Source organism: Streptomyces sp. L-9-10, from assembly GCF_004151105.1.
In the GTDB taxonomy this organism is placed as follows: Bacteria; Actinomycetota; Actinomycetes; order Streptomycetales; family Streptomycetaceae; genus Streptomyces.
Map to the genome: position 1 here is coordinate 115343 of NZ_PHRF01000172.1, position 56498 is coordinate 171840.

52 protein-coding genes and 1 riboswitch (2 of these 53 running past the window's edge) are annotated in these 56498 nt (G+C 70.4%); of the genes, 11 read left to right on the forward strand and 41 right to left on the reverse strand.

What is annotated here, in order from left to right:
- The 5 genes from CU044_RS38980 to CU044_RS37625 form a co-directional block, all read right to left on the reverse strand.
- On the reverse strand, window positions 1-112 hold the 5' portion of the coding sequence (locus CU044_RS38980; protein ID WP_165372064.1) for a hypothetical protein. Its footprint begins 56 nt before the window's first position; the window shows 112 of its 168 coding nt (coding positions 1-112); it begins with the start codon at window positions 110-112; its stop codon lies off the left edge, out of view.
- Window positions 113-164: 52 nt separating this feature from the next.
- Window positions 165-338 carry a hypothetical protein gene (locus tag CU044_RS38985; protein ID WP_165372065.1) on the reverse strand — a complete coding sequence of 58 codons (174 nt, stop codon included), beginning with the start codon at window positions 336-338 and terminating at the stop codon, window positions 165-167.
- A gap of 128 nt (window positions 339-466) precedes the next feature.
- Window positions 467-1684 carry an MAB_1171c family putative transporter gene (locus CU044_RS37615; protein ID WP_129773546.1) on the reverse strand — a complete coding sequence of 406 codons (1218 nt, stop codon included), beginning with the start codon at window positions 1682-1684 and terminating at the stop codon, window positions 467-469.
- Window positions 1677-2222, reverse strand: a complete 546-nt coding sequence (locus CU044_RS37620) for a ParH-like protein (protein ID WP_240046078.1) — start codon at window positions 2220-2222, stop codon at window positions 1677-1679. Before CU044_RS37620 ends, CU044_RS37615 begins: the two co-directional genes overlap by 8 nt.
- 67 nt (window positions 2223-2289) lie before the next feature.
- Window positions 2290-2766, reverse strand: a complete 477-nt coding sequence (locus tag CU044_RS37625) for a helix-turn-helix domain-containing protein (protein ID WP_129773548.1) — start codon at window positions 2764-2766, stop codon at window positions 2290-2292.
- A 369-nt stretch (window positions 2767-3135) separates the two neighbouring features.
- Between CU044_RS37625 and CU044_RS37630 the strand changes: the two genes are divergently transcribed.
- A complete protein-coding gene (locus tag CU044_RS37630; RefSeq protein WP_129773550.1) occupies window positions 3136-3804 on the forward strand; it encodes a TrkA family potassium uptake protein in 669 nt (222 codons plus the stop codon).
- Window positions 3804-4481, forward strand: coding sequence for a TrkA family potassium uptake protein (locus CU044_RS37635; protein ID WP_129773552.1), 678 nt, complete (start codon window positions 3804-3806; stop codon window positions 4479-4481). The genes CU044_RS37630 and CU044_RS37635 overlap by 1 nt, the downstream gene beginning before the upstream one ends.
- Before the next feature lie 164 nt (window positions 4482-4645).
- Here the strand turns inward: CU044_RS37635 and CU044_RS37640 are convergent, their stop codons facing one another.
- The 12 genes from CU044_RS37640 to CU044_RS37690 all read right to left on the reverse strand — a co-directional run bounded on the left by CU044_RS37640 (window position 4646) and on the right by CU044_RS37690 (window position 16044).
- Window positions 4646-5443 (reverse strand): DUF3159 domain-containing protein, encoded by a 798-nt coding sequence (locus tag CU044_RS37640; protein ID WP_129773554.1) that lies wholly within the window; start codon window positions 5441-5443, stop codon window positions 4646-4648.
- Window positions 5444-5446: 3 nt separating this feature from the next.
- On the reverse strand, window positions 5447-5833 hold the full coding sequence (locus CU044_RS37645) for an OB-fold nucleic acid binding domain-containing protein (protein ID WP_165372066.1): 387 nt from the start codon (window positions 5831-5833) through the stop codon (window positions 5447-5449).
- Between the two features lie 33 nt (window positions 5834-5866).
- Complete coding sequence (locus CU044_RS37650) at window positions 5867-6556, reverse strand: response regulator (RefSeq protein WP_129773558.1); 690 nt, start codon at window positions 6554-6556, stop codon at window positions 5867-5869.
- A gap of 26 nt (window positions 6557-6582) precedes the next feature.
- On the reverse strand, window positions 6583-9126 hold the full coding sequence (locus tag CU044_RS37655) for a sensor histidine kinase KdpD (RefSeq protein ID WP_129773560.1): 2544 nt from the start codon (window positions 9124-9126) through the stop codon (window positions 6583-6585).
- A gap of 125 nt (window positions 9127-9251) precedes the next feature.
- Window positions 9252-9914 (reverse strand): potassium-transporting ATPase subunit C, encoded by a 663-nt coding sequence (locus CU044_RS37660; RefSeq protein ID WP_129773674.1) that lies wholly within the window; start codon window positions 9912-9914, stop codon window positions 9252-9254.
- Window positions 9915-9928: 14 nt separating this feature from the next.
- Entirely contained in the window at window positions 9929-12070 is a 2142-nt protein-coding gene (gene kdpB, locus CU044_RS37665) for a potassium-transporting ATPase subunit KdpB (RefSeq protein ID WP_129773562.1), read from the reverse strand.
- Complete coding sequence (gene kdpA / locus CU044_RS37670) at window positions 12067-13731, reverse strand: potassium-transporting ATPase subunit KdpA (protein ID WP_129773564.1); 1665 nt, start codon at window positions 13729-13731, stop codon at window positions 12067-12069. Before kdpA ends, kdpB begins: the two co-directional genes overlap by 4 nt.
- 3 nt (window positions 13732-13734) lie before the next feature.
- Entirely contained in the window at window positions 13735-13824 is a 90-nt protein-coding gene (gene kdpF, locus CU044_RS37675) for a K(+)-transporting ATPase subunit F (protein WP_037727062.1), read from the reverse strand.
- A complete protein-coding gene (locus CU044_RS38990; protein WP_165372056.1) occupies window positions 13821-13991 on the reverse strand; it encodes a hypothetical protein in 171 nt (56 codons plus the stop codon). The genes kdpF and CU044_RS38990 overlap by 4 nt, the downstream gene beginning before the upstream one ends.
- 127 nt (window positions 13992-14118) lie before the next feature.
- Window positions 14119-14901, reverse strand: a complete 783-nt coding sequence (locus tag CU044_RS37680) for a DUF3710 domain-containing protein (RefSeq protein WP_129773566.1) — start codon at window positions 14899-14901, stop codon at window positions 14119-14121.
- 1 nt (window position 14902) lies between these two features.
- Window positions 14903-15427: a dUTP diphosphatase gene (gene dut, locus CU044_RS37685; protein ID WP_129773568.1), complete on the reverse strand. Its 525-nt coding sequence runs from the start codon at window positions 15425-15427 to the stop codon at window positions 14903-14905.
- The gene (locus CU044_RS37690; RefSeq protein ID WP_240046079.1) at window positions 15424-16044 is read right to left on the reverse strand and encodes a PaaI family thioesterase; all 621 of its coding nucleotides are present in this window, start codon (window positions 16042-16044) and stop codon (window positions 15424-15426) included. The genes dut and CU044_RS37690 overlap by 4 nt, the downstream gene beginning before the upstream one ends.
- Before the next feature lie 58 nt (window positions 16045-16102).
- Here CU044_RS37690 and CU044_RS37695 point away from each other — a divergent pair, with 58 nt between their 5' ends.
- Window positions 16103-16561 (forward strand): DUF3093 domain-containing protein, encoded by a 459-nt coding sequence (locus CU044_RS37695; RefSeq protein ID WP_129773572.1) that lies wholly within the window; start codon window positions 16103-16105, stop codon window positions 16559-16561.
- 41 nt (window positions 16562-16602) lie between these two features.
- Here the strand turns inward: CU044_RS37695 and CU044_RS37700 are convergent, their stop codons facing one another.
- From CU044_RS37700 to CU044_RS37715, 4 genes are all read right to left on the reverse strand, one after another.
- A complete protein-coding gene (locus CU044_RS37700; protein WP_129773574.1) occupies window positions 16603-17517 on the reverse strand; it encodes a hypothetical protein in 915 nt (304 codons plus the stop codon).
- A 13-nt stretch (window positions 17518-17530) separates the two neighbouring features.
- Window positions 17531-17827: a DUF4193 domain-containing protein gene (locus tag CU044_RS37705; protein ID WP_030350183.1), complete on the reverse strand. Its 297-nt coding sequence runs from the start codon at window positions 17825-17827 to the stop codon at window positions 17531-17533.
- Between the two features lie 404 nt (window positions 17828-18231).
- The gene (locus tag CU044_RS37710) at window positions 18232-19464 is read right to left on the reverse strand and encodes a HAMP domain-containing sensor histidine kinase (RefSeq protein ID WP_129773675.1); all 1233 of its coding nucleotides are present in this window, start codon (window positions 19462-19464) and stop codon (window positions 18232-18234) included.
- Window positions 19465-19469: 5 nt separating this feature from the next.
- Window positions 19470-20123, reverse strand: a complete 654-nt coding sequence (locus tag CU044_RS37715) for a response regulator transcription factor (protein WP_030350181.1) — start codon at window positions 20121-20123, stop codon at window positions 19470-19472.
- Between the two features lie 350 nt (window positions 20124-20473).
- On the opposite strand from CU044_RS37715, the gene CU044_RS37720 reads away from it, so the two are divergent.
- Window positions 20474-20656 (forward strand): hypothetical protein, encoded by a 183-nt coding sequence (locus tag CU044_RS37720; protein WP_129773576.1) that lies wholly within the window; start codon window positions 20474-20476, stop codon window positions 20654-20656.
- A 165-nt stretch (window positions 20657-20821) separates the two neighbouring features.
- Here the strand turns inward: CU044_RS37720 and CU044_RS37725 are convergent, their stop codons facing one another.
- On the reverse strand, window positions 20822-21610 hold the full coding sequence (locus CU044_RS37725) for an inositol monophosphatase family protein (RefSeq protein WP_129773676.1): 789 nt from the start codon (window positions 21608-21610) through the stop codon (window positions 20822-20824).
- Window positions 21611-21693: 83 nt separating this feature from the next.
- Complete coding sequence (locus CU044_RS37730; protein WP_129773577.1) at window positions 21694-22821, reverse strand: ferrochelatase; 1128 nt, start codon at window positions 22819-22821, stop codon at window positions 21694-21696.
- A 179-nt stretch (window positions 22822-23000) separates the two neighbouring features.
- Between CU044_RS37730 and CU044_RS37735 the strand changes: the two genes are divergently transcribed.
- Complete coding sequence (locus CU044_RS37735) at window positions 23001-24248, forward strand: MFS transporter (protein WP_129773578.1); 1248 nt, start codon at window positions 23001-23003, stop codon at window positions 24246-24248.
- Entirely contained in the window at window positions 24208-25527 is a 1320-nt protein-coding gene (locus CU044_RS37740; protein WP_129773579.1) for a D-arabinono-1,4-lactone oxidase, read from the forward strand. Before CU044_RS37735 ends, CU044_RS37740 begins: the two co-directional genes overlap by 41 nt.
- A gap of 66 nt (window positions 25528-25593) precedes the next feature.
- Here the strand turns inward: CU044_RS37740 and CU044_RS37745 are convergent, their stop codons facing one another.
- Entirely contained in the window at window positions 25594-26460 is an 867-nt protein-coding gene (locus CU044_RS37745) for a hypothetical protein (RefSeq protein WP_193564171.1), read from the reverse strand.
- 488 nt (window positions 26461-26948) lie between these two features.
- Here CU044_RS37745 and sepH point away from each other — a divergent pair, with 488 nt between their 5' ends.
- Entirely contained in the window at window positions 26949-27977 is a 1029-nt protein-coding gene (sepH, locus tag CU044_RS37750) for a septation protein SepH (RefSeq protein ID WP_129773580.1), read from the forward strand.
- A gap of 91 nt (window positions 27978-28068) precedes the next feature.
- On the opposite strand, the gene CU044_RS37755 is transcribed toward sepH, so the two are convergent.
- Window positions 28069-28896, reverse strand: coding sequence for a sulfurtransferase (locus CU044_RS37755; RefSeq protein WP_129773581.1), 828 nt, complete (start codon window positions 28894-28896; stop codon window positions 28069-28071).
- A 211-nt stretch (window positions 28897-29107) separates the two neighbouring features.
- Between CU044_RS37755 and CU044_RS37760 the strand changes: the two genes are divergently transcribed.
- On the forward strand, window positions 29108-29884 hold the full coding sequence (locus tag CU044_RS37760; RefSeq protein ID WP_129773582.1) for a VOC family protein: 777 nt from the start codon (window positions 29108-29110) through the stop codon (window positions 29882-29884).
- 69 nt (window positions 29885-29953) lie between these two features.
- Here the strand turns inward: CU044_RS37760 and CU044_RS37765 are convergent, their stop codons facing one another.
- The 4 genes from CU044_RS37765 to CU044_RS37780 all read right to left on the reverse strand — a co-directional run bounded on the left by CU044_RS37765 (window position 29954) and on the right by CU044_RS37780 (window position 35434).
- On the reverse strand, window positions 29954-30595 hold the full coding sequence (locus CU044_RS37765) for a thymidine kinase (RefSeq protein ID WP_129773583.1): 642 nt from the start codon (window positions 30593-30595) through the stop codon (window positions 29954-29956).
- Between the two features lie 69 nt (window positions 30596-30664).
- Window positions 30665-31861, reverse strand: a complete 1197-nt coding sequence (locus tag CU044_RS37770) for a nucleotide pyrophosphatase/phosphodiesterase family protein (RefSeq protein ID WP_129773584.1) — start codon at window positions 31859-31861, stop codon at window positions 30665-30667.
- Window positions 31861-32457, reverse strand: coding sequence for a DUF5998 family protein (locus tag CU044_RS37775; protein WP_129773585.1), 597 nt, complete (start codon window positions 32455-32457; stop codon window positions 31861-31863). The genes CU044_RS37770 and CU044_RS37775 overlap by 1 nt, the downstream gene beginning before the upstream one ends.
- A gap of 97 nt (window positions 32458-32554) precedes the next feature.
- Complete coding sequence (locus tag CU044_RS37780) at window positions 32555-35434, reverse strand: bifunctional GNAT family N-acetyltransferase/acetate--CoA ligase family protein (RefSeq protein WP_129773586.1); 2880 nt, start codon at window positions 35432-35434, stop codon at window positions 32555-32557.
- A gap of 166 nt (window positions 35435-35600) precedes the next feature.
- Between CU044_RS37780 and CU044_RS37785 the strand changes: the two genes are divergently transcribed.
- The gene (locus tag CU044_RS37785; protein WP_030350167.1) at window positions 35601-35882 is read left to right on the forward strand and encodes an HPr family phosphocarrier protein; all 282 of its coding nucleotides are present in this window, start codon (window positions 35601-35603) and stop codon (window positions 35880-35882) included.
- A 119-nt stretch (window positions 35883-36001) separates the two neighbouring features.
- Here CU044_RS37785 and CU044_RS37790 read toward each other — a convergent pair whose 3' ends face one another.
- From CU044_RS37790 to CU044_RS37805, 4 genes are all read right to left on the reverse strand, one after another.
- On the reverse strand, window positions 36002-36691 hold the full coding sequence (locus tag CU044_RS37790; protein ID WP_129773587.1) for a GntR family transcriptional regulator: 690 nt from the start codon (window positions 36689-36691) through the stop codon (window positions 36002-36004).
- Window positions 36692-36884: 193 nt separating this feature from the next.
- Window positions 36885-37661: a M23 family metallopeptidase gene (locus tag CU044_RS37795; RefSeq protein WP_129773588.1), complete on the reverse strand. Its 777-nt coding sequence runs from the start codon at window positions 37659-37661 to the stop codon at window positions 36885-36887.
- 13 nt (window positions 37662-37674) lie between these two features.
- Window positions 37675-37842: riboswitch (cyclic di-AMP (ydaO/yuaA leader) on the reverse strand.
- 187 nt (window positions 37843-38029) lie between these two features.
- Window positions 38030-39412: a pitrilysin family protein gene (locus CU044_RS37800; protein WP_193564174.1), complete on the reverse strand. Its 1383-nt coding sequence runs from the start codon at window positions 39410-39412 to the stop codon at window positions 38030-38032.
- Window positions 39413-39429: 17 nt separating this feature from the next.
- Window positions 39430-40797: a pitrilysin family protein gene (locus CU044_RS37805; RefSeq protein ID WP_193564175.1), complete on the reverse strand. Its 1368-nt coding sequence runs from the start codon at window positions 40795-40797 to the stop codon at window positions 39430-39432.
- 202 nt (window positions 40798-40999) lie between these two features.
- Between CU044_RS37805 and CU044_RS37810 the strand changes: the two genes are divergently transcribed.
- Complete coding sequence (locus tag CU044_RS37810) at window positions 41000-43450, forward strand: DNA topoisomerase IV subunit A (protein ID WP_129773590.1); 2451 nt, start codon at window positions 41000-41002, stop codon at window positions 43448-43450.
- 12 nt (window positions 43451-43462) lie between these two features.
- Here the strand turns inward: CU044_RS37810 and CU044_RS37815 are convergent, their stop codons facing one another.
- Entirely contained in the window at window positions 43463-44683 is a 1221-nt protein-coding gene (locus tag CU044_RS37815) for a GTP-binding protein (RefSeq protein WP_129773591.1), read from the reverse strand.
- Between the two features lie 41 nt (window positions 44684-44724).
- Window positions 44725-45951, reverse strand: coding sequence for a citrate synthase (locus CU044_RS37820; RefSeq protein ID WP_129773592.1), 1227 nt, complete (start codon window positions 45949-45951; stop codon window positions 44725-44727).
- A gap of 87 nt (window positions 45952-46038) precedes the next feature.
- On the opposite strand from CU044_RS37820, the gene CU044_RS37825 reads away from it, so the two are divergent.
- The gene (locus CU044_RS37825; RefSeq protein ID WP_129773593.1) at window positions 46039-47262 is read left to right on the forward strand and encodes a citrate synthase; all 1224 of its coding nucleotides are present in this window, start codon (window positions 46039-46041) and stop codon (window positions 47260-47262) included.
- 142 nt (window positions 47263-47404) lie between these two features.
- Here the strand turns inward: CU044_RS37825 and CU044_RS37830 are convergent, their stop codons facing one another.
- The 6 genes from CU044_RS37830 to CU044_RS37855 form a co-directional block, all read right to left on the reverse strand.
- The gene (locus tag CU044_RS37830; RefSeq protein ID WP_129773594.1) at window positions 47405-49009 is read right to left on the reverse strand and encodes a glycoside hydrolase family 13 protein; all 1605 of its coding nucleotides are present in this window, start codon (window positions 49007-49009) and stop codon (window positions 47405-47407) included.
- A gap of 38 nt (window positions 49010-49047) precedes the next feature.
- Entirely contained in the window at window positions 49048-49968 is a 921-nt protein-coding gene (locus CU044_RS37835) for a carbohydrate ABC transporter permease (RefSeq protein WP_129773595.1), read from the reverse strand.
- Between the two features lie 16 nt (window positions 49969-49984).
- Entirely contained in the window at window positions 49985-50941 is a 957-nt protein-coding gene (locus CU044_RS37840) for a sugar ABC transporter permease (RefSeq protein WP_129773596.1), read from the reverse strand.
- 7 nt (window positions 50942-50948) lie between these two features.
- Window positions 50949-52298 (reverse strand): sugar ABC transporter substrate-binding protein, encoded by a 1350-nt coding sequence (locus CU044_RS37845; protein ID WP_129773597.1) that lies wholly within the window; start codon window positions 52296-52298, stop codon window positions 50949-50951.
- Between the two features lie 227 nt (window positions 52299-52525).
- Complete coding sequence (locus CU044_RS37850; RefSeq protein WP_129773598.1) at window positions 52526-53536, reverse strand: LacI family DNA-binding transcriptional regulator; 1011 nt, start codon at window positions 53534-53536, stop codon at window positions 52526-52528.
- Between the two features lie 139 nt (window positions 53537-53675).
- Window positions 53676-56498, reverse strand: partial view of a discoidin domain-containing protein gene (locus CU044_RS37855; RefSeq protein ID WP_129773599.1) — the 3' portion only. The gene runs 1467 nt beyond the window's last position; the window shows 2823 of its 4290 coding nt (coding positions 1468-4290); the start codon falls outside the window, past its right edge — the gene reads right to left on this strand; its stop codon occupies window positions 53676-53678.

Below are 56498 nucleotides of genomic sequence, written 5' to 3' on the forward strand. Positions count from 1 at the left end.
TGGCGATACAGATCACGGGATTCGGTTCCGCCGGTGTCTGAACCGCGGTGGCGTGCAGGGGGACAGCGGCCAGGACGCCGCTGTCGTTGGCGCTCCGCGCCAGATCGGACACGGGAACGTCCTTTCCTCTCAGGACGGCCGCGCGGACGCGGACCGGGCCGGGATCAGCCGCTGTGACCGGCGACGTATCCCGCGGCGAAGGCGACCACCACGGCGGCGGCCGTCGCCGGAGTGCTGATCACCGAGTCCGGGGACTCGACCATCCGCACCTCGGTGGTGTGCAGGGGGATGGTCGCGAGGGAGTTGTTGTCATTGACACGCCGAGCAAGAACTGACACAGAAATCCTTCCGCAGACAGGGATCTCAACTGCCACATGGAGCGCTTGAGTTGACGCGCTCATCATGTTGCGCGCCCGGGAGATACGTCAACTGTTATGGATGTAACTTTGCATCGCATTCATCTCAGCTAACGGCGCACGTCCGAAGCCTCCGTGCGAACCCGCCCCCGGATCGCGTGGACCGCGGCGGAGTGCCGGAAGGCACCGGTCACCCGGAGCAGCCAGGCCGCCTCCGCCTCGACCGTCCCCGGCATCGGCGGCGGGGTGTGCGCGGGCCGGCCGGGGAGCGCGCCGTCCTGTCGCTGTCCGGCCCGCTTGTTCTCCAGCGCCGCGGCGATCACGGCGGCTTCGACGACCGCGTCGTGATCACGCTCGTCCGTGCGCCGCAGTTCCTCGGCCACCCACCCCGGGACGTACGGGTGGAGGTAGGGGCGCAGGGCCAGATGGCCGTCGCGGATCTCGATGACCCGGCGGTACAGGGCGAACTCCGTACGCCGCGGACCGGGGCGGCGGCCGGCCGCGGACGCGGGCAGCGCGATCTCCGGGAGTTCGACGTACAGGGCAGCCCACAGCGGTTCCAGGGCGCGGTACGCGCGGTGGGCGCGCAGCCACCTGCCCGGCGCCGAGAGCCGTCCGCCCCACAGCGTGGCGCTGGCGCCACCGGTGGCCAGGACGGCGGTGATCGCGCCCAGCACGCTGGAGACCAGGTCCTCGCCCAGCCCCTGTCGCCCGTCGGCCAGATTGACGGTGATGTCGTGCAGGGCCCACGAGGTCCACACCACGCCGCACACGGCGGCGAGCGTCATCAGCCGCAGCCCCGTGCGCAGCAGGCCCGGTACGGTCCCCCGCGCGTGACGGGCCAGTTCCCGGCCCAGGACGCACAGACACCAGGAGCCGTAGCCGGCGAAGACGGCGTTGTACCCGGCGAGCAGCGGGCCCCGCCCGTCCGGGACCACGAGGGAGTCGCCGAGGATCCCGGGGCCGGCGGCGAGGAACAGCGTGACCGACACCGCCTGGACGGCGAGGGCCAGAGAGACCTGCCGCCGTACGGCGGGTCGCGCGGGCCCCGGCGTCTTGAGCGCGAGCGCCACGAGGACGAGAAAGCTGAAGGCGCCCGTCTTCAGCTGGTGGGTGAGCAGCATGACGGCCTCCGACGCCGGTAAGAGGCGGCCCAGCGCGCTCAGTGTGGCCGGCGCGTTGAACAGCATCGCCAGCCCCATGCACAGCGCGAAGCCGACGACATCGCGCTGCGCGGGGTCGGCCCCCTTCCGGCGGATGACCACGAGCCGGTGCACGGCGTACGCGAGGAAGACACCGGCGGCGAGATAGGCGGTGAGGTCAGCCATCCGCGCGGGTCCGCCGACCGTGTGCGCCGAACAGCGTGTGCAGCCGGGATCCCCCCGGCTCCGCGGGCGGCGGGGCGGCACTCGCCCGGTCGAGCCCGGCGGCGCGCGTGAGGATGAGGGAGGCGACGAGTTCCGCCTCCTGCTCCTGCGGCTCGGTGTAGACGCTGCGGCCGAGGACGCGCTGGACCAGCGAGGCGGGCAGATGGGGCATCAGGACCTGGGCCGCGGCGGTCGCCGCGGGAGCGGTCTCGTGGTGGCCGCAGATGATGTGGGCGGCCTCGTGGAGCAGGATGTGCTGCTGGTGCAGCGGCGTGGTGTCGGCCGCGTAGAGGATGCAGTCCGCGCGGTCCGTGGTGATCAGCAGCCCGCATGGGGTGTGCGGCCTGGCCACGACCGGGACGAGATCGATGGGACGCCCCCGCGTCCGCGCGAGCATGTCGATGAAGACCGTCGCGTCGAACGGGCTGGGCAGCTGAAGTGCCTCGACGGTTCGCAGGCAGCGCTGCCACTGCCGTCTGAGACCCCGGTCAGTCCTCACGCACCACGCACCGTTCCCCATCCTCGGCATCCTCGGCTTCGTCCGGACGTTCCGTCACCCGGAAGGTTCAGCCGCCACCCCGCCCGGAGCCGTCCCGCTCCGGACCGTCCTGCTCCGGACCCCGCTCCGGACCGCCTTGCTCACGTCGGGCGATCACATCGATCAGATCGCTGATCGTGCCGACGCTCTCGGGCGAGAGATTGACCGCGCGCAGGGCCACACTCCGCACCCCGGCGTCACGCAGCGCGGCGAGCAGCTCCAGTTCCCGGGCGATCGCGGCACCCTGGTCGCCGTCGAAGAAATAGGCGACCGGAACGTCGAAGAACCGTGCCAGGGCTTCGAGATGCCGCTTCGTGGGGTTGTCACGCCGCCCGGTGCGCAACTGCCACAGATAGGTGGCGGAGAAGCTGTCACCGGTCGCCTCCCGGCAGGCGCGCGCCACTTCCTCGTGGCTGTACTGCTCCCGGTTGGGCCGGCGTACGGCTCTGAACAGCCCGTCGATCTTGTCGGCCAATGAGGATTCCGCGGACTCCGGCTCGGCCATCCTCTGCCTCTCGCACGACGATCAGCCCAGATGGAACCGGGCCGCACTGCCCTTCATCCTAGCTGCCGACTGACACGGACGGGTGAACCCAGCGGGCTCCTGTCCGTCCGGCGGCGGCCCGCGCGGCAGGGGACGACCGACGGGGCACACACCTGATCTCCCGTTCCTGGTTGCCGATACGGTGGGCGTGAGCGCGGACGAGGGCGACATCCCCGGCACCGCTCGGGCCCATGACCGGCAACCCGTCGCGGCATGGTGCCCCGCGGGCCTCCAAGTGCCCGCAACGTGTTGCCCGGCGAGCCGAGAGAAGAGAAATGAGCACGATGTATTCGCAGTTCAGGTGGGGTATGAGGAGTGCGGGGTAGGGCCGTGCATATTGTCATCATGGGCTGTGGCCGGGTGGGTGCCGCACTCGCGCAGAACCTGGAGCAGCAGGGGCACACCGTCGCCGTCATCGACCAGGACCCCACCGCGTTCCGACGGCTCGGCTCCGGTTTCGGCGGCCGTCGCGTCAGCGGCGTCGGGTTCGACCAGGACACCCTGCGCGACGCGGGGATCGAGGACGCCGGCGCCTTCGCCGCGGTGAGCAGCGGCGACAACTCCAACATCATCGCCGCCCGGGTGGCCCGCGAGATGTTCGGCATCGAGAACGTGGCCGCCCGTATCTACGACCCGAAGCGCGCCGAGGTCTACCAGCGGCTGGGCATCCCGACCGTGGCCACGGTCCGCTGGACCGCCGACCAGATGATGCGCCGGCTGCTGCCGTCCGGCGCGGAGCCGCTGTGGCGCGATCCCAGCGGCGGCGTCCAGCTCGCCGAGGTGCACACCGCGGAGAGCTGGATCGGCCACAAGATCAGCACGCTCCAGGAGGAGACGGGCGTCCGTGTCGCGTTTCTGACCCGGCTGGGCGAGGCGATGCTGCCGACGTCCCAGACCGTGCTGCAAGAGGGCGATCTCGTCCACGTGATGATGCGTACGGACGACATCGAGAAGGTCGAGGCGGCATTCGCCGAGGGCCCGGAAGGAGGCGTGAACTGATGCGCGTCGCGATTGCCGGGGCAGGTGCGGTGGGCCGTTCCATCGCGGGTGAGCTGCTGGAGAACGGGCACGAGATCCTGCTGATCGACAAGGCACCGACGGCCATCTCGGTGGAACGGGTGCCGCTGGCGGAATGGCTGCTGGCCGACGCCTGCGAGATCACCTCGCTGGACGAGGCGGCGCTCCAGCGCTGCCATGTCGTGATCGCCGCGACCGGCGACGACAAGGTCAATCTGGTCGTCTCACTGCTCGCCAAGACCGAGTACGGCGTCCCGCGGGTGGTGGCCCGGGTCAACAACCCCAAGAACGAGTGGCTCTTCAACGAGTCCTGGGGCGTGGACGTCGCGGTCTCGACACCGCGTCTGATGTCGGCGCTGGTCGAGGAGGCGGTGAGCGTCGGCGATCTCGTACGGCTGCTGCGCTTCAGCCACGGCGACGCCAACCTGGTCGAGCTGACGCTGCCGCCGGAGTCGGCCGTGACCGGTACGCAGGTCGGCGATGTGACCTGGCCCGAGGACACCTCGCTGGTCACGATCATCCGCGGGACGCGCGTCCTCACCCCGAACCCGGAGGAGACCCTGGAGGCGGGCGACGAGCTGCTGTTCGTGGCGGCCCAGGCCCGCGAGGAGCAGCTGGAGGATCTGCTGTCGGTACGCCGCGAGGAGACGACCGGCTGACGCTCTCGGGCGCCGGACGGGACTGTCCGGGCGCCGGACAGCCTTCGGGCGCCGGACAGGCGGAACCCCCGCCTGTCCGGCGCCCGAAGGCTGTCCGTTCAATCGCGATCGCCTAGGGTCCTGTCTGGATCAGGCCTGATCCGGCATGATCCAAACGAGAGGCCCTAGCGGCGGTGCCGCGGTCCCGACCCGTCGGTCGTCGTCGCGGCGACGGCCGCCGCGCGCTCCTTCTCCGCCCGCTCTTCCGCCTCCATCTCGGCGAACACATCGATCGGCGGCGGCGCCTTCGCCAGGAAGACCCAGGTCAGATAGACCGCCAGCAGGAACGGCGGGATCTTGAGCGCGATCAGGATCCAGCCGAGCTGGGTGGTGTCCGCCCACCAGTAGAGCGGGAAGAGGATCGCGCACTTGGCGAGCAGGATCAGCCCCCAGGCCCAACTGGCCTTGGCGTACGCCTTCTTGCGGCCCGGGTTGCGGGTGCGCCAGGAGAGGTTCTCCTTGAAGATCGGGCCGAGGATCAGCCCGATCAGCGGCACGCCCGCGAGCGTGGTGATGATGTACGCGAGCGCCAGCCCCAGCGTGTAGAGCATGCCCGGCAGATAGAAGTCCTTGGCATCGCCGGTCATCATCGCGAAGACGACACCGAACGCGACACCGAAGACCCCGCTGAAGGCGTGCTTGACGGTGTCCCGGCGGATCAGCCGGACCACGACGAGCAGCAGCGAGATGGCCAGCGCGGCGATCGCCGACGCGTGCAGGTCCTTGTTGACCGTGAAGATCGTGACGAAGAGCAGGCCGGGAAGGACCGTCTCCACCATGCCGCGCAGACCGCCGAAAGCCTCGAAAAGAGCCGCCTCGGTGACGGCTTTCGCATCACTGTCCGAAGCGGCCGAGGTGGCGGGTGAGGCGGATGAAGCGGTGGGGGAAGAGGTCGAGGCGGCGGGCTTGTCGGGTGACGTCACCGGCTACTCCTGTCCGAGTGGTCGGAGTTCGTATTTGGGATTGAACAGCACCCGCCGGCCGTGGCTCAGGGAGATCCGGCCGGAGGCGATCAGCTTGCGGCCCGGCTCTATGCCCACGATCGAGCGCCGGCCCAGCCACACCACGTCCAGCGGCGCGGTGCCGTCGAACAGCTCCGCCTCCAGCGCGGGTACGCCGGCCCGCGGACGCAGGGTGACCGTCCGCAACGTACCAGTCACCCGGACGATCTGGCGGTCGTTGCAGTCGGAGATGCGCGTACAGCCCGATGCCTGCGCGTCCTCCTGCAGTTCTTCCGACTCCAGATCCTCCTGGGAGCTGGAGAGCCGGTCGAGCATCCGGCGGAAACGGCCGGTCGGCTTCTCAGCACTCATGCACAAAGCGTACCGGGGTATGGCCGCGCCGGATCAACGCTCGAACCGATAGCCCATGCCCGGTTCGGTGACGAAGTGCCTGGGGTGCGACGGATCCGCCTCCAGCTTGCGGCGCAGCTGCGCCATGTAGACCCGCAGATAGTTGGTCTCGGTGCCGTACGACGGGCCCCAGACCTCCTGGAGGAGCTGCTTCTGGCTGACCAGCCGGCCGGTGTTCCGTACGAGCACCTCCAGCAGATGCCACTCGGTCGGGGTGAGCCGGACGTCCCTGCCCTCGCGGTGGACCTTCTTGGCGGCCAGATCGACGGTGAACCCCTCGGTCTCCACGACCGAGACCGTCTCGTCGCCGTCGCCGCCGACCGGCTCGGCCCGCCGGACCGCCGCGCGCAGTCTGGCCAGCAGTTCGTCCATGCCGAAGGGCTTGGTGACATAGTCGTCGGCGCCCGCGTCCAGCGCCTCGACCTTCTCGTCGGAGGTGTGGCGCGCGGAGAGCACCAGGATCGGTACGCGGGTCCAGCCGCGCAGGCCCTTGATCACCTCGACGCCGTCCATGTCCGGGAGGCCGAGGTCGAGCACGACGACATCGGGGTGGCGGGCCGCGGCCAGTTCCAGCGCGCTCGCGCCGTCGGAGGCCGCGTCCACCTCGTACTTGCGCGCCTTCAGGTTGATCACCAGCGCGCGTACGATCTGCGGCTCGTCGTCGACCACGAGCACCCGGGTCATAGGGGCCTGCCTTTCTGCTGTCCCGGTCATGTGAGGGACCGGGCGGGTGGTTCGGGGCGTACCGGCTCGCGTCCGGACGCCGCGGAGAGGGTGAGGACCATGGTCAGACCGCCGCCGGGGGTGTCCTCGGCGGCCAGCGTGCCCCCCATCGCGTCCACGAAGCCGCGGGCGACCGCCAGTCCGAGGCCGACGCCGGCGCCGCGCGGCGCGTCGCCGTGGCGCTGGAAGGGTTCGAAGATCCGTTCCTTGGCGTCCTCGGGGACCCCGGGGCCCCGGTCCACGACCCGCACCTCGACCCGCGCGCCCAGCGCGCTGGCCGCGACGGTGACGTGCCGTCCCTCGGGGCTGTACTTGACGGCGTTCTCGACGATATTGGCGACCGCGCGCTCCAGCAGACCGGGGTCGACGTTCACCATGGGCAGCGATTCGGGGATGTCCAGCTCCACGCTGTTCTCCGGGACACCGCCGAGCGCCCACGGGACCACCTCATCGAGGTCGATCTCCCGCATCAGCGGGGTGACGGTGCCGGTCTGGAGCCGGGACATGTCGAGCAGATTGCCGACCAGATGGTCCAGCCGGTCGGCGCCGTGCTCGATGCCCTCCAGCAGCTCCGCCCGGTCCTCCTCGGACCACTCGACGTCGTCGGAGCGCAGCGAGGTGACGGAGGCCTTGATGCTGGCCAGCGGGGTGCGCAGATCGTGGCTGACGGCCGCGAGCAACGCCGTACGGATGCGGTTGCCCTCGGCGAGCGCGCGGGCCTGTTCCGCCTCCCCCACCAGGCGCTGACGGTCGAGTACGACGGCGGCCTGGGCGGCGAAGGCGGCGAGCACCCGGCGGTCCTCGGCGGGCAGGACGCGGCCGGTGAGCGCCAGCGCCATGTGGTCGCCGACCGGCATGTCCACATCGGCGGACTCGGGGCGGTCGACGGGGTGCGGTCCGACGCTGCCCGCGCGGGTCCAGGGGTCGACATCGCTCATACGTTCGAGCAGCGCCACGGACTCCATCGAGAACGTCTCCCGCACCCGCTCCAGCAGCGCGTCCAGCGTGGTCTCCCCGCGCAGCACGCTGCCGGCCAGGAACGAGAGGATCTCCGACTCGGCGCGCAGCCGGGCCGCCTGGTGGGTACGGCGGGCCGCCAGATCCACCACGGAGGCCACCGACACGGCCACCGCGAAGAAGATCACGATGGCGACCAGGTTCTTGGGATCCGCCACGGTCAGCGTGTGCGTGGGCGGCGTGAAGTAGAAGTTGAGGAGCAGCGAGCCCGCGGCGGCCGAGGCGAGCGCGGGCCTCAGCCCGCCGAGCAGCGCGGCCAGCACGGTCAGGAAGAGGAACAGCAGGACGTCGTTGGCGAGTCCCAGGCTGTTGTCCAGCGCCGTCAGCAGCAGCGAGAGCAGTACGGGCGCGGCGACCCCGGCCAGCCAGCCCCAGACGATCCGGGAGCGGCCGAGCCTGGCCCCGCGCGCCACCGGCAGCCCGCGCCCCTTGGCGGCCTCCTCGTGCGTGACGATATGGACGTCCAGGTCGGGCCCTGACTCCCGGGCCACGGTGGCGCCGACACCGGGCCCGAAGATGTACTGCCAGGTCTTGCGCCGGCTGGAGCCCAGCACGATCTGGGTGGCGTTGACCCCGCGCGCGAATTCGAGCAGCGCGGAGGGGATGTCGTCGCCGATGACATGGTGGAAGGTGCCGCCCAGATCCTCGACCAGCTTGCGCTGGACCGCCAGTTCCTTGGGCGAGGCGGCGGTCAGACCGTCGCTCCTGGCTATGTAGACGGCCAGGATCTCGCTGCCGGAGCCCTTCGCGGCCATCCGGGCGGCGCGGCGGATGAGCGTACGCCCCTCCGGACCGCCGGTGAGACCGACGACGATGCGCTCCCGGGCCTGCCAGGTGGAGCGGATGTTGTGCTCGCCCCGGTACTGCTGGAGGTATTCGTCCACCCGGTCGGCGACCCAGAGCAGCGCCAGCTCACGCAGCGCGGTGAGGTTGCCGGGGCGGAAGTAGTGCGAGAGCGCCGCGTCGACCTTGTCGGGCTTGTAGACATTGCCGTGCGCCATGCGCCGCCGCAGCGCCTGGGGCGACATGTCGACCAGCTCGATCTGGTCGGCGCGCCGCACCATCTCGTCGGGGACGGTCTCCTGCTGCCGTACACCGGTTATCGACTCGACGACGTCGCCGAGTGACTCCAGGTGCTGGATATTGACCGAGGACACGACCTCGATCCCGGCCTTGAGCAGCTCTTCGACGTCCTGCCAGCGCTTGGCGTTGCGGGAGCCCGGCACATTGGTGTGTGCCAGCTCGTCGACCAGCGCGACGGCCGGGCGGCGCTCCAGCACCGCGTCGATGTCCATCTCCGTGAAGACCGTCCCGCGGTACTCCAGCTCGCGCCGTCTGACCGCTTCGAGCCCGTGCAGCATCACTTCCGTACGCGGCCGGTCATGATGCTCCACGAACGCCACGACACAGTCCGTGCCGCGCTCCACCCTGCGGTGCGCCTCGGAGAGCATCGCGTACGTCTTGCCGACGCCCGGTGCCGCGCCCAGATAGATCCGAAGCTTGCCGCGTCCCATGGCCCCATTGTCTTCCAGAAGAGCCACCGCGTCCGACGCGTCGGCTGTGTCGAAAATACAGCCAGGAAAAACGGCAAAAGGGGCGGCACCGGTCTCGTGAGTCGGTCTTGACACGATTCTGATGGTCAGCCGACCATCTCCCGCAGCGCGACGTTGAGCGCGAGGACATTCACCCGGGGTTCCCCGACGAAGCCGAGAATCCGCTGCTGGGTGTGGTCCTCGACCAGTTTCTCCACCTGCCCGACGGAGAGCTGGTTCCGTTCGGCCACCCGGTGGACCTGGAGCCGGGCGTACTCCGGCGAGATGTCCGGGTCGAGGCCGGAGCCCGAGGAGGTGACGGCGTCCGGCGGTACGGCGGAGGCCGGGACCCGGTAACCGGGGGTTGAGTTGTCCTTGACGACGGCGGCCTTGGCGTCCTTGACCCACTTGATCAGCTCTTCGTTGTCGCCCGACCGGTTGGTGGCCCCGGAGAGGATCAGTTTGTACTGCGTGTTGACGCTGTTGCTGCCCAGGCCGTTGGACGGGCGCGGCTGGAACCACTTGAGGTCGGGCTCCGGGGTCTCCTGGCCCTTCTTCAGCGGCAGGTCGTAGCGCTGGCCGATGAGCGAGGAGCCGACGACCTTGCCGGCCTCCTTGACCTCGGACCCGTTCGCCTGATGGGGGAAGAGGCCCTGGGCGACGCCGGTGACGGCCAGCGGATAGAGCACCCCGCACAGGACGGTGAGGACGAGGAGAGCGCGCGCCCCGGCTCCGAGGAGCCGTGCGGTGTTGCGTGCCGAGCTGTTCATGGATGTCATGCCGTTCACCCGATGCCGGGGATGAGGGAGAGGAGCAGATCGATGATCTTGATGCCGATGAAGGGGGCGATCAGTCCGCCGAGGCCGTAGATCCCCAGATTCCTGCGGAGCATCCGGTCGGCGCTCATCGGCCGGTAGCGCACGCCTCTGAGCGCGAGCGGTACGAGCGCGACGATGATCAGCGCGTTGAAGATGACCGCGGAGAGGATCGCGGACTCCGGCGAGGACAGCCGCATGATGTTGAGCCTGTCCAGGCTCGGATAGACGACCGCGAACATCGCGGGGATGATCGCGAAGTACTTCGCGACGTCGTTGGCGATGGAGAAGGTCGTCAGCGCGCCGCGGGTGATGAGCAGCTGCTTGCCGATGCCGACGATCTCGATGAGCTTGGTCGGGTTGGAGTCCAGGTCCACCATGTTCCCGGCCTCCTTGGCGGCCGACGTACCGGTGTTCATGGCCACGCCGACATCCGCCTGCGCCAGCGCCGGGGCGTCGTTCGTCCCGTCGCCGGTCATCGCGACGAGCTTGCCGCCCGCCTGCTCGCGCCGGATGAGGGCCATCTTGTCCTCGGGGGTGGCCTCGGCGAGGAAGTCGTCCACGCCGGCCTCCTCCGCGATCGCCCGTGCGGTCAGCGGGTTGTCACCGGTGATCATGACGGTCTTGATGCCCATGCGGCGCAGCTCGTCGAACCGCTCCCGCATCCCCTCCTTGACCACGTCCTTGAGGTGGATGACGCCGAGCACCCGGGCTCCGCCGTCGTCCTCCAGGGCGACCAGCAGCGGCGTGCCACCGGCCTCCGAGATCGCGTTGGTCAGTTCCCTGGTGTCCTCGGACACCGGGCCGCCGCGCTCCTCGACCCAGGCGATGACCGAGCCGGTCGCGCCCTTGCGGACCTTGCGCCGCGTCCCGTTCTCCACGAGGTCGACACCCGACATCCGGGTCTGGGCGGTGAAGGCCGCCCACTCGGCACCGGTCAGCTCGCCCTGGTGGCGCTCGCGCAGCCCGTACTTCTCCTTGGCCAGCACCACGATGGAGCGGCCCTCGGGGGTCTCGTCGGCCAGTGAGGAGAGCTGGGCCGCGTCGGCGAGTTCGGCCTCCGTCACCCCCTTGACCGGAACGAACTCGGCGGCCTGCCGGTTGCCGAGGGTGATCGTGCCGGTCTTGTCGAGCAGCAGGGTCGAGACATCGCCCGCGGCCTCGACCGCGCGCCCCGACATGGCGAGCACGTTCCGCTGGACGAGCCGGTCCATGCCCGCGATGCCGATCGCGGAGAGCAGCGCGCCGATCGTGGTCGGGATCAGACAGACCAGCAGCGCGATCAACACGATCATCGACTGGCGCTGGCCCGCGTAGACCGCGAACGGCTGGAGCGTGACGACCGCGAGCAGGAAGACGATGGTGAGGGACGCGAGCAGGATGTTCAGCGCGATCTCGTTGGGGGTCTTCTGCCGGGCCGCGCCCTCCACCAGCGCGATCATCCGGTCGATGAAGGTCTCGCCGGGCTTCGTCGTGATCTTGACGACGATACGGTCGGAGAGGACCTTCGTCCCTCCGGTGACGGCCGAGCGGTCGCCGCCCGACTCCCGGATGACGGGCGCCGACTCACCGGTGATGGCCGACTCGTCGACGGACGCGACGCCGTCGACCACATCACCGTCGCCGGGGATGATGTCGCCTGCCTCGCAGACGACCAGATCGCCGACGCGCAGCTCTGTACCAGGCACTTGCTCCTCGTTCGCGCCGATGACCCGGCGGGCGACGGTGTCGGTCTTGGCCTTGCGCAGGGTGTCGGCCTGCGCCTTGCCGCGCCCCTCGGCGACGGCCTCCGCCAGATTGGCGAAGATCGTCGTCAGCCAGAGCCAGGCGGCCACGGCCCAGCCGAACCAGTCACCCGGCTCCAGAGCGGCGAAGACCGTACTCATGACGGAGCCGATGAGGACCACGAACATCACGGGCGACTTGGCCATCGACCGGGGGTCGAGTTTCCTCAGCGCCTCCGGGAAGGAGCGCAGGAGCTGCTTGGGGTCGAACAGGCCCCCGCCGACGCGTCCGTCATCGGGTTTGTGCCCGGTGGGAACATCGCTGTGCGGCGCGCGGGCCGGAGTGGTGCTGGACATCGCGTCCTCATGCTTCGTACGAGTGTTCATGACGCCAGCCCTTCGGCCAGCGGCCCCAGCGCCAGCGCCGGGAAGTAGGTCAGTCCGGCGACGATCAGGATCGTGCCCACGAGAACCCCGCTGAACAGCGGTTTCTCCGTTCGAAGCGTGCCCGCGGTCTTGGGTACGGGGCTCTGCTCCGCGAGCGAGCCGGCCAGCGCGAGGACGAACACCATGGGCACGAAGCGGCCGAGCAGCATCGCCAGCCCGATCGTGGTGTTGAACCACTGGGTGTCCGCGTTGAGCCCGGCGAAGGCCGAACCGTTGTTGTTGGCGCCCGAGGTGTACGCGTACAGGATCTCGGTGAAGCCGTGCGGCCCCGAGTTCGTCATGGAGTTGCCCGGGGTGGGCAGCGCCATGGCCACGGCGGTGAAGCAGAGCACCAGCGCCGGGGTGATCAGGATGTACGACGCGGCGAACTTGATCTGGCGGCTGCCGATCTTCTTGCCCAGATACTCGGGCGTCCGTCCGACCATCAGACCCGCGATGAATACTGCGATGACGGCCATGATCAGCATGCCGTAGAGACCGGAGCCGACGCCGCCGGGCGCGATCTCACCGAGCTGCATGCCCAGCAGCGCGATGCCGCCGCCGTATCCGGTGAACGAGGAGAGGAAGGAGTTGACCGCGCCGGTCGAGGTGAGAGTGGTGGCCACCGCGAAGATCGACGAGCCGCCGACCCCGAAGCGGGTCTCCTTGCCCTCCAGGGCGCCGCCCGCGATGTCGAACGCCGGGCCGCCGTGGTGGAACTCGGTCCACATCATCAGCGCGGTGAAGCCGAGCCAGATCGCTCCCATCGCGACGAGGATCGCGTAGCCCTGCCGGAGACTGCCCACCATCCGGCCGAAGGTGCGGGTCATCGCGAACGGGATGAGCAGGATCAGGAAGATCTCGAAGAGGTTGGAGACCGGGTTGGGGTTCTCGAAGGGGTGGGCGGAGTTGGCGTTGAAGTAACCGCCGCCGTTGGTGCCCAGCTCCTTGATGACCTCCTGCGAGGCGACCGCGCCGCCGTTCCACTGCTGCGCGCCGCCCATGAACTGACCGACCTCGTGGATGCCCGCGAAGTTCTGGATGGCGCCGCAGGCGACCAGGACGATCGCGCCGATGACGGAGACCGGCAGCAGGATCCGGACGGTGCCGCGCACCAGGTCCGACCAGAAGTTGCCCAGCTCACCGGTGCGGGAGCGGGCGAAGCCGCGTACGAGCGCGACCGCGACGGCCATGCCGACGGCGGCCGAGAGGAAGTTCTGGACCGCGAGGCCGCCGGTCTGTACGACGTGGCCCATGGCCTGCTCGCCGTAGTACGACTGCCAGTTGGTGTTGGAGACGAAGGACGCGGCCGTGTTGAACGCCTGGTCCGGGTCGATCGACGCGAAGCCGAGCGAGCCCGGGAGACCGCCCTGCGCCCGCTGGAGCAGATACAGGAACAGCACACTGATCACAGAGAAGGCGAGGACCCCGCGCAGATAGGCGGGCCAGCGCATCTCGGTGGCGGGATCGGCGCCGATGGCACGGTAGATCCACTTCTCGGCCCTGAGGTGCCTGGGCGAGCTGTAGACACGGGCCATGTAGTCGCCGAGGGGGCGGTAGACCAGAGCGAGCGCCGCTATCAGGGCGAGCAGCTGGAGCACACCGGCGAGGACGGGGCTCATCACTCAGAACCTCTCCGGGAAGAGGAGGGCGAGGACGAGATAGCCCAGCAGGGCGACGGCCACGACCAGGCCGACGATGTTCTCCGCGGTCACAGCTTCGTCACCCCCTTGGCGATGAGAGCCACCAGCGCGAAGACCGCGATCGTGGTGGCGACGAAGGCCAGGTCGGCCATCGGGTGCTCCTGAATGAGTGCGGGAGATATGACCCCCTGAGGAAACCCGCTGTTCCGGCGGACTCCGCCTCCGTTGACGGGTCTCATACGGAGGGGAGCTCCCGCTTGACGCGTTTCCTACGGTCACACCCGTGACCAGTGAGAAGACGAGGGGAAACGACGATGGGCCGCACCCCCGTGAAGGGGTGCGGCCCACGCTATTTCCGATCAGGTGTCAGCGCACTTCGGTGATCTCCGGACCGCGCTGGAGCTGTCCCATGCCACCGGAGAAGCGGGATCCCTCCTGCTCCTCCTGCTGGACGCCCTCGGCCACCATCTGCGCGTCGTCCGGCAGCTTGAGGACGATGGGGTCGCGGGGCGCCATCGGTCCCTCGCCGCGTACGACGACGGTGTCCTTGAAGATCTGTTCGAGCAGCCCCGCGGCCTCGGGCTGCACCGCGCCCTGCCCGGAGATCACACCGCGCAGGAACCAGCGCGGTCCGTCGACGCCGATGAAGCGCACCAGTTGTACGCCTCCGGTGCCGTCCGGCAGCTGTACGGGGACCTGGGCACGCAGCTCCCAGCCCAGCGGGCCCTCGACCTCATCGATGATGCCGCCCTGCTGGGTGATGCCGGAGGCGATCTCCTCGCGGACCTCGCCCCAGATACCTTCCTTCTTGGGCGCGGCGAAAGCCTGGAGCTGTACGGCGCTGTCGCGCACGACGACGGTGGCGGCGACGATCGCGTCACCGGCGACCTCCACCCGCAGCTCCATGCCGTCGACCGCGGGGACGAAGACGCCCCCCAGATCCACCCGGCCCTCTTCGGGCTTGGAGATCTCGGAGATGTCCCAGGGACCGTCGGGCCTGGGCGCCGGCGGAAGGTTCGCCCGGCGGGGTGCGTCCCCCGCCTCGCTGTCATCGGCGTCCACGCCGACGCCGTCGGTGAACTGCCCGGCCTCGCCCGCTGCGTCCGCCGTGTCCTCTGCGGAACCACTCTTCTTGCGACGTCCGAACACGTCACTGTCCTTCCCGGTCGGATACGACCGAAGCGTATCGATTCCCACCCTGTACCCCGCCCACGGCGGAATGACCACCGGTGGAGCCGAAGCCCCCCTCGGCCCGCGCGGAGCCGGGAAGTTCCGCCACCTCATGGAAGCGCACCTTCTCGACCCGCTGGACGATCAGTTGGGCAATCCGGTCGAACCGCTCGAACCGAACGCTCTCGCGCGGGTCCAGATTGACCACGATCACCTTGATCTCTCCACGGTACCCGGCATCCACCGTCCCCGGGGCATTCACCAGAGCGACACCGCAGCGGGCGGCGAGCCCGGAGCGGGGGTGCACGAAGGCCGCGTAGCCGTCGGGCAGGGCGATGGCCACCCCGGTCGGCAGGACCACACGCTCACCGGGGGCGAGCTCCGCGGCCTCGGTGGTGACCAGATCGGCTCCCGCGTCACCCGGGTGTCCATACGACGGAAGCGGGGCCTCCGGATCGACACGGCGGATCAGTACGTCCAGGGGGCCGACAGGGGCAGGGCTCATGGGTTCACCTCGAAGGCGCGGGCGCGCTTGATCTGGTCGGGATCGGCCATGGCCGCCCGGATCTCCTCCTGGCGGCCGTTGTCGATGAAATGATCGACCTTGACCTCGATGAAAAGGGCATCGGCGCGGACGGCGACGGGTCCCTCGGGGCCGCCGAGCCTGCCGGTGGCGGTGCAGTAGATCTTCCGCCCGTGGACGGCGGTGGTCTCGGCCTCCAGATAGAGCGACGTGCCCACCGGTACGGGCCGTACGAACTCGGTCTGGAGCCGGCCGGTCACGGCGATCACACGCAGCAGCCAGTTCAGCGAGCCGAGCGTCTCGTCCAGCGCGGTGGCCAGCACACCGCCGTGCGCGAGCCCGGGGGCGCCCTGGTGAGCGGGCTTGACCGTGAACTCCGCGGTGATACGGACGCCCTCACCGGCGCGCGCCAGCAGCTGGAGTCCGTGGGGCTGTGCCTCGCCGCAGCCGAAACAGTGTTCGTAGTGCGCCCCGAGCGGCTCACCGGGGGCGGGAGCGTCGGGGTGCCGTACCGGCGGTACGGCGTCGGCCGGCGGTGTCAGGGGCCCCGGCCCCGCGGGGGATCCGGGAGGCGTTCCCGGGGATGGCACGTTACTCACAGGCGCAGACCTTACCCGCGCGGTCGCCCGGGAGCCGCACCGTGCCAAGCTTGGCCCCATGGAGCCTTCCGCCACGCGCTACGACGAACGCCTGACCGCCCCCCCTTCCTGGTGGGGGATCGCCGCTCTGATCGCCGTCGCGGGCGGTCTGATCACGCTGCCGATGGGGCTGCTGCCGATGCTCGGCGGGGTGATCGCCGCCGGCGCGCTGGCCGCGGCCGGGGTGAGTTCCTACGGCTCGGCACGGATCCGGGTGGTGGCCGACTCGCTGGTCGCGGGCGAGGCGAGGATCCCGGTGTCGGCCCTCGGCGAGGCCGAGGTGCTCGACGACGAGGAGGCGCGGGCCTGGCGGCTGCACAAGGCCGACCCGCGCGCCTTCATGCTGCTGCGCAGCTACGTGCCGACGGCGCTCCGCGTGGAGATCACGGACCCTGAGGACCCGACGCCGTACGTCTATCTGTCGACGCGGGACCCGAAGGCGCTGGCGGCGGCGCTGAACGCGGTACGGACCGGCTGAGAGCCCGCCCGGGGGCCGGCGGCTGTTCCCGGGGACAGCCCTCAGTGGCCCAGTTCCCTGGGCAGCTCGGCGGGAAGCTCCGCGGGCCGCTCCAGCGGAGGCAGCGCGGGCAGCGCGTCCCAGGGGATCTGGCGGGCCCGCAGGTCCTTGCGGATGCGCTCGGCGACCTTCTTGGTGTCCCGCCGGTTCATCATCGCGCCGACGGCCGCTCCGATCATGAACGGAACCAGGTTCGGCAGACTGCGGACCGTGCGCTTCATGATCTGCTGCCGCAGCTCGCGCTTCATCCGGCCGCTCAGCGCGCCGTTGAAGGTCGACGGTTTGGTGATGTCGACCCCGCGCTCCTCCGTCCAGGACGTCAGATAGGCGGCGCTGCGCTCCTTGAGCGAGCCGGGCGGGCGCAGTCCGTAGACCTCGTGCAGCTCCGCGATGAGCTTCAGCTCGATCGCGGCGACGGCGGTGATCTCGGCTGCCAGCTCGGCCGGCATCGCGGGCGGTACGGGCAGCATCGCGGCCGCGCCGATACCCGCGCCGACCGTCGAGCTGCTGTTCGCGGCGCCCGCGACCAGCTTGTCCGCCAGCTCCTCGGGACCCAGGCCCGGGAACTGCTTGCGGAGGGTGGCGATATCGCGGACCGGGACCCGAGGAGCGTTCTCGATGATCCGGTCGGCGAGATGGGCCAGCGCCGCCTTGGCGCTGTCGCCGCCCCTGCGTACTCCCCGTTTGACGGTGTCCAGGCGCCGGCCCCCGGTCTTGGGGCCGCCGTGGTCTTCCTGGTCCGCCTCGAGCGAGGCCGGCCGGCCTCGCTCGTCGTCACCCGCGCCGGAACGGGGCGACAGGGCGGAGTGCTCGGCAGCGGGCTGAACGCCTTCTGCCGGGCCTGTGCCGCCCTCATACACCTCCGGTGAACTCTTACGCCGGAAGCGCCGTTTCCGGAACGGTGTGTCGCCTGCCACGGCCGGCCTGACCTCAGTCGCAGTCGCGGCAGATGGGCTGACCGTTCTTCTCCCTGGCGAGCTGGGAGCGGTGGTGCACCAGGAAGCAGCTCATGCAGGTGAACTCATCGGCCTGCCTGGGCAGCACCCGGACGGACAGCTCCTCGTTGGAGAGATCCGCGCCGGGCAGTTCCAGGCCCTCGGCCTGCTCGAACTCGTCGACGTCGACCGCTGAAGTCGACTTGTCGTTCCGACGGGCCTTCAGTTCCTCAAGGCTGTCCTGATCGACGTCGTCATCGGTCTTGCGTGGGGTGTCGTAATCCGTTGCCATGTCGCTCTCCCCCTCTGGGTGTCTGTGGTGTCTCAGCGCGGGTAACGCGTGAGAGGCCGGACTTGTGCCCGACCTGAGGCGGAGATTTTGCCTCACATCAAGGTCTGTTACTCAATCGACACCCAACCGGACTCACGTGGAGTGATCGGCTTCGGGTGGCGAAGGGGACCGTACACGGTCCCAATGTCGCACTTCACGGGCGCCACCCCGTGTACTTCCCGTGATCCCGACCCCTGGAAACCCGGACTTTACCGGCTTTCCGTTGAAGGCTTGATCACGCAGAGTGGATAGGCGGGAATTCGCCCCTGTGATCGATCACACATGGGTCCGCCCAAAACTGATGGCGAGAATTCCGCGCAAAGCGAACAAAGCAATCTTCCTGCCTGAACACTCCGCGCAGTCTCTCAGACCGGGAGAGTGACACGCATCACGAGTCCACCACCCTCGCGCGGTTCGGCGTGAATTCGTCCGCCATGGGCACGCGCGACGGATCTGGCGATCGAAAGACCCAGGCCAACGCCCTTGTCACTGCCGGTGCGCTCGGTCCGCAGCCGCCGGAACGGCTCGAAGAGATTGTCAATCTCGTACGCGGGAACCACGGGACCGGTGTTCGACACCACCAGGACCGCCTGGCCCTGCTCGATCGCGGTGGTGACCTCTACCCAGCCATCCTCCGGGACGTTGTACCGGACGGCATTCTGCACCAGATTCAGCGCGATCCTTTCCAGCAGGACGCCGTTCCCCTGCACGACGGCGGGCACGCGCTCGCCGCGGATCTCCACGCCCTTCGCCTCCGCCTCGGAGAGCGCCTGGTCCACCGCGCGGGTCGCGACCTCGGCGAGATCGACCGGTTTTCGCTCCACGATCTGGTTGTCGCTGCGGGCGAGCAGCAGCAGGCCCTCCACCAGTTGTTCACTGCGCTCATTGGTGGCCAGCAGGGTCTTGCCGAGCTGCTGGAGCTCCGTGGGCGCCCCCGGGTCGGAGAGATGGACCTCCAGCAGGGTGCGGTTGATCGCGAGCGGCGTACGCAGCTCGTGCGAGGCGTTCGCGACGAACCGCTGCTGCGCGCTGAAGGCCCGCTCCAGCCGCTCCAGCATCTCGTCGAAGGTGTCGGCCAGCTCCTTGAGCTCGTCGTCGGGGCCGTCCAGCTCGATGCGCCGGGACAGGTCGGAGCCGACCACGCGCCGCGCGGTACGGGTGATCCGGCCCAGTGGAGAGAGGACCCGGCCGGCCATCGCGTAGCCGAAGGCGAACGCGATGACGCTGAGGCCGACCAGCGCGAAGAGCGAGCGGCTGAGCAGATCGTCGAGCGCCTGCTGGCGCTGGTGGTTGACGCAGGCGTTCATCGCCGCGTTGAACTCCTCCGGCGGTGCCTGGTCCGGGAAGTTGCAGACCTCGCTGCTGACCTTGCCCGTCACGATCTTGAACGGCAGCTCGCTGCCCACGTGCAGGGCCTGCGCGGCCAGCAGATAGATGATCGAGAGCAGCAGGATGCCGGCGATCAGGAACATGCCGCCGTAGAGCAGCGTGAGCCGTATCCGGATGGTCGGACGCACCCAGGGCAGCGACGGGTCCGGGCGTCTGGGGTCCCAGGTCGGTTTCGGCGGCGCCGCGGGGGGCGCGGGCGTACTGGACACCGCCATCAGATCCGGTAACCGGAGCCGGGCACCGTGACGATCACGGGTGGCTCGCCGAGCTTGCGGCGCAGTGTCATGACGGTCACGCGCACGACGTTCGTGAACGGGTCGGTGTTCTCGTCCCACGCCTTCTCCAGGAGCTGCTCGGCAGAGACGACGGCGCCCTCGCTGCGCATCAGGACTTCGAGCACCGCGAATTCCTTGGGCGCGAGCTGGATCTCCCTGCCGTCACGGAAGACCTCGCGGCGGTTGGGGTCGAGCTTGATCCCGGAGCGCTCCAGCACAGGAGGCAGCGGTACGGTCGTACGACGGCCGAGCGCCCGTACCCGCGCGGTCAGCTCGCTGAACGCGAAGGGCTTGGGCAGATAGTCGTCCGCGCCCAGCTCCAGCCCCTCGACCCGGTCGCTGACGTCGCCCGAGGCCGTGAGCATGAGGACGCGGGTGGGCATCCCCAGCTCGACGATCTTCCGGCAGACGTCGTCGCCATGGACGACGGGCAGGTCGCGGTCGAGCACGACCACGTCGTAGTCGTTCACCCCGATCCGCTCCAGGGCCGCCGCTCCGTCGTACACCACGTCGACGGCCATGGCCTCCCGGCGCAGTCCGGTGGCCACCGCATCGGCGAGCAGTTGCTCGTCCTCGACGACGAGTACGCGCACGTCGCTGTTCCTTCCTCTGGGCCCGTCACCCGTGATCAGGGCAGGTTGTATCACTGGCTGTGCGGGGCCATCCTGCCCTTAACGGCCATAAACCGGCGGTAAGACGATGCTGGATGACCTGGCACATCCGGGAATGAACCGGATTTGTGGATGCGTTGAGGTTTCTCGACGGCGGAGCGTGGGGAAGACGATTTCACACCCGAGATCACGCCCTGTTTGTGGCATGCCACACCCTTATCTGTCATCCAGAGGCAGTGGGTGCGTGATCTTCCCGCCGTCGGCACACCCCCGTGCCACCGACCACGACGTCGGCACACCCCCGTGCCACTGACCCACGACGAGGGGGCGCAATGGACGCGTTCACCGCCGGGCTTCTGCAGCGTATAAGGGCCACGGAAACGGATCTCACTCATGCCCGTGAAACGGGCGACGACTTCCTCGCGGATGTCGAACAGGAAGAGCTTGACGACCTTCGCCGGCTTGCCGCCGAGCATGGCGTGGATGTGGAGGTCGGCGCCGCCACGGGCGTCTGACCTGCACCGCGGTCGTACAGACACCGTCGTACAGCCTTAGCCGTACAGACATACAGAATCACGACATTTACAGAGCCGTAGATACCTACAGAGAAGGGCCCCGGCACCGAGGGGAACGGTGCCGGGGCCCTTCCGTGTCGTGGTCGGTCCGTGTCCCGGTCGGTCCTAGTCGTGCCAGGCGCCGTACTCCTCCAGCAGCGCTTGGAGGGGCTCGAAGACGCCGGGGGTGGCGGCCACCGTCAGGTCGTAACCGGGCCGGGTGCCGGGACGGCCGCCCGTGAGCGCGCCCGCCTCGCGGGCGATGAGATCGCCGGCCGCCAGGTCCCAGGGGTGCAGTCCGCGCTCGTAGTAGCCGTCGAGCCGTCCGGCCGCGACATCGCAGAGGTCGGACGCCGCCGAGCCACCGCGACGGATGTCGCGCAGCTGAGGGATCAGCCGCTGGGCGATTCCGGCCTGGTGGGCGCGGACGGCGGTGACGTAGTTGAAGCCGGTCGACACCAGCGCGCGCTCCAACGGCGGAGCGGGGCGGCAGCCGATCGGGCGGTCATTGAGGAAGGCTCCGCCGCCGCGCACGGCGCGGAAGATCTCGCGGCGCAACGGGATCGCGACAACTCCGGCCAGTGTCTCGCCGTCGCGTTCGGCGGCGATGGAGACGGCCCAGGTGGGCAGCCCGTAAAGGTAGTTGACCGTGCCGTCCAGTGGGTCGATGACCCACCGGACCCCGCTGCTGCCCGCCGAGCTGGCGCCCTCCTCGCCGAGGAAGCCGTCGTCGGGGCGGTGCTCCGAGAGATAGCCGGTGATCAGTTTCTCGGCCGCGATGTCCATCTCGGTGACGACATCGATGGGACTGGACTTGGTGGCGGCGACGGCCAGATCGTCGGGGCGGCCGTCGCGCAGCAGCGCGCCGGCCCGGTTCGCCGCCTCCAGGGCGAGGGCGAGCAGTTCCCCGCCCAGGGCGCCGTCGGCCGCGGTGTCCTTGTCCGGGGTGTCCTTGTCCGGGGCGTACTCGTTCGAGGCGTCGGTCACAGCGGGCTCCTTCAGGCGTACGGGCTGTCGGCGCCCGCCGCGGCGGGCCTGGGGGCACGGGCGGGGCAGCAGCCGACCGGGCAGAGGTCATGGCTCGGTCCGAGCGCGCCCAGGAAGCAGCGTTCCGCCGCGCGCCCCCGCTCGGTGGCGGCGCGTTCCAGGAGGAGATCGCGGACGGCCCCGGCGAAGCGCGGATCCGCCCCCACCGTCGGCGAGCGGCGTACGGGGAGTCCCAGCTCGGCGGCCTTGGCGGTGGCTTCGGTGTCGAGGTCGTACAGGACTTCCATGTGATCGGAGACGAAACCGATGGGGGCCATCACGACGGCGGGGACTCCGGCGCCGTGCAGGGTCTCCAGGTGGTCGCAGATGTCCGGCTCCAGCCACGGGATGTGCGGGGCGCCGCTGCGCGACTGGTAGACGAGCCGCCAGGGGTGCTCGACACCGGTCTCCTCACGGACCGTGTCCGCGATCAGCCGGGCGACGTCGAGATGCTGGGCCACATAGGCGCCGCCCTCCCCGTGGGCCTCGACGGGCCCCGAGGTGTCGGCGGCCGCGTCGGGGATGGAGTGGGTGGTGAAGGCGAGGTGCGCGCCCGCGCGTACGTCCTCCGGCAGGTCCGCGAGCGACGCGAGCACGCCGTCGACCATGGGGCGCACGAAGCCGGGGTGGTTGAAGTAGTGGCGCAGCTTGTCCACCCGGGGTACCGCGAGCCCCTCGTCTGCCAGGGTGGCGAGCGCGTCCGCGAGGTTCTCGCGGTACTGCCGGCAGCCCGAGTACGAGGCGTACGCGCTGGTGGCGAGGACCGCGATACGGCGCCGGCCGTCCGCGACCATCTCGCGCAGGGTGTCGGTCAGATACGGCGCCCAGTTGCGGTTGCCCCAGTAGACCGGCAGGTCCACGCCGTGCTCGGCGAAGTCCTTGCGCAGGGCCCCCAGCAGGGCGCGGTTCTGTTCGTTGATCGGGCTGACCCCGCCGAACAGGAAGTAGTGCTTGCCCACTTCCTTCAGCCGTTCCTTGGGGATGCCACGGCCCCGGGTCACGTTCTCCAGGAACGGAACCACATCGTCCGGGCCCTCGGGACCGCCGAAGGACAGCAGAAGAAGAGCGTCGTAGGGGGAAGTCGCGAGCTGTTCTGGCATGTGTCCGATCCTCCCACCCGGCTCTCCGCGCCCGGCAACCGCGCCCCGCACCGCCCCGCCCGGGATCCCCGAGGAGTCGCCCGGAGCTCCCGAAGCCGCCCGGCCGGAAATGGGGGCGCGCGCGGCGGACCCCCGACCGTAAGCTGTATCGCCAGATTCATTCCTTACCGGAGCGTCCGTTGCCCAGTTCCTACCACGCGATATTCGCCGCTCCCGGTACCAAGGGATTCAGCGCGGCCGGTCTGATCGGCAGAATGCCACTGGCCATGATGGGCATCGGCATCGTGACGATGGTCTCCCAGCTCACCGGGCGCTACGGGCTGGCGGGGGCGCTCTCCGCGACGCTGGCGATGTCCGCCGCGCTGTTCGGTCCGCAGATCTCCCGGCTCGTCGACCGGCACGGCCAGGGGCGGATCCTGCGCCCGGCGACCCTGGTCGCGGTGACGTCCGTGGCGGGGCTGCTCGTCTGCGCCCAGCAGTCCGCACCCGACTGGACCTTGTTCGTCTTCGCCGCGGGCGCGGGCTGTGTGCCGAGCCTCGGCGCGATGGTGCGGGCGCGCTGGGCCGCGATCTACCGGGGCTCACCGCGCGAGCTGCACACCGCGTACGCGTGGGAGTCGATCGTCGACGAGGTGTGCTTCATCTTCGGCCCGATCGTCTCGATCGGGCTCTCGACCGCCTGGTTCCCGGAGGCGGGCCCGCTGCTCGCGGCCGTCTTCCTGGTCGTCGGTGTCGTCTGGCTGACCGCGCAGCGCGCGACCGAGCCCGTACCGCAGCCGCGTGAGCAGCACACCGGGGGTTCGGCGCTCCGCTCCCCCGGGCTGCGCGTCCTGGTGGCGACCTTCGTCGCGACCGGGGCGATCTTCGGCGCGGTCGATGTGGTGACGGTCGCCTTCGCGGAGGAGCGGGGTCACAAGGCGGCGGCGAGCCTGGTGCTGGCCGTGTACGCGCTCGGATCCTGTCTCGCCGGGGTGGTGTTCGGCCTGCTGCACTTCACCGGGCCTCCCGCACGGAGGTGGCTGGTGGGTATCTGTGTGATGGCCTTGAGTATGATCCCCCTCCAACTGGCCGGGAACCTGCCGTTCCTGGCCGTGGCGCTCTTTGTCGCGGGCCTCTCCGTCGCGCCGACGATGGTGACGACGATGGCCCTCGTCGAAGCGCACGTACCGCGCACCAAGCTGACCGAGGGCATGACCTGGACCAGTACCGGGCTCGCGGTCGGCGTGGCGCTCGGCTCGTCGGCCGCAGGCTGGGTGGTCGACGCGGCCGGGGCCGAGGCGGGGTACGGGGTGCCCGTCGCGGCGGGCGCGGCTGCGGCCGTGGTGGCGTTCCTGGGGTTTCGCCGGCTGCGCGGGCCGGTACCGAGTCGGGGAGGGCACGGGGCGGATGACCAGGAACCGTACGACGGCCACAAGAACGTGGCGTAACTGGGCGGGGACCGTCACGGCCCGTCCTGCCCGCGTGGTGTCCCCGGCCTCCGTCGAGGAGCTGACCGGGACCGTACGCCGGGCGGCGGAGGACGGTCTGCGGGTCAAGGCCGTCGGTACGGGCCACTCCTTCACCGCGGCCGCCGCCACCGACGGGGTGCTGATACGCCCCGATCTGCTGACCGGCATCCGGGAGACCGACCGGGCGGCGGGCACCGTCACCGTCGCGGCGGGCACCCCGCTGAAACGCCTCAACACGGCGCTGGCGAGGGAGGGACTGTCGCTCACCAATATGGGCGACATCATGGAGCAGACCGTCGCGGGCGCGACCTCCACCGGTACCCATGGCACCGGCCGGGACTCGGCCTCCATAGCCGCGCAGATCCGGGCCCTGGATCTCGTCACGGCCGACGGCTCGCTGCTGCACTGCTCGGCGGAGGAGAACCCGGAGGTGTTCGCCGCCGCCCGGATCGGGCTCGGCGCGCTGGGTGTGGTCACCGCGGTCACCCTGGCGGTGGAGCCGGTCTTCCTGCTGACGGCCCGTGAGGAACCGATGACCTTCGACCGGGTCACGGCCGAGTTCGACCAGCATGTCGCGGAGAACGAGCACTTCGAGTTCTACTGGTTCCCGCACACCGGCAACTGCAACACCAAGCGCAACAACCGCAGCGCGGGCATCGCGGCCCCGCCCGGCCGGCTCAGTGGCTGGATCGAGGACGAGCTCCTCTCCAACGGGGCCTTCCAGGCGGCCTGTTCGCTCGGCCGCGCCGTTCCCGCGACGATCCCCGCCCTCGCCAAGATCTCCAGTCGCGCCCTCTCCGCCCGTACGTACACGGACATCCCTTACAAGGTCTTCACTTCCCCGCGCCGGGTGCGCTTCGTGGAGATGGAATACGCGCTGCCGCGCGAGGCCGCGATCGGGGCGCTGCGCGAGGTCAAGGCGATGATCGAGCGTTCACCACTGCGGGTGAGTTTCCCGGTGGAGATACGGACGGCTCCGGCGGACGACATCGCGCTCTCGACGGCGTCGGGCCGGGAGAGCGCGTACATCGCGGTGCATCTGTACCGGGGCACGCCGTACCGCTCCTACTTCACCGCCGTGGAACGCATCATGACCGCGCACGGCGGCCGGCCGCACTGGGGGAAGATCCACACCAGGGACGCGGCCTATCTGTCCGGGGTGTATCCGCGCTTCGGCGAGTTCACCGCGCTACGGGACCGGCTCGATCCGGACCGGCTGTTCGGGAACGACTATCTGCGCCGGGTCCTCGGGGACTGAGTGCCGATGCCCGCTCTCGCGCCGGACCCCGCGCCGGCACTCTCCGCGGCCCCCGGGGCGGTACGGCTACCGGCCCGCCGTCCCGGAGTCGGCCGGCCCGGAGTCACTCGTACCGGAGTCGCCCGCGCCGGTGTCACTCGTTCCGGTACTGCCGGAGCCGTCGGAGGGCGTCGGTCCCGGACTGGAGCCGCCGGAGCCGGAGGGAGTCGTCGAGGGTGTGGCGGACGGAGCGGGCGAAGGATCCTCGCCGCCGCCCCGGCCCGTGTCCGTATCCGTATCCGTGCTCGGTCCTGTGCCGGGCGAGCGGCTCGGATCCGTACCGCCGCCGGTTCCGTCCGACGGCCGCCCGTCCGGTGTCCCGCTCGGATCGCCCGCGGGGTCAGGGGAGTTGGCGGGGTCCTCCGACGGGGTGGAATCGCCGCCACCGCCGCGTACGACGTATCCGACGGTCGTTCCCCCGCTTCCGCTCAGATCCCGCCCGGCGGCCAGTTCGAATCCGGTGATGCCGACCATCGCCACCACGAAGACGACAACAGCCGCGCGGAGCGGGCGCTTCCAGCCCCGTACCCGGGTGCCATGGGTCGTGGCCGCCCCGAACTCCCCGTCCGGAAGCGGCGGATGACCGGGGCCGTCGTCCCGTACCGGCACCTGCCGGGCCCCCGGCTTCGCCTGGACGGTGACCTCGCGTATCTGCTCGCCGGTCCGCCGGAACAGGTGCTGGAAGACCGGGCCGCCGCAGGTGGCGATCACGCTCACCACACCGGCGCCGACGATCGTCCCGTACACGCCGAGCCGGGAGGCGAGCACGGCGGCGGCGACCGCCGCGAGCGCGCTGCCCGCGACCTGCGGCACGCTCAGTTCGAGCCGCTCCCGCCGCTCTCCGGATACCTCGCTCTCGTCCTGCCGCGTACCGCTGCCCGACCTCTGATGCATCTACAGTCCCTGATCGCCCATCTGCCCCACCTTGCACCAGGAAAGGACAACTGAGCGAAACGGATAGTTCCGATTTCGGGGATTCTGTGAAGCAGGACACCCGTTCGGGATCGTCACCGCGACCCAACTCCCCTACCCTGGGAGAACTTGGGCGGCGCGCCGGTCCACCCCCGTGGCCCGAATGGAGTACTGTGGCGAGCCCTGGGGCCGGACTCCCTCATGGGCGTCCGGGACCTACGGGAAGGGGGCCGAACGTGGCACTCGATCCGGCGGAGCCGTGGCACCGTACGGGCACCTGCTGCAGAGAGTGACCGGGTTCGTCACTCCGCGTCGCAAACAGGTAACCGTGTCATCGGCGATCCAGGACCCATGCCCGACACGCCGGGCAGCACGGAAAGGTTGTGGCAGGCTGCACCCGGGCAGGCCACACTCGACTAGCGGAAGCAGCGACGCACGTGACGTCGGCAGGCACCACCCGGGAGGTCCCCATGCCCGAACTGCGTGTCGTGGCCGTCTCCAACGACGGCACACGACTGGTGCTCAAAGCTGCCGACAGCACGGAATACACGCTTCCGATTGACGAGCGGCTGCGCGCGGCCGTGCGCAACGACCGCGCCCGTCTGGGCCAGATCGAGATCGAGGTGGAGAGCCACCTCAGACCTCGGGACATCCAGGCGCGGATACGAGCCGGTGCCTCCGCCGAGGAGGTCGCGCAGCATGCCGGAATCCCGGTGGACCGGGTCCGCCGCTTCGAGGGGCCGGTGCTCGCCGAGCGCGCCTTCATGGCGGAGCGGGCCAGGAAGACCGCCGTGCGCCGCCCCGGTGAGAACACCGGACCCCAGCTCGGTGAGGCCGTTCAGGAGCGGCTGACGCTGCGCGGCGCGGACAAGGAGACCGTGCAGTGGGACTCCTGGCGCCGGGACGACGGCACGTGGGAAGTCCTGCTGGTCTATCTGGTCGCGGGCGAGCCGCACTCCGCGAGCTGGACGTACGACCCGCCCCGGCGGCTCGTACAGGCCGTGGACGACGAGGCGCGCGCGCTGATCGGTGACACCGACGACACGGTCGCCGCGAAGGAGCCGAGCTTCCCGTTCGTGCCCCGGATCGCGCGGCTGCCGCGCGACCGGCCGCTGGATCGTTCCCTCGACCGGCAGTTGGAGCGGCCTGTCGCCCCGGAGCCGGACGATACGAGCGAGCGCGATTCGCTGACCAGCCTGCTGGAGGCGGTGCCGAGCTTCCGCGGCGACATGGTGGTGCCCGAGCAGCCCGCGGGCCCCGCGGCGGACCAGGAGGAAGAGCCGGAGGCCGAGGAGCCGGTGGCGCCCGCCGCCTCCGCCGGTGCGGGGTCGGCGTACGCGGATGTGCTGATGCCGCGTTCGGTGGCCGGTCACCGGGACCGGCTCACGGGTACGACGGACCGCCAGGCGGAAGCGGACGGCGTACGTCCGGGGCGGCGGGCCGCGGTACCGAGCTGGGACGAGATCGTGTTCGGTACGCGCCGCAAGAACAAGGATTAGCGCGCACGCGCCTGTGTAAGGGGAGGGCCGGTACTCACCACAGCTGGTGAGTACCGGCCCTCCGGCGTTCATGGCGTGCCGGGGATCCGACTCACTGGGGGTCCGGGCCCTTGGCGACCGGACGCGAGGTGTCGGCGGACCATTCGGACCAGGAACCGGCGTACAGCGCCGCCGGGATGCCAGCGATCTCCAGGGCCAGCACCTCATGCGCGGCCGAAACCCCCGAGCCGCAGTAGACGCCGACCTTCGAATCGCCGGTGACGCCCATCTTCGCGAAGCGGGCCACGAGGTCCTGAGCCGGGCGGAACCCACCGTTTTCAGCCACATTCTCCGACGTGGGCGCCGACAGCGCGCCGGGGATATGGCCGCCGACGCGGTCGATCGGCTCGACGTCACCGCGGTAGCGCTCGGCCGCCCGCGCGTCCAGGAGGAGCCCCTCGCGGGCCAGGACCGCCGCGGCGTCCGCGTCCAGCAGCGGGAGCGCGCCGGGCGCCGGGGTGAAATCGCCCTCCGCCGGCGTCGGGATCTCGGTGGTCACCGGGCCGGTCCAGCCGGCGAGTCCGCCGTCCAGGACCCGGACGTCCGGGTGGCCCGCCCAGCGCAGCAGCCACCAGGCGCGGGCCGCCGCCCAGGACTGTCCGCCGTCGTACACCACGACCGGCGTGTCCTGCGAGACTCCGGCCCGGCGCATCGCCGCGCCGAAGGCCGCCACCTCGGGCAGCGGGTGCCGGCCGGCCGCGCCCGGCGGGCCCGCCAGCTCCTGATCGAGGTCGATGTAGACGGCGCCCGGCAGATGACCGGCCTCGTACTGCGCGCGTCCTGGCGGACCGCCGAGCTGCCAGCGGGCGTCGAGCAGGACGGGCGGGCGCGGCCCGTCCGACTCGCAGGCGAGTTCTGCTGCGGTGATGATGGCTGTCATGGAGGCCATCCTCGCGTACGATCCGGGCCGCTCGTAACGGTGGAGAAACGGGGGGTAAACAGCGAATCGAGATCCCGCCAAATGCGGCGCGGCCGTCCGGCGCCGGATGGCGGTGGGTGACAGCATCTCCACGGCCGTACGGCCATGTCCCGCAAGGCGGCTCACGCTCGTCCAAGGGCCGCCACCACGAAGGTCCGAGGAGAGAGTGACGATGACCGAGGCAGCGATCCGGCGCACACCCGGCACACCCTGCTGGGTGAGTCTGATGGTGCACGGCCTTGCCGCGACCGAGGAGTTCTACGGAGCGCTGTTCGGCTGGGAGTTCGAGCCGGGACCGCAGCAGCTCGGACCGTACGTCCGCGGACTGCTCGACGGCAAGGCGATCGCGGGCATCGGCCAGCTGCCGCCGGACCGGCAGCTGCCCATCTCCTGGATGACCTATCTGGCGACGGACGACGCCGATCTGACGGCCGAGACGATCAGGAGCTGCGGCGGCACCGTCGGGGTGGGACCGCTGGACGCGGCCGAGGCCGGCCGGATGGCCATAGCCGCGGACCCGTCGGGTGCGGTCTTCGGGATCTGGCAGGCGGCGGCGCACATCGGCACGGCCGTGGCCGGAGCCCATGGCACCCCGATCTGGAACGAACTGATCACGCGTGAGACATCCTCGGTCGGGAAGTTCTACGAGGCGCTCTTCGACTATGACGTGGAGGAGGTCGTCTCCGCCGACCTCGACTTCATGACGCTGCGTCTGGAAGGCCGCCCCGTCGCCTCTCTGCACGGCGTGGGCCGGTCCCTCAACCGCGATCTCGGCTCGCACTGGATGACGTACTTCGAGGTGGACGACCTGGACGCCGCCGCGGGACTGGTGGCCGAACTGGGCGGTCATGTGATCACGCCACCGCGCGAGGAGCAGTACGGCCGGCTCGCGACGGTCGCGGACCCGGAGGGCGCGGTCTTCACGATCGTACGGTCGGCCGCGCGCTGACCGGCGGCGTGCCGGCCACCGCCGCCCCGGTCCGTGACGTGCCTCGGAGGCATGGCCCGGCGGCGCGGCTCAGACCGGGAGCACGTCCGGGGAGAGGGTGGCCGCCCGCGCGGTGGCCGCCGTCATCCGGCGGCGGTGATGGCGCCGGCACAGCACCTCGTACCCGACCTGGTTCCCGTTCTGGTGGACATCCCCGACCACGACCTGCGCCCCCTCGACCACCATGGCGCCGCCGACCGTCCGCGCGTTGTGCGTGGCCCGCGCGCCGCACCAGCAGAGCGCCTCGACCTGGAGGACCTCGACCCGGTCGGCCAGCTCCACCAGCCGCTGGGAGCCGGGGAAGAGCTTGGAGCGGAAGTCGGTGGTGATGCCGAAGGCGAAGACGTCCAGTTCCAGATCGTCCACCACCCGGGCGAGCTGGTCGACCTGCTCGGGTGCGAGGAACTGGGCCTCGTCGGCGATGACGTAGTCGCACCGGCCGCCCTTGGAGAGCCGGTCCACCAGATACGCGTAGAAGTCGAAGCCCTCGGCGGCCTCGACGGCGTCGGTCACCAGGCCGAGGCGGGAGGAGAGCTTGCCCTCGCCCGCGCGGTCGTCACGGGTGAAGATCATGCCCTGGAGCCCGCGCGCGGAGCGGTTGTGCTCGATCTGAAGAGCGAGGGTGCTCTTTCCGCAGTCCATCGTTCCGGAGAAGAACACCAGCTCTGGCATGAGGGGGTGACGGCCTTTCGGTGAGCAGAGAGGAGAGCCCGGAAACCGCGACGCGCGGTCCGTCAGGCGCTAAGAGCGTACTTCGAGGAGCGGGACGAGCTGCTCGACGGGGGTTATCGAACCATGCATCCCGACCATCGCCGACTCGTGCGGCTCCCGTACGGAGGCGGTGATCACCACATCGTCATGGGCCGCCGCGACGACATCGCCGATCCTGCCGTACACCCGCTCGTCCATCGCGCCGGGCGGTCCGAACCAGCCCGCCGCGATCGCCTCGTCCCGGCTCGCCACCCAGAAGCGCTCGCCGAGCACCTCGCGCCAGACGGTGAGCACATCGGTTTCGGCGCCCGGTACGGCGTAGACATGCCGGGCCCGGCCCTCGCCGCCGAGGAGCGCCACCCCGGCGCGAAGCTCCCAGTCCTCGTCGAAGTCGATGCGCGACTCCTCGTCGAAGGGGATGTCGATCATGCCGTGGTCGGCGGTCACATAGAGCGCGGCCCGGGGCGGCAGTTGCTCGGCGAGGCGCTGCACGAGCCGGTCGACGTACATCAACTGGCCCCGCCAGGCATCGGAGTCGACGCCGAAGCGATGGCCCTTGCCGTCGACCTCGCTGTAGTACGTGTAGACCAGCGACCGGTCCCCCGCGCCGAGTTGCTCGGCCGCCAGATCCATCCGCTCCTCGCCGGAGAGCCGGCCGAGGAAGGTCCCGCCGCTGAGCGCGACCTCGGTGAGCGGGGTGTGGGCGAAGGTCGGTGACGAGACCTGGGCGGTGTGGACACCCGCGGCGTCGGCGAGCTGGAAGACGGTGGGGTACGGCTGCCAGACGTGCGGCGCGGTCCAGGGCTTCCAGCGGAGCTGGTTCATCAGCGCGCCGGTCGCGGGGTCGCGGACCGTGTAGCCGGGCAGGCCGTGGACGGCGGGCGGCAGGCCTGTACCGACGGAGGCGAGGGAGGTCGCGGTGGTGGCCGGGAAACCCGCGGTGAGCGGGCGTCCCGTGTTGCCGCGCGAGCTGCCGAGCAGCGAGGTCAGATAGGGCGCTTCGTCCGGGTGTGCCGTGATCTGTTCCCAGCCGAGACCATCGATCAGAAAGACGCAGTTCCGGTCGGCGGGGGTCAGTTCCGGGATGGCCGCGGTCAGGTTCGGTACGCCCTGGCCGGCTGCGAGCGTCGGCAGCAGATCGGCGAGCGAGCCGCTGCCGTACTCGGGCAGCGGCGCGGTGTCGAGGGCGAGCGGGACGGGGTCCTGCCAGAGGGCTTCGGCGGCCATCAGCGGCCGGGCGCCGTTCCGGCGGCGGTGGCTTCGGAGAGGGCCTGGGCGAACGCGAGCGTCTGGCGCACGGTGTCGGGGCCGTCACCGGCCTCGCTGACGCGCAGGCTCAGATCGTCGGCGGTGGAGCTGCCGGTGTAGCCGTGGTCCGCCTCGCAGTTGGGGTCGCCGCAGGCGGCGGGCTCCAGATCGATCCGCGAGACGGCGCCCCAGCCGATGGTGAGAACGACCTCACGCGGCAGGGTGCCGGGGGTGTACGACTCCGGGTTGGCGACGACGCGGCTGACCACGACCGACGAGATCCGGTCGAGCTTGACCGACTCGGTGGAGGTGGTGGCGTACGGGGTCGGGGAGCTGGAGTCGGCGGCCTGCTCGTCGGTGTGGCTCACGATGAAGCGGTGGGCCGTCAGCACGAGGACGGTGACATGCCTGCGCACCTCGTTGGCGTCGAAGGTCGTCTCCTGATGCACCAGGTACGACGCGATCGGCTCGCCACCGACAGCGGCCTCCACCGCCTCGGCCACGAGAGCCGGGTAGTAGCCGCTGCGCTCGATCGCCGTGCGCAGCCCCTGGGTCGTCGTACCGGTCTTCGCCATGGGCTCCATCCTACGGTGGCCGGGTGGCTGCCGGAGACGCTCCGGAGGGGCCTCATCCGGCCGGAACCTCCGGGACCCGACCGGCGGTCGGCGCCGGTCAGTAGCTGGGGAGGCTGCGCGGGCCGAGGTCGTCGCGGGCGGGCGGCGGTGCGAGCCGGACGTTCGCGCCGAGGACGGTCAGTCCACGCGTGGCGACGACCACGGGCTCCAGGGTGACGGAGACGATCTCGGGGTGGTCGTCGACCAGCCGGGAGACCCGCAGGAGCAGCTCCTCCAGCGCGGGGGTGTCGACCGGGGTGGAGCCGCGCCAGCCGAACAGGAGGGGCGCCGAGCGGATGGACCGGATCTGCTCGGCGACATCGCGGTCGGTGGCCGGTACGAGCCGGTGGGCGAGATCGCCGAGGAGTTCGGAGGGCGCGCCGGCGAGCCCGAAGGAGAGCACGGCTCCGGCGGCGGCGTCGATGGCGGCCCGTACGACGGTGTCCACGCCGCGCGGGGCCATGGCCTGGACGACGGGCCGCAGCTCGGCGGGGCCGCCGAGGGATTCGGTCAGCTCGCGGTGGGCGAGGCGCAGTTGTGCCTCGTCGGCGAGGTCGAGCCGTACGCCTCCCAGGTCGGAGCGGTGGCGCAGATGGGGCGCGGTCGTCTTGAGCGCGACGGGGTAGCCGAGCCGGTTCGCCGCGGCCACGGCGTCGTCGGGACCGGGCGCGGGGAGGGTGGGGCGTACGGGGATGCCGTACAGCCCGAGCAGTTCCCGGGTGTCGGCCGCGCCGAGCGGCACGCCGTGGGGGTCGGGCGCGTCTCCGAGCAGCCGGGCGATGAGCGCGGCGGCCGCGCTCTCGTCGATGGCGTCGTCGAGGTACTCGGGCACCTTGCCGGGCTCGGCGCTCTGCCGTCGCCACTGCGCGTACCGGACGGCTTCGGCGAGCGCGCGGACGGCGCGTTCCGCGGCGGGGTAGGCGGGGATGCGGCCGGACGCGGCGGGGGCGGGGGCAGGCGGTTCAGCGGGGGCGGCGGCGTGCGCGGGCGGTGCGGCGGGGGCGGGCGGGGCACTGGCGGGGTGCGGAGGCGCGGACGGGGGCGCGGAGGCGGGGGCGGACTCGGCCGGGCCGCGCGCGCTGCGTTCCACCACCGCCAGCGCCTCCGCCAGGCCCTCGATCTCCACATGGACCACCGCGACCGGCTTCCCCGGGACGCTCGTCACGGTCTCGCGCAGCACGGTGCCCAGGGCGCCGCCGTCGGCGGGGTCCGTCGTACCGGTCTCCCCCACGTGCGGGATCGCGGTCACCACCACCGCGTCGACGGCCGGGTCGGACAGGGCCAGGGTGAGGGCGGCGCGGAAGTCCTCCGGGGTCGCGGCGGTGGTGAGGTCGCGGGGTGGCGAGGGGCGCAGGCCCTCCGTCAGACAGGCGTCGTAGGTGAGCAGACCGAGGGATTCGGAGTTGCCGAGGATCGCCACGCGCGGGCCGGCCGGCAGGGGTTGGGAGGCGAGCAGGAGGCCGGCGTCGACCAGTTCGGTGACCGTGTCGACCCGGATCACCCCGGCCTGCCGCAGCAGCGCCGAGACCGTCGCGTCCGGGATACGGGTGACCGGGACCGCGTGGCCGGGCGGCGCGCTGCCGCTGTGCCGCGCCCCTTTGACGACCACGACCGGCTTCAGCGCCGCCGTACGGCGGGCGAGCCGGGTGAACTTGCGCGGATTGCCGATCGATTCGAGGTAGAGGAGGGCGACATCGGTGTCCGGGTCCTCGTACCAGTACTGGAGGATGTCGTTGCCGGAGACGTCCGCGCGGTTGCCCGCGGAGATGAAGGACGACAGGCCCGCGCCGCGCCGGTAGAGCCCGGAGAGCAGGGCGATGCCGATGGCTCCCGACTGGGTGAACAGTCCGATACGGCCCCGGTCGGGCGGCTCGGGCGAGAGGGAGGCGTTCAGCCGGACCGCCTCGGCCGTGTTGATGATCCCGAACGCGTTGGGGCCGATGATGCGCATCCCGTACGAGCGGGCCTGCCGCACCAGTTCGCGCTGGCGTTCCAGGCCCTCGGGGCCGCTCTCCGCGTAACCGGCGGAGAGGACCACCAGGCCGCGGACGCCGTGCCGGCCGCAGTCCGCCACCGCTTCCGGCACCTGCCGCGCCGGTACGGCGAGGACCGCGAGGTCGACGGGGTCGCCGATCGCCGCGACGGACCGGAAGGCGGGGACGCCGTCGAGTGCGCGCAGGTCCCCGGCGAAGGCGTGGTTCACCGCGTACACGCGTCCGGTGAAGCCCGCTCCGAGCAGATTGCGCAGGACGGTGCGGCCGACGCCGCCGGGCACGCGTCCCGTGCCGACGACGGCGACCGAGCCGGGCGTGAGCAGGCGCTGCACCGAGTGGGCCTCGGCGCGCTGTTCGCGGCCACGCTGCACGGCGAGGGATTCCGCGGTGGGTTCGAGGTCCAGGGTGAGACGTACGGAGCCGTCCTCGAAGCTGCGTTTCTGTGTGTAGCCGGCGTCCCGGAACACCTTGATCATCTTGTTGTTGGCGGGCAGGACCTCGGCGGCGAACCGCCGGATGCCCCGTTCGCGGGCGACCGCCGCGATGTGTTCCAGCAGGGCCGAGGCGACGCCACGTCCCTGGTGCGCGTCCTGGACGAGGAAGGCGACCTCTGCCTCGTCGGCGGGCGCGGTCGCCGGAAGCCCCCGCTCGTCGATGCGGTCGTACCGTACGGTCGCGATGAACTCGCCCCCCACCGTGACGGCGAGGCCCACCCGGTCCACGTAGTCGTGGTGGGTGAAGCGGTGCACGTCCCGGTCGGAGAGGCGCGGGTAGGGGGCGAAGAACCGGTAGTACTTCGACTCGTCGGAGACCTGTTCGTAGAAGCTGACCAGCCGCTCCGCGTCGGCGGTGGTGATGGGCCTGATCCGCGCGGTGCCTCCGTCGCGCAGCACCACGTCCGCTTCCCAGTGATCCGGGTACGCATGGTCCGACGGCGTCTCCATGGGCAAAGCCTACGGCGCGGGCGCCGACACGGCCCGGGGCCGTGGCACGGGACAGGTCCGGCGCCGGGGCCGGGGCCGGGGGTCCTTCCAGGGTCGGCACCGGAGCATTTCGTGGCACATGAGACGCTGGTCTAGACATCGTTTTTGAGACTTGAAGGGCAACACCATGGCTGAGCGCCGCGTCAATGTCGGCTGGGCCGAGGGCCTGCACGCCCGTCCCGCCTCCATCTTCGTCCGCGCCGCCACGGCCGCCGGCGTCCCGGTGACGATCGCGAAGGCCGACGGCAACCCCGTCAACGCCGCGTCGATGCTCGCGGTGCTCGGTCTGGGCGCGCAGGGCGGCGAAGAGGTCGTGCTGGCTTCCGAGGCGGAGGGCGCGGACGCCGCGCTGGACCGGCTGGCGAAGCTGGTCGCCGAAGGGCTCGACGAGCTTCCCGAGACGGTCTGAGCGTATTTCCGCGACGGAGCCGGGGTCCACTTGAATTCAGTGGACCCCGGCTCCGTTTTCCGTGCGGGCAGCAAAAAGGACACCCGGGCTATTTCTCTTCTTTGTATACGGCGCGATTGTTAATTGCGGACGCTCGCGATGTTTACGGCGTGTTGCGAAACCCTCACCTTTTCCCGGCCGCGTTCCGGTCTCTTCAGCCGGTGCACCGCCGCCGTACGCTCCGCGTGCAGCGCCGTCAGCGTCCGCGCCCGTTCCGCGTCGCCGCGCGCCACGGCGTCCACGATCGCGCCGTGCTCCGCCCAGGACTCCACGGGGCTGGCGGGCTGGTCGACCACGTACATCCAGGCGATCTTGTGCCGGAGCTGGGTGAGCGGGGCGGTGAGCGCCGGGCTTCCCGACGCCTGCGTGAGCGTCTCGTGGAACCAGGCGCCGAGTGAGCGCAGATCCTCGCCCTGACCTCTGCGGGCCCGCTCCTGCCCCAGTCTGACCAGGCCGCGCAGGACCTTGAGATGGGCTTCCGTACGGCGCTGGGCGGCGCGCGCGGCGCCCAGCGGCTCCAGCAGCAGCCGCACGTCGAGCAGGTCCGCCGCCTCCTGCTCCGTTGGTTCGGCCACACAGGCGCCGACATGGCGGCGGGTGGTCACGAAGCCCTCCGACTCCAGCGTGCGCAGGGCCTCGCGCACCGGGACGCGGGAGACGCCGTAGCGCCGTGCCAGCTGCTCCTCCGTGAGCCGACTACCACGTTCGAATACGCCGGAGATGATGTCGTCGCGAATAGCCGTGCATACCGAGTGCGCGGGAATGCGCATGTCCGAACCTCCGCCTTAATCCGCGCGAAACGCTGCCGATCGACGCCTGTTCCGTGACTCTATTGCAATCATCGCGAATTTCCGATGGGTGCCCGGAATCCATGGATATCTTTTGGCCAGCGGACCGTGGCGGGCGCGGGAGGCGACGCCGAAGGCCCCGGCGCAGCGCCGGGGCCTTCGGGGGGCGGATCGGTCAGACGTTCACGCCGTGCGCGCGCAGGTACGCGACGGGGTCGATGTCCGAGCCGTAGTCGGGGCCCGTCCTGGCCTCGAAGTGGAGGTGCGGCCCGGTGACGTTGCCGGTCGCGCCCGAGACGCCGATCGGCTGCCCCGGGGTGACGCTCTGGCCGACGGCGACACCGATCGAGGAGAGATGGCCGTACTGGGTGTACGTGCCGTCGCTCATCCGCAGCACGATGTTGTTGCCGTACGAGCCGCCCCAGCCCGCCTCGACCACGGTGCCCGCTCCCACGGCCACGACGGAGGTGCCGGAGGCGGCGCGGAAGTCGACGCCCGAGTGGCTGCCGGAGGACCAGAGCGAGCCGCCCGCCCGGTACCCGGTGGTGATGTACGAGCCGGCGATGGGGAGCTGGAAGGCGTTGAGGCGCTCGCGCTCGGCGGCCCGCGCCGCGCGCTCCTTCTCCGCGCGGAGCTCCTGGGCGCGGGCCTCCGCCTTGCGCGCGGCCTCCGCCTTCGCCGCGGCCTTGGCCCTGACCTCGGCGGCGGCCCGGCGCTGCGCGTCGGCCTGGGCGTCGATGGTGCCGGCGAGGGAGTCGTTGATGACCAGGGCCTGGGTCAGACCGGTCGGCCGGGCGGCGGCCACGCCGGTGTCGGCGGCGAGCGCCGGGGATGTGGCGAGGGTGCTGATGACGCCGGTGGCGGCGAGGGTCGCGGCACCCGCGACGCTCGCGCTCCTGCGGCTCATACGGCTGCGGGCACGATGCTTCCCGGTGGCACGGGTGAACGCCATGGGGTGGCTGGTCCTTTCCTTCCTTCTCGCCTACCGGGTTAGCTGACGGGTTCGGAGCAGGAAGGTCTCCTACGGGCGCCCTGCCGCACAGAGCGGCGGCGACACCCGATTCACCCCAGGGACTTCATGGGTCCCCGGCTCCCCAGGCTCGCGCCCGACGGGGACTCGGCGATGGCTGTCCGGTGCCGCGGACGCGGCGCAACTGGCGAACAGCCGGACCGACGTTAAGCGGGTGGTCTTTCAATCACCAAACAGACAGGCCCCTTTGTAGCGCACACCACAGGGCAGAAGCCACTCTCCCCCATAAAGAGGGACATAAAGGGAAACCCCGGCGGCCGAAGCCACCGGGGTTCCATGAAGAGGCCTGATCAGCCCGTGACGACCGTCACTTCGCCGATCCCGAGAGCCGTGACCGGCTCCTTGATCTGCGCGGCGTCACCGACGAGCACGGTGACGAGCCGGTCCACCGGGAAGGCGTTGACGGCCGCGGCCGTCGCCTCGACGGTGCCGGTCTCGGCCAGCCGCGCGTACAGCTGTGCCTGGAAGTCGTCCGGCAGGAACTGCTCGACCTGGTCGGCCAGCGTGCTCGCGACGGAGGCCGCCGTCTCGTACTTCAGCGGGGCCACCCCCACCAGGTTCTGGACGGCCACATCACGCTCGGCGTCGGTCAGCCCCTCGGCCGCGAGGGTGCGCAGCACCTTCCAGAGGTCGTCCAGCGCCGGGCCGGTGGACGCGGTGTCCACGGAGCCGCTGATGGCGAGCATCGCCGCGCCGGTCGCACCGCCCGGCGCGTCGGGCGCCGAGGAGCGCAGCACCTGGCCGAAGGCGCGTACACCGTAGGTGTAGCCCTTCTCCTCGCGCAGCACCCGGTCGAGCCGGGAGGTGAGCGTGCCGCCCAGGCAGTACGTGCCGAGGACCTGTGCGGGCCAGACCCGGTCGTGCCGGTCGGCGCCGATACGGCCGATCAGCAGCTGGGTCTGGACGGCGCCGGGCCGGTCCACGATCACCACGCGGCCCGTGTCGTCGGCGGTCACGGGCGGTACGGGACGGGGAGCGACGGTGTCGCCGGTCCAGGTGCCGAGAGTGTCGGCGAGGATCTTGTCGAGATCGACGCCGGTGAGATCACCGACGATCACGGCGGTGGCGGTGGCGGGGCGTACATGCGCCTCGTAGAAGGCGCGCACGCCCGCGGCGTCGATGCGCTCCACCGTCTCCTCGGTGCCCTGGCGCGGCCGTGACATGCGCGAGGAGGCCGGGAACAGCTCCTTGGAGAGCTGCTTCGCGGCGCGGCGGCCCGGGTTGGCGGTCTCGTGCGGGATCTCGTCGAGACGGTTGCGTACGAGCCGCTCGACCTCGCTGTCCGCGAAGGCGGGGGCCCGCAGCGCCTCGGCGAGCAGGCCGAGCGCCTTGGGCAGCCGGGAGACGGGGACCTCCAGGGAGATCCGGACGCCCGGGTGGTCGGCGTGCGCGTCGAGCGTGGCGCCGCAGCGCTCCAGCTCGGCGGCGAACTCCTCGGCGCTGTGCTTGTCGGTGCCCTCGGAGAAGGCCCGCGCCATGATGGTCGCGATGCCGTCGAGCCCCTCGGGCTCGGCGTCCAGCGGGGCATCGAGATTGATCTCGACCGCCACCACCTGCTGCCCGGGACGGTCGCAGCGCAGCACCGTCAGGCCGTTGTCGAGAGCGCCGCGCCCGGGGGCGGGGAAGGCCCAGGGCCTGGCCTCGCCGGCTGTCGGGCGCGGGTGGAAGTCCATGGTCACGGCAGCGTCGGTCACTGGTCCGCCCCCTCGTGCTCGTCGGTCTCGTCTTCATCGGCGGAGGCGTCGTCGCCGTCGGCGGTGACCGGTTCGTAGACCAGCACCGCGCGGTTGTCGGGGCGCAGCCGCGCCGCGGCGACGGTCCGTACCTCTTCCGCGGTGACGTCCAGTACGCGGGTCACGGCGGTCAGCGCCAGCTGCGGGTCGCCGAAGAGGACGGCGTACCTGCACAGTTCGTCGGCGCGGCCGGCGACCGTACCGAGCCGGTCCAGCCACTCGCGCTCCAGCTGGGCCTGGGCCCGCTCCATCTCCTCGGCGGTGGGGCCCTCCGCGGCGAAGCGTGCCAGCTCCTCGTCGACCGCGGCCTCGATCTCCGGAACCTCGACACCGCCGGACGTCTTCACGTCCAGCCAGCCGAGGGAGGGCGCGCCCGCCAGGCGCAGCAGCCCGAAGCCCGCGGCGACCGCGGTCCGGTCGCGGCGCACCAGCCGGTTGTGGAGCCGGGAGGACTCGCCGCCGCCGAGGACGGTCAGCGCCAGGTCCGCGGCGTCGCACTCACGGGTGCCGTCGTGCGGCAGCCGGTAGGCGGCCATCAGGGCGCGCGCCGGGACCTCCTCGTGGATCTCCTCGCGCAGCTGTTCGCCGATGGTCTCGGGGAGCGAGCCGTCGCGCGGCGGCTGCTTGCCGTCGTGGGAGGGGATCGAGCCGAAGTACTTCTCGATCCAGCCGAGCGTCTGCTCGGGGTCGATGTCGCCGACGACCGAGAGCACCGCGTTGTTCGGCGCGTAGTTCGTACGGAAGAACGCGCGGGCGTCCTCCAGGGTCGCCGCGTCCAGGTCGGCCATCGACCCGATCGGGGTGTGGTGGTACGGATGGCCCTCGGGGTACGCGAGCGCGGTCAGCCGCTCGAAGGCCGTACCGTAGGGCACGTTGTCGTACCGCTGGCGGCGCTCGTTCTTGACGACGTCCCGCTGGTTCTCCATGGACTCGTCGTCGAGCGCGGCGAGCAGCGAGCCCATCCGGTCGGCTTCCAGCCAGAGCGCCAGCTCCAGCTGGTGGGTGGGCATTGTCTCGAAATAGTTGGTGCGCTCGAAGCTGGTGGTGCCGTTCAGGGAGCCGCCGGCCCCCTGCACCAGCTCGAAGTGGCCGTTCCCCTTCACCTGTGCCGAGCCCTGGAACATCAGGTGCTCGAAGAGGTGGGCGAGTCCCGTACGGCCCTTGACCTCGTGCCGTGAGCCGACGTCGTACCAGAGGCACACCGCGGCGACCGGGGTCAGGTGGTCCTCGGAGAGCACCACGCGCAGGCCGTTGGCCAGGCGGTGCTCGGTCGCTGTCAGGCCGCCGGAACCGGCCTGCGCTGTGGCCGTGTGACCCATGGGCATGTACGTCCCTTCGATCGCGATATGGAGAAGTCCTGCCACTGTATGCAAGCGTGCTCGCACCTGGCGAAGTTCCCGGTGCCGCACACCCCCGGCGCGTGCTCAACGACGGGTCGAGGTCGGAGTTGTCAGTGGCGCGGTCCACAATGGTCCGCATCAGTCAGAGAAGTTGCCGTTCAGAACCTGTGAAGGAGCCGCAGCCGCGATGGCCCGCCGCAGCACGAAGACCCCGCCGCCGGAGGACTTCGAGGAGAAGATCCTCGACATCGACGTGGTCGATGAAATGCAGGGCTCCTTCCTCGAGTACGCCTACTCGGTGATCTACTCCCGGGCACTGCCGGACGCCCGGGACGGTATGAAGCCGGTGCACCGCCGCATCGTGTACCAGATGAACGAGATGGGCCTGCGCCCCGACCGCGGCTATGTGAAGTGCGCGCGCGTCGTCGGTGAGGTGATGGGCAAGCTCCACCCGCACGGAGACGCGTCGATCTATGACGCCATGGTCCGCATGGCGCAGCCGTTCTCGATGCGGCTGCCGCTGGTGGACGGCCATGGCAACTTCGGTTCGCTCGGCAACGACGATCCGCCGGCCGCCATGCGTTACACCGAGTGCCGGATGGCCGACGCCACGTCACTGATGACGGAGTCGATCGACGAGGACACCGTCGATTTCGAGTCGAATTACGACGGCCAGGAGCGGGAACCGGTCACGCTTCCGGCCGCGTATCCGAACCTGCTGGTCAACGGCGCCTCCGGGATCGCGGTCGGGATGGCGACGAACATGCCGCCGCACAATCTCGGGGAGGTCGTGGCGGCCGCACGCCATCTGATCAAGCACCCCGCCGCCGACCTGGACACGCTGATGCGTTTCGTGCCGGGTCCCGATCTGCCCACCGGTGGCCGGATCGTCGGGCTGACCGGCATCAAGGACGCCTACGAGAAGGGCCGGGGCACGTTCAAGATCCGGTCCACCGCGACGGTGGAGGACGTCTCCGCGCGCCGCAAGGGCCTGGTCATCACGGAACTGCCGTTCACGGTCGGTCCGGAGAAGGTGATCGCGAAGATCAAGGATCTGGTCTCCGCCAAGAAGCTCCAGGGCATCGCGGACGTCAAGGACCTCACGGACCGCGCGCACGGACTGCGCCTGGTCATCGAGGTCAAGAACGGCTTCGTGCCCGAGGCGGTTCTGGAGCAGCTCTACAAGCTGACGCCGATGGAGGAGACCTTCGGGATCAACAATGTGGCGCTGGTCGACGGCCAGCCGCTGACGCTGGGTCTGAAGGAGCTGCTGGAGGTCTATCTCGACCACCGCTTCACGGTGGTGCGGCGGCGCAGCGAGTTCCGGCGGACGAAGCGGCGTGACCGGCTTCACCTGGTCGAGGGACTGCTCGTCGCGCTCATCGACATCGATGAGGTCATCCGGCTCATCCGGTCGAGCGACAACTCCGCGCAGGCCAAGGAGCGGCTGATCGAGCGCTTCTCGCTCAGCGACATCCAGACGCAGTACATCCTGGACACGCCGCTGCGCCGGCTCACCCGGTTCGACCGGATCGAGCTGGAGAGCGAGCGCGACCGGCTCAACGGCGAGATCGACGAGCTGACCGGCATCCTGGAGTCGGACACCGAGCTGCGCAAGCTGGTCTCGTCGGAACTGGCCGCGGTGTCCAAGAAGTTCGGTACCCCGCGGCGCACGGTGCTGCTGGAGTCCGCGAGTTCTTCCGTCGCGTCGGTGCCGCTGGAGGTCGCGGACGACCCGTGCCGGGTGCTGCTCTCGTCCACCGGTCTGCTGGCCCGTACGGTCAACGGCGAGCCGCTGGAGGGCGGTGACGGCAAGCGCGTCAAGCACGATGTGATCGTCTCGGCCGTGCCGGCGACGGCGCGTGGTGACATCGGCGCGGTGACCTCCACCGGCCGGCTGCTGCGGATCGCGGTGATCGACCTGCCCCAGCTGCCGGACACGGCCTCGGCGCCGAATCTCTCGGGCGGGGCGCCTGTCTCGGAGTTCCTCGCACTGGAGGGTGACGAGGAGCTGGTCTGTCTGACCACGCTGGACGAGTCGTCCCCGGGGCTCGCCCTGGGCACGCTCCAGGGCGTCGTCAAGCGGGTGGTGCCCGACTATCCGTCCAACAAGGGCGAGTTGGAGGTCATCAGCCTCAAGGAGGGCGACCGGATCGTCGGCGGCGCGGAGCTGCGGACGGGCGAGGAGGATCTGGTCTTCATCACCTCCGACGCCCAACTGCTGCGCTATCCGGCCTCGCAGGTACGGCCGCAGGGCCGGCCCGCGGGCGGTATGACGGGGATCAAGCTCACCGAGGGCGCCTCGGTGATCTCGTTCACCGCGGTGGATCCGGCGGCGGACGGCATGGTCTTCACGATCACGGGGTCGCACGGCACGCTGGACGATTCGGTGCGTACGGCCAAGCTCACCCCGTTCGACCAGTACCCGCGCAAGGGCCGGGCGACGGGCGGGGTGCGCTGTCACCGGTTCCTGAAGGGCGAGGACATGCTGGTCCTGGCCTGGGCGGGCGCGAGTCCGGCGCGGGCGGCGACGAAGACCGGTGCTCCGGTGGAGCTGCCGGAGCCCGACCCGCGGCGGGACGGCTCGGGCACGCCGTTCACGAAGGCGGTCGAGACCCTGGCAGGCCCCGCGCACTGACGCCAGGCCCGCTCACGGCATGTACGGCTCCGGGTCCGGGCCTTCGGGCCCGGACCCGGGCTCGTCCCCCGGCCCCGGTCCGTCCCCGTACTCGGGCTGGGCTCCGTGCTCGGACTCGGCTCCGTGCTCGGGCTCGGTCAGGTCGGGTACGTAGCGCAGGACGCCCCACATGGCGCTCTCGTCGACGGCCGCCGCGTCCTGCGACGCCGTTGCCCGTGGTTCCCGCTCCTCGCAGGCGTCCAGCTCCTTGAGCAGGGCCTCCCGGTCGATCCCCGAGCCGATCAGCACCAGTTGGGTGAGGCGTTCCGCACCGCGGCCCCAGGGCGCCGGGTGGAAGCGCAGCGACCGGCCGACCGCGTGCAGGGCATAGCGGTTGGCCGGGTCGGCAGCGCCGAAGTCGACAAATCCCTTGATCCGGTAGAGCCCCGGGGGCCGGGAGTCCAGGAAGGCCATGAGCCGCCGCGGGTTCATCGGGGCCCCGGCGGTGAAGGACACGCTCTCGTAGGCCGCGTGGAGATGACCGTCGTGGGACGCGTGTCCGTCGTGGGCGGCGTGGTCGTCGTGCGTGTCCTCGTACAGGTCCGCGTACAGGTCCTCGAAGGAGAGCTGGCGGACCTTCTCCTCCTCGTCGGGACGGACCGCGGGGTCGAAGAGCAGCTCCGGGTCGATCCGGCCGTACGAGGCGGAGACCACCGGCGTCCCCGGGCCCAGTCCGTCCAGGAGGGCGCGGACGCGCCGGTGTTCCGCCTCCCCCACCCGGTCGGTCTTGTTGAGCACGACGAGATCGGCGATCGCGATATGCCGGTCGATCTCGGGATGGCGCGCCCGGGTGGCGTCGAGCTCGGCGGCGTCGACGACCTGGACCAGCCCCCCGTACACGGCGTGCGGATGGTCGCCGGTGAGGATCATCCGGACGAGTTCCTGCGGTTCCGCCAGTCCACTGGCCTCGATGACGACGATGTCGATCCGGGCGGACGGGCGGGTCAGCCGCTCCAGGTAGCCGTCGAGTTCGCTCGCGTCCACGGCGCAGCACAGACAGCCGTTGCCGAGCGAGACCGTCGAGCCGACCTGTCCGGCGACCGTCATCGTGTCGATCTCGATGGCGCCGAAGTCATTGACGACCACCGCGATCCTGTTGCCCGCGCGGCGGCGCAGCAGATGGTTGAGCAAGGTGGTCTTGCCCGACCCCAGAAAGCCGGTGAGAACGACCACCGGGATCCGCTTCCCGCTCACGCGCGCGCCTCCGTGCAGTGCCGGGTCCGGTGCCGTCCCGCTCAGCCGGCCGGCACCGGCTGGGGCGGGGGCGGTCCCACGTAACGGGCCGCCGGGCGAATGATCTTGGAGTCCTCCGCCTGTTCCAGGATATTGGCGCTCCAGCCGACCACGCGCGCGGCGGCGAAGGTCGGCGTGAACATCGCGCGCGGCAGCCCGCACAGCTCCATGACGACGCCCGCGTAGAACTCCACGTTGGTGTGCAGCTCACGGCCCGGCTTCAGCTCGGCGAGGATCGCCTCGACCCGGGACTCGACCTGCACGGCGAAGTCGGTCAGCGGGCCGCCGAACTCCTCGGCGATCTCGCGCAGCATGCGGGAACGGGGGTCCTCGGTGCGGTAGACGGGGTGCCCGAAGCCCATGATCCGGTCGCCCGCGCCGACGCGTTCCCTGATCCAGGGGTCGATACGGTCCACGCTTCCGATGGCGTCGAGGGTGTCGAGGGCCCGGCTGGGAGCGCCGCCGTGCAACGGCCCCGAGAGCGCCCCGACGGCGCCCACCAGAGCGGCGGCCAGATCGGCTCCGGTGGAGGTGATGACCCGGGCGGTGAAGGTGGAGGCGTTGAAGCCGTGGTCGACGGTGGAGATCAGATAGCGCTCGATCGCCCGCGCGCGCCCGGGGTCCGGCTCCGCACCGGTGAGCATGTAGAGGTAGTTGGCGGCGTGGGGCAGATCGTCGCGCGGTTCGACCGGTTCCAGGCCCTGGCCGATCCGGTACAGGGCGGTCAGCATCGTCGGCACGGCCGCGCAGGCCGCGAGGGCGTCCGTACGGCGCTCATCGGCGTCGATGTCGTACAGCGGACGCATCCCGGCGCGGGCGCCGAAGAGCGAGAGGGCGGTCCGCAGCCCGGCGAGCGGCCCCGGCCCGGCGGAGGCCCCGGCGATGACGGGCAGCGCGGCCCTGACGTCCTCGGGCAGCCGGCGCAGGCGGGCGGTCCGCTCGGTGAACTCCGTGCGGCGGGCCGCGTCGGGCAGTTCGCCGTGGAGCATCAGATACCAGACGTCCTCGAAGCTCCGCCGGCGTGCCAGCTCGACGGCCGAGTACTGGCGGTAGTGGTAGAAGCCCTCGGTTCCCCGGACATCTCCGAGCGCGGTGTCGGTGACGACGACGCCGGCGAGTCCGCGCGGTACGGCGGCGGGGTCCGGTGCGGGGGCCGGAGCACCGGCCGGGGTGCCGGCGGATGCGGTGGCGGCATGGGTGGCGGGGGTGGTGGTCCCGGTGGTCGGCATCATTCCTCCTTGAGCGTGATTCGACTGTCCATGCTTGACTCAATCACTGTCAATATTGATTGAATCAATACATGTACGGTGAAGCCCATGGACGACGAGGGAGAGCGGCTGACCACCCGGGAGGCCGCCGAGCGGCTCGGGGTGAAGCCGGAGACGGTCTACGCGTATGTCAGCCGGGGCCAGCTCTCCTCCCGCCGCGACCCCGCGGGACGCGGCAGCAGCTTCGACGCCGGAGAGGTCGACGCGCTCGCCAGCAAGGGCAGGCGCGAGTACGCGGCGGGCGCCGACGCCTTCCAGATCCGTACCGGCGTCACGCTCATCGACACGGACCGCTACTACTACCGGGGCGTGGACGCGACGGAGCTGGCGCGGCGCTTCCACTACGAGGAGATCGCCGACTGGCTCTGGACGGGCACCCTGCGGACAGGGCTACGGTGCGACGCCCCCGCCGAGGCCCTCGCCGCCGCCCGGCGCGCGGTCGGCGCGCTGCCCGCGCACAGCGGCCCGACGGACCGGCTGAGAGTGGCGGCCATCGCGGCGTCGGTCGCCGATCCGCTGCGCTTCGATCTCTCGCGGGACGCCGTACTGGCCACCGCCCGTACGCTCATCCCCACGCTCGTGGACGCGCTGCCCGCGGTCGGCCCGCCCCGGGACGGTGACGGCCTGCTGGCCCGCCGGCTGTGGTCGCGGCTCACCGCGCGCGAGGCGGGCGAACCGGGCGTACGCGCCCTGGACACGGCGCTCTCGCTGCTCATCGACCATGACCTGGCGGCCTCCACGCTCGCCGTCCGGGTCGCCGCCTCCGCCCGCGCGCACCCCTATGCCGTGGTGTCGGCGGGTCTCGGCGCGCTGGAGGGACCGCTGCACGGCGCGGCCAGCGGCCTCGCCCACCGGATGCTGACCGACGTACTGGAGCGGGGCAGCGCGGCGGCCGTGGTGGCGGACCATCTGCGGGCCGGCCGGCCGGTGCCGGGGCTCGGCCATCGTCTCTATCCCCGCCAGGACCCGCGCGCCGAGGCGCTGTTCGCCGTACTGGCCGAACTGCCGGGCGCGGGGCCCGTACTGGCGGCGGCGCGCGAGGTGGAGGCGACCGCCGCCCGCCGGGCGGCGGCGCACGCCAATATCGACCTGGCGCTGGCGGTGCTGTCGGTGACCGCCGGCATGCCGGCCGAGGCGGGCGAGACGGTCTTCGCCGTGTCCCGTACGGCGGGCTGGATCGCGCACGCCATCGAGGAGTACGCGGAACGGCCCCTGCGGATGCGGCCGAGCGGCCGGTACAACGGCCCTCGTCCGCCCAGGGACCTGCCCTGAGCGGGGCGGATCCGAGCGGGCGGACGGGACGGGACGGATGCCTGGACGAAACCGTGCGGACCGTCCCGTACGGCACGGAGCTGTACGGCACGGGCCGCACGAAGCGGCCCGGCGGGTGCCCGGACGAGGCGCGTCCGGCGGCTCAGCTCCGCAGCCAGGCCGCCGTGTCCCGCGGCAGACGCCCGCCGTCCAACGGGCCGCTGGTGAGCAGGACACGTGTGTGGGCGGGCAGTTCCGCCGGTTCCTCCGCGAGGTTGACGACACAGACCAGACCGTCGGTACGGGCGAAGGACAGCACCCCCGGAGTGGCATCCAGCCAGCTCATCGGCCCGTCCCCGAAGCCCGGTTCCGTACGGCGCAGCCGCAGGGCCTCGCGGTAGAGGGTGAGCATCGACGCCGGATCGGCCGCCTGGAGATCCGTGGCGTACGAGGCCCATGCCTCCGGCTGCGGCAGCCATGGTTCGGTCGCCGAGCCGAATCCCGCGTACGGCTCGCCCGCCGCCCAGGGCAGCGGCACCCGGCAGCCGTCACGCCCCGGGTCCGTGCCGCCGGAGCGGAAGTGCATCGGATCCTGGATCCGGTCGCGCGGGATCTCCGCCTCCGGCAGGCCCAGTTCCTCGCCCTGGTAGAGATAGACGGCGCCGGGGAGCGCCAGCGAGAGCAGCGCGGCGGCGCGCGCCCGGCGGGTCCCGAGGTCCGTGTCCGTCGGGGTGCCGAACACCTTGGCCGCGAAGTCGAAGCCGCTGGACTCCCGGCCGTACCGGGTGACCGTGCGGGTCACGTCGTGGTTGCAGAGCACCCAGGTGGCCGGGGCGCCGACGGGTGCGTGTTCGGCGACCGTCTCGTCGATCGCGGTCCGCAGCAGGTCCGGGTCCCAGGGGCAGGCCAGGAAGTTGAAGTTGAACGCCGTGTGGAGTTCGTCCGGGCGCAGATAGCGCACGAAGCGCTCGGTGTCGGGCAGCCAGACCTCGCCGACGAAGATGGCGTCGTACTCGTCGGCGATGGCGCGCCAGGAGCGGTAGATGTCGTGCAGTTCGTCGAGGTCGATATAGGGGTGCGGGTCGCGGCCCGCGGTGAAGTCCGGCAGCGCCGGGTCCTTGGCGAGCAGCGCGGCCGAGTCGATGCGTACGCCGGCGACGCCCCGCTCGAACCAGAAGCGCAGCACGTCCTCGTGTTCCCGGCGCACCGCGGGATGGGCCCAGTTGAGGTCGGGCTGCTCGGAGGCGAAGAGATGCAGGTACCACTCGCCGTCGTCCAGCCGGGTCCAGGGGGTGCCGCCGAACTCGGAGGTCCAGTCGTTCGGCGGGATCTCACCGTTCTCGCCGCGCCCGGGTCTGAAGTGGAACAGTTCGCGCTCGGGGCTGCCGGAGCCCGCGGCCAGCGCGGCCTTGAACCAGGCGTGCTGGTCGGAGACATGGTTGGGTACGACGTCGATGATCGTACGGATACCCAGTTCACGTGCCTCGGCGATGAGTTTCTCGGCCTCGGCGAGGGTGCCGAAGGCGGGGTCGATGGCGCGGTAGTCCGCCACGTCGTAGCCGCCGTCGGCGAGGGGCGAGAGATACCAGGGGGTGAACCAGATGGCGTCCACGCCGAGTCGCACGAGGTACGGCAGCCTCGCCCGTACACCCGCGAGATCTCCGGTGCCGTCTCCGTCACCGTCGGCGAAGCTGCGTACGTAGATCTGATAGATGGCGGCGTCGCGCCACCAGTTCGTGTCGGCGGGCGCCAGAGGGCTGCCTTCCATACGACTTCCTTTCACGATGTTCGGCCCTGGGGTCCTGGTCAGCCCTTGGTGCTGCCGGAGCTGATGCCGGCGATGATGTGGCGCTGGAACACCAGGAACATCAGGACCATCGGGATACTGGCGATCACCATGGCGGCGATGAGTACCGACAGCGGGATGTTCTGCGACAGCTGGACCAGCGCGACGCTGATGGGTTGTTTGTCGGTGTCCGAGAAGACCATCAGCGGCCAGAGGAAGTCCTGCCAGACCGCGACCAGCGCGAAGATGGAGACCACCCCGAGCACCGGCCGTGACATGGGCAGCAGGATCGACCAGAGCGTACGGAGCTTGCCCGCTCCGTCGATTTCCGCCGCCTCCAGCACATCGCGCGGGATCTGGTCGAAGAACCGCTTCAGCAGATAGAGGTTGAACGCGTTGGCCACGGCCGGCAGCCAGATCCCCAGCGGGTCGTTGAGCAGGCTGGTGTGGATCAGCGGCAGATCGGCGATGGTCAGGTACTTCGGTACGAGCAGCGCCTGGGCCGGGACCATCAGGGTGGCGAGGATGCCGCCCAGGATCACCTTCCCGAACGCCGGCTTCAGTTTGGACAGGGCGTAGGCCGCCGCGGTACAGAAGACGAGCTGGAGGATCCAGGCGCCGGTGGCCTGGACCACCGTGTTCCACAGATGGGTGGGCAGCTGCATCAGGTCCCAGGCGTCGGTGTACGCGCTGAGGTGCCAGGTGTCGGGGACCAGCGTCGGCGGTGTCCGCACCAGTTCGTCGGGGGACTTCATGGCCCCGGAGGCCATCCAGTACACCGGGAACAGGAAGGCCAGGACGAACGCGAGGACGACACCGCCGAAGACGATCCAGTAGAGCGTCCTGCCCCGGGTGCTCGCGAGCGCGAGCGGGGAGACGAGGGTGCGTACGGCCGGGGTGCGTACAGCGGGGGTACGTACGGCCGAGGTACGTCGGATCATGCGCCGCGCTCCTCTCTCAGTCGTCGGTGCGGGTGAGCCGCAGATAGAGGGCGGAGAAGAGGCTGAGCACGATCAGCAGCATCACACTCAGGGCGCAGGCCCCGCCGAAGTCGTTGTAGAGGAACGCGTACTTGTAGATGAGATAGAGGATCGTGACCGTGGAGTTCTCCGGTCCGCCGCCGGTGATCACGAAGGGCTCCGTGAACACCTGCATCGTGGCGATGATCTGGAGCAGCATCAGCATCAGGATGATGAAGCGGGTCTGCGGGACGGTCACATGGCGCACCCGCTGCCAGATGCTCGCGCCGTCCAGTTCCGCGGCCTCGTACAGCTCCCCCGGGATGCCCTGGAGCGCGGCGAGATAGATCAGGACCGTGCCGCCCATGTTCGCCCAGGTCGCGACGATGACGAGGGAGAGGAGCGCGGTGTCCGCGCCGTTGGTCCAGTTCGAGGTGGGCAGATGGAGGAAGCGCAGCGCCTCGTTGGCGAGACCGGCGCCCGGATCGTAGAACCACTTCCACAGCAGGGCGCTGACCACCGGCGGGATCATCACCGGGAGATAGACGACCACGCGGAAGAACGCCTTCGCGTGGCGCAGTTCGTTGAGGACGAGCGCCATCACGAACGGGACCGCGAAGCCGATCAGCAGGGCGATCAGGGTGAAGGTGAGGGTGTTGCGCCAGGCCGCCCCGAACTCGGGGTCCGCGAAGACATGGGTGAAGTTGGCGGTCCCGACCCACTCCGGAGCCGATCCGGGGGTGTACTTCTGGAAGGCGATGACCACCGCGCGGATCGCCGGGTACCAGGAGAACAGCGCGAAGCAGATGAGGCCGCCGATCAGGAACCCGTAGGCGCGCGCCTGATGGGACAGCTTGCGGCGGAGGGGGCCCGCGGCGGCGCGGCCCGCCGGGCGCGGCCCCGGGGTGGCGGGCGGCGCGGCGGCGGACCGGTGGGGGGCCTGGGCAGTCTTCATCGACGCGTCAGCCTCGCGCCAGGATTCCGTCGATCTTGGACTGCGCGTCCTTCAGGAGACCGTCGATGTCGGCGTCCTTCTTGGTGAGGACCGAGGAGACGGCTCCGTCGAGGACCGAGTAGATCTGCTGGGCCTTCGGCGGCTCCAGCTTCGCGCTGAGCTGCTGGCTGCCGTCCAGGAACGCCTGGTAGTTCTCGACCGGGACGTTGGCGTACTGCTTCTTCAGCTCCTGGTCCTTGGCGTCCGTGGCGCCGGTCCACAGCCGGGGCTCGGGGAGGCCGACCGGGGCCTTCAGATCGGCGGCGCGCTTCCAGTTGTTGAGCCCGGAGCCCGGGGCGTTCGTCTGGAACCCCAGCCACTTCAGACCGGCCCTGATCTGCTCGGGGGAGGCCTTCTTGCTGAACATGTAGCCGTCGCCGCCGATGAGCGTGCCCTTGCCGCCGGGCATCGGGGCGAGCGCGAGGTCCTCGTACTTGCCGCCCTTCTCCTTGACCAGGATCGGCACGTTGTCAGGCGCGGAGATGTACATGCCGAGCTTGCCCGAGCCCATCATCTGCTGGACGTCGTTGAGGATCAGGAGCTGCTTGGTCCCCATCGAGTTGTCGGTCCAGCGCATGTCCTTGAGGGTCTGCAGGACGGCCTTGCCCTCGGGGGTGTCGACGCTCCCCTTCTTGCCGTCCGCGGTGACGACGTCGCCGCCCTGCGAGTAGATCTCCGCGGTGAAGTGCCAGCCGCCCTGGTTCTGCGCGCTGTAGTCGGCGTATCCCACGTAGCCCTTGCCGAGTCCCGCGATCTTCTTGGCGGCGGCACGGACCTCTTCCCAGGTGGCCGGCGGCTTGGCGGGGTCGAGTCCGGCCTGCTGGAAGAGCTTCTTGTTGTAGAGGAGGCCCATCGAGTAGTTGGTCCGCGGAACGCCGTAGACCTTGCCGTCGACGGTGTAGACGTCACGCAGCGACTGCTGGATGTCGCTGTAGCCCTTCATGTCCTTCACGTACGAGGTGATGTCCGCCGCCTGGTTGATGTCGACGACGTGCTTGGCGTCCGTGAAGTAGGTGTAGAAGACGTCCTCCATCTGACCGCCGGCGAGCTTCGCGTCGAAGGTCTTCGGGTCCTGGCAGGGGAAGGCGTCGCGGCCGACGATGTCGATGTCCGGGTTCGCCTTCTCGAACGTCGTGATGTCGTTCTCGAAGTTCTGCCGGTCGATCTTGGCGCTCTTCGGCGGCATGCAGTTCACGGTGATACGCGTCTTGCCCCCGGCGGTGTCCTCACTGCCCGAGCCGCACGCGGCCAGACCAGTGAGGGCGAGCGTGGAGGCTATGGCTGCGGTGCAGGTGCGGCGGAACCCGGAACGTCTCATCGGTGGGACCCCTCTTGGGCAGGAGCGTGGGAAACCCACAGCTGCTCGCTGTGTGGCGGCGCTCACTCAACCACCAACTACGGATGTCCGCAATATGTCGCCCCGATTTCGCAAATACTTGACAGTTGGCGCGCATGTCCGGTCATCTATATGCGGAACGACCCCGCAACGCGGCGGGCCCCGCACGCTGTTCGCGTGCGGGGCCCGGATCGTGGCGTGTCCGCCTGTCAGCCGCGCGGGACCTGCGCCGTCGAACCGCGTACCACCAGCTCCGGCTCGAACAGCAGCTCACCGGACGGCACCGCGCCGCCCTGGATCTGGGCGCTCAGCATCTCAACGGCCGCCCGCCCCATGGCCTCGATGGGCTGCCGGACGGTGGTCAGCGGCGGCTCGGTGCAATTCATGAAAGCGGAGTCGTCGAAGCCGACGACGGACACCTCGCGCGGTACGTCGAGACCGCGTCGGCGGGCGGCCCGTACGGCACCGAGCGCCAGCGGGTCGCTCGCGCAGATGATGCCCGTGACACCGCGGTCCAGCAGCCGTGTCGCCGCCGCGTGCCCGCCTTCCAGCGAGAACATGGTCCGCTCGACGTACTCGTCGGGAAGCTTCACCCGGGCGGCCTTCGCCGCCGCCAGCGCCGCGGCGAGCTTGCGCCGGGAGGGCACATGGTCGGACGGGCCGAGTACGAGCCCGATGTGCTCGTGGCCGAGCGAGGCGAGGTGGCGCCAGGCCTGCTCGACGGCCACGGCGTCGTCGCAGGAGATACAGGGGAAGTCGAGGTTCTCGATCGGCGCGTTGATCAGGACGACCGGGATCTTGCGCTCGGCGAGCAGCCGGTAGTGGTCGTGCGGGGCGTCCGCCTGTGCGAACAGCCCGCCGGCGAAGACCACCCCGGAGACCTGCTGCTGAAGCAGCAGTTCCACGTAGTCCGCCTCGGAGACGCCGCCCTTGGTCTGGGTGCACAGCACCGGCGTCAGGCCTTGCTGGGCCAGCGCCCCGCCGATCACCTCGGCGAACGCCGGGAAGATGGGGTTCTGCAACTCCGGCAGGACCAGACCGACGAGCCGGGCGCGCTCGCCCCGCAGCTGTGTCGGCCGCTCGTAGCCCAGGACGTCGAGCGCGGTCAGCACCGACTGGCGCGTGGCCTGTGAGACCCCCGGCTTGCCATTGAGCACCCGGCTGACCGTGGCCTCGCTGACCCCAACCTTCTTCGCCACCTGAGCAAGTCGTCGCGTCATACACGCAAGACTATCGCAAGGCATGCAAGCTACTTGCTTGAGAGCGTAATTCGAGCGTAAAGGCGCCGGTAAGCGAGGTGCCGGCCGGAAGCGACCGGCCGGCACCACACTACGGCCCGCCAGGGGCCCGCGCCCCCTCCTACGGGTTGATGTGGATCTTGAAGTTGGGCGTGGTGTTCTTCACGTCCAGGGCGTTGTTGCTGAGCGTCAGACCGTTGAAGGTCACCTCACCGACGGCCGGTCCCTGACCCGCCTCCGGCAGCTCGTTGGCCCACAGTCCGAAACCGGACTTGGCGTCGAACGCGTCACCGCTCTTGCGCGCCCCCGTGATCGAGATGTCGCTGAGGATGGTGTCCTTGATCGGGAACTGCGGCTGACCGCCCACGTAGTTGGTCTGGAACATGATGCCGCTGTAGGTCGGATCGACGATGTCGACGTTGTTGATCCGGATCCCCTGGAACACCTTGGACGCCGAGAACAGCCAGATCCCGGGGAAGGTCTGCGCTCCCCAGAAGTGGCCGCCGGCCCGGACGATCGACACGTTCTCGATCGTCGTCGGATCGGTCCCGAAGCCGTTCATCGGGTAACCGAAGTCCAGCGAGCTGACCGTGATGCCCGAGTACACGAGCGTGTCCGCGATATGGATGTTGCGGAAGGTGTTGTTGAAGCCGCCGTACACGGCCACACCCGCCGCCCGCCAGGTGAGGGTCGAGGTCAGGTTCTCGTAGAGGTTGTTCTTCATGTCCGCGCCTCCGGCGTCGATCGCCGAGAAGAGCGCGAAGCTGTCGTCGCCCGTGGCCCGCGCGTCGTTGTTGACGACGTGGTTGTCCGTGCTGCCGTTGGTCATGTTGATGCCGTCGGCGAACATGTTGCGGATCCGGGAGTTCTTGATCGTGATGCTGTCCGTGTTGGCGCCCCAGTAGAGGCAGACCATGTGCTCGTTCCAGATGTTGTCGATCACGATGTCGGAGACATTCGAGAAGTCGAACACCTTGCCGGGACCGTCGATACGCGAGGTGTAGTTGCCGAAGTACGCGAAGCCGGTGAAGGACGAGCCCTTCGCCGCGGCCTCCGCGCGGAAGCCGATATCGGTGTTGTCCTGCGTCGCCGGGGCGTGGAACTTGGTGTACCAGGGACCGGCGCCGACGACCTTGACCGGCTTCCCGTACACCTGGAACTTGCTGGACGTCTGGTAGTCACCGGGCGGCAGATAGACACCGACCAGCTTCCCCGTGGTGTCCATCCGGACCCGGTCCAGGGCGTTCTGCACGTCCTGGTGGGTGAATCCGGCCGGAACCGTGTACGTGGCCGGGTCCGGGTTGGCGATCTGCGCGACCTGCTCCAGGTTGATGAAGTCGATCGCGTAGGTGGTGGTGTTGGCCGCGTCCTTCTGGAGCTTGATCTTGCTGCCCGCAGGGACGGTCTTGCCCAGCATGATGTTCGCCTCGTCGTAGATGTGCCGGGGCGCACCGGAGCCGGGCGAGTTGCCGGGGCCGGCCTCCGCTCCGTACAGCCACGCGTACTTGGAGGTGAGGTCGATCGCCTTGAGGAAGGTGCCGTCGACATAGACGTTCAGGGTGGAGTTGATGCCACCGCCGCCCGCCGCGTCCGGGATCGAGAACCGCGTGACCAGCGTGTTCGTGCTGGCCCTGGTGGTGAACTCGACGTAGTTGCCGGTGTTGTTGAGCGTGACGGCCTTACGGCCGGACGCCTCGCCCGCGACATCGCCGACGGTCCTGTTCGGGCCGACGACCTGTGCGCCGCCGCCCGCCGTGCCGTCCTCCGCCTCGTACATGTCGTACGGCATGTTGGCGCCGCGCCCGACGAACAGCGGCTGTGTGCTGGTGTTGTTCGCGCGCTTCACCGGCAGTTCGTTGGCGTCGTCGGCGAGGACCACCTTCACGCTGTACGAGCCGTTGGCGGCCGCCCAGGTGCCCAGGCCCACCGGCGGGGTGGTCGCCCCGGCGGCGATGGTGCCGTTGTGCGCGCCGGTCAGGGTCTTGACCGTGGCTCCCTTGGAGTCGAGCAGGGAGAGCGTGATGCCGTGGGCGCCGGCCGCGGAGGCCACCGTGCCCTGGTTCCTGAGCGCCACCGAGAAGGTGACGGTGTCCCCGGCCGAGGGCGAGGACGGTGAGGTGGAGACGGTCGCGGCGACCAGGTCCGAGCTGGAGACCGGCTTCACCACAAGCGCGCTGGGGCTGGTGTAGGAGTTGTTGGTCTCGTTCTGCTCGATGACCGTGTTGGCCGGGTCCGCGACCGCGCCGAGCTGGTACGAACCGGCGTCACGCGGGCCGATGTCCGCCGTGACGGTGGCCGAGGCCCCGGCCGCCAGGGCGCCCACCGCGGCGGTCGCGGCCTTGCTGCCGCCGAGCTGGAACTCGACCGTGCTGGCCGGTGCGGCGACCGCCCCGGCGTTGCGTACGGTCGCGGACAGGGTGATCGGGTCCGACTCGACCGGCGCGGTGGGGGCCGCGCTGACCGCCGTGACCTGGAGGTCGGGGTTGGGCGCCGGGTCACCGAGCACCTGGAACTCCGCCACCTGTCCCGCGCCCGAGCCGGTGTTGGAGGTGAACCTCAGCTGGACGTCGGCGACGCGCGCGCTGACCGGGATGGTCACCGCGTTCCCGTTCGCCGGGCTGAACGCGTAGTCCTTGGCGGCCACCAGGCTGGTGAGACCCGAAGCGCTCTGCTCACGCCCCAGTACCTGGATGTTCTGGGTCCGCGCGCCCCAGCTGCTGTCCGGGTTGAGCTTGACGACAACGCTCTGGGTGTCGGCGTTGGAGCCCAGTTTCACGGTGAGGGTGTTGGGGTAGCTGCCGCCCGCGCCCTCCCAGTAGGTGGTGACGCTGTTGTCGTTGGCGTTCTCCGCGACGAACGTGTGGATCACCGAGGACGCGGAGATCGGCTTGCCGACGGCGAGGTTCGACGCGGAGCCGCTGCTGCCGTTCCTGGTGACCGTGTT

Excerpts from the sequence above, each read along its gene's own strand:
- CU044_RS37615 (WP_129773546.1), bottom strand. The coding sequence starts at position 1,684 with ATGGCTGACCTCACCGCCTATCTCGCCGCCGGTGTCTTCCTCGCGTAC.
- CU044_RS37625 (WP_129773548.1), bottom strand. The coding sequence starts at position 2,766 with ATGGCCGAGCCGGAGTCCGCGGAATCCTCATTGGCCGACAAGATCGAC.
- CU044_RS37635 (WP_129773552.1), top strand. The coding sequence starts at position 3,804 with ATGCGCGTCGCGATTGCCGGGGCAGGTGCGGTGGGCCGTTCCATCGCG.
- CU044_RS37645 (WP_165372066.1), bottom strand. The coding sequence starts at position 5,833 with ATGAGTGCTGAGAAGCCGACCGGCCGTTTCCGCCGGATGCTCGACCGG.
- CU044_RS37650 (WP_129773558.1), bottom strand. The coding sequence starts at position 6,556 with ATGACCCGGGTGCTCGTGGTCGACGACGAGCCGCAGATCGTACGCGCG.
- CU044_RS37655 (WP_129773560.1), bottom strand. The coding sequence starts at position 9,126 with ATGGGACGCGGCAAGCTTCGGATCTATCTGGGCGCGGCACCGGGCGTC.
- CU044_RS37660 (WP_129773674.1), bottom strand. The coding sequence starts at position 9,914 with ATGAACAGCTCGGCACGCAACACCGCACGGCTCCTCGGAGCCGGGGCG.
- kdpB (WP_129773562.1), bottom strand. The coding sequence starts at position 12,070 with ATGAACACTCGTACGAAGCATGAGGACGCGATGTCCAGCACCACTCCG.
- kdpA (WP_129773564.1), bottom strand. The coding sequence starts at position 13,731 with ATGAGCCCCGTCCTCGCCGGTGTGCTCCAGCTGCTCGCCCTGATAGCG.
- CU044_RS38990 (WP_165372056.1), bottom strand. The coding sequence starts at position 13,991 with ATGAGACCCGTCAACGGAGGCGGAGTCCGCCGGAACAGCGGGTTTCCT.
- dut (WP_129773568.1), bottom strand. The coding sequence starts at position 15,427 with ATGAGCCCTGCCCCTGTCGGCCCCCTGGACGTACTGATCCGCCGTGTC.
- CU044_RS37695 (WP_129773572.1), top strand. The coding sequence starts at position 16,103 with ATGGAGCCTTCCGCCACGCGCTACGACGAACGCCTGACCGCCCCCCCT.
- CU044_RS37705 (WP_030350183.1), bottom strand. The coding sequence starts at position 17,827 with ATGGCAACGGATTACGACACCCCACGCAAGACCGATGACGACGTCGAT.
- CU044_RS37720 (WP_129773576.1), top strand. The coding sequence starts at position 20,474 with ATGGACGCGTTCACCGCCGGGCTTCTGCAGCGTATAAGGGCCACGGAA.
- CU044_RS37730 (WP_129773577.1), bottom strand. The coding sequence starts at position 22,821 with ATGCCAGAACAGCTCGCGACTTCCCCCTACGACGCTCTTCTTCTGCTG.
- CU044_RS37740 (WP_129773579.1), top strand. The coding sequence starts at position 24,208 with ATGACCAGGAACCGTACGACGGCCACAAGAACGTGGCGTAACTGGGCG.
- CU044_RS37745 (WP_193564171.1), bottom strand. The coding sequence starts at position 26,460 with ATGCATCAGAGGTCGGGCAGCGGTACGCGGCAGGACGAGAGCGAGGTA.
- sepH (WP_129773580.1), top strand. The coding sequence starts at position 26,949 with ATGCCCGAACTGCGTGTCGTGGCCGTCTCCAACGACGGCACACGACTG.
- CU044_RS37755 (WP_129773581.1), bottom strand. The coding sequence starts at position 28,896 with ATGACAGCCATCATCACCGCAGCAGAACTCGCCTGCGAGTCGGACGGG.
- CU044_RS37760 (WP_129773582.1), top strand. The coding sequence starts at position 29,108 with ATGACCGAGGCAGCGATCCGGCGCACACCCGGCACACCCTGCTGGGTG.
- CU044_RS37765 (WP_129773583.1), bottom strand. The coding sequence starts at position 30,595 with ATGCCAGAGCTGGTGTTCTTCTCCGGAACGATGGACTGCGGAAAGAGC.
- CU044_RS37770 (WP_129773584.1), bottom strand. The coding sequence starts at position 31,861 with ATGGCCGCCGAAGCCCTCTGGCAGGACCCCGTCCCGCTCGCCCTCGAC.
- CU044_RS37775 (WP_129773585.1), bottom strand. The coding sequence starts at position 32,457 with ATGGCGAAGACCGGTACGACGACCCAGGGGCTGCGCACGGCGATCGAG.
- CU044_RS37780 (WP_129773586.1), bottom strand. The coding sequence starts at position 35,434 with ATGGAGACGCCGTCGGACCATGCGTACCCGGATCACTGGGAAGCGGAC.
- CU044_RS37785 (WP_030350167.1), top strand. The coding sequence starts at position 35,601 with ATGGCTGAGCGCCGCGTCAATGTCGGCTGGGCCGAGGGCCTGCACGCC.
- CU044_RS37790 (WP_129773587.1), bottom strand. The coding sequence starts at position 36,691 with ATGCGCATTCCCGCGCACTCGGTATGCACGGCTATTCGCGACGACATC.
- CU044_RS37795 (WP_129773588.1), bottom strand. The coding sequence starts at position 37,661 with ATGGCGTTCACCCGTGCCACCGGGAAGCATCGTGCCCGCAGCCGTATG.
- CU044_RS37800 (WP_193564174.1), bottom strand. The coding sequence starts at position 39,412 with ATGGACTTCCACCCGCGCCCGACAGCCGGCGAGGCCAGGCCCTGGGCC.
- CU044_RS37805 (WP_193564175.1), bottom strand. The coding sequence starts at position 40,797 with ATGCCCATGGGTCACACGGCCACAGCGCAGGCCGGTTCCGGCGGCCTG.
- CU044_RS37810 (WP_129773590.1), top strand. The coding sequence starts at position 41,000 with ATGGCCCGCCGCAGCACGAAGACCCCGCCGCCGGAGGACTTCGAGGAG.
- CU044_RS37820 (WP_129773592.1), bottom strand. The coding sequence starts at position 45,951 with ATGCCGACCACCGGGACCACCACCCCCGCCACCCATGCCGCCACCGCA.
- CU044_RS37825 (WP_129773593.1), top strand. The coding sequence starts at position 46,039 with ATGGACGACGAGGGAGAGCGGCTGACCACCCGGGAGGCCGCCGAGCGG.
- CU044_RS37830 (WP_129773594.1), bottom strand. The coding sequence starts at position 49,009 with ATGGAAGGCAGCCCTCTGGCGCCCGCCGACACGAACTGGTGGCGCGAC.
- CU044_RS37835 (WP_129773595.1), bottom strand. The coding sequence starts at position 49,968 with ATGATCCGACGTACCTCGGCCGTACGTACCCCCGCTGTACGCACCCCG.
- CU044_RS37840 (WP_129773596.1), bottom strand. The coding sequence starts at position 50,941 with ATGAAGACTGCCCAGGCCCCCCACCGGTCCGCCGCCGCGCCGCCCGCC.
- CU044_RS37845 (WP_129773597.1), bottom strand. The coding sequence starts at position 52,298 with ATGAGACGTTCCGGGTTCCGCCGCACCTGCACCGCAGCCATAGCCTCC.
- CU044_RS37850 (WP_129773598.1), bottom strand. The coding sequence starts at position 53,536 with ATGACGCGACGACTTGCTCAGGTGGCGAAGAAGGTTGGGGTCAGCGAG.